General features: G+C 56.3%; 37 protein-coding genes. 22 read left to right on the top strand and 15 right to left on the bottom strand.

All coding sequences use genetic code 11. The features are described 5' to 3' along the window. The first annotated feature begins 392 nt into the window (after positions 1-392). Positions 393-656, top strand: coding sequence for a 30S ribosomal protein S20 (gene rpsT, locus HMPREF2891_RS04825; protein WP_034508104.1), 264 nt, complete (start codon positions 393-395; stop codon positions 654-656). Between the two features lie 149 nt (positions 657-805). Here rpsT and holA read toward each other — a convergent pair whose 3' ends face one another. Next, on the bottom strand, positions 806-1,843 hold the full coding sequence (gene holA / locus HMPREF2891_RS04820; protein ID WP_261666839.1) for a DNA polymerase III subunit delta: 1,038 nt from the start codon (positions 1,841-1,843) through the stop codon (positions 806-808). 39 nt (positions 1,844-1,882) lie between these two features. Between holA and HMPREF2891_RS04815 the strand changes: the two genes are divergently transcribed. Then, complete coding sequence (locus HMPREF2891_RS04815) at positions 1,883-2,716, top strand: aldo/keto reductase (protein ID WP_070664058.1); 834 nt, start codon at positions 1,883-1,885, stop codon at positions 2,714-2,716. On the opposite strand, the gene HMPREF2891_RS04810 is transcribed toward HMPREF2891_RS04815, so the two are convergent. Both HMPREF2891_RS04810 and HMPREF2891_RS04805 read right to left on the bottom strand, forming a co-directional pair. After that, positions 2,672-4,168 carry a ComEC/Rec2 family competence protein gene (locus HMPREF2891_RS04810; RefSeq protein WP_146002480.1) on the bottom strand — a complete coding sequence of 499 codons (1,497 nt, stop codon included), beginning with the start codon at positions 4,166-4,168 and terminating at the stop codon, positions 2,672-2,674. The genes HMPREF2891_RS04815 and HMPREF2891_RS04810 overlap by 45 nt on opposite strands. Next, positions 4,159-4,842 (bottom strand): ComEA family DNA-binding protein, encoded by a 684-nt coding sequence (locus tag HMPREF2891_RS04805; RefSeq protein WP_222566263.1) that lies wholly within the window; start codon positions 4,840-4,842, stop codon positions 4,159-4,161. Before HMPREF2891_RS04805 ends, HMPREF2891_RS04810 begins: the two co-directional genes overlap by 10 nt. 198 nt (positions 4,843-5,040) lie before the next feature. On the opposite strand from HMPREF2891_RS04805, the gene proC reads away from it, so the two are divergent. The 3 genes from proC to HMPREF2891_RS04790 all read left to right on the top strand — a co-directional run bounded on the left by proC (position 5,041) and on the right by HMPREF2891_RS04790 (position 7,515). After that, on the top strand, positions 5,041-5,850 hold the full coding sequence (gene proC, locus HMPREF2891_RS04800; protein WP_070664055.1) for a pyrroline-5-carboxylate reductase: 810 nt from the start codon (positions 5,041-5,043) through the stop codon (positions 5,848-5,850). A 106-nt stretch (positions 5,851-5,956) separates the two neighbouring features. Next, positions 5,957-6,742 (top strand): 2-oxo-hept-4-ene-1,7-dioate hydratase, encoded by a 786-nt coding sequence (gene hpaH / locus HMPREF2891_RS04795; protein ID WP_070664054.1) that lies wholly within the window; start codon positions 5,957-5,959, stop codon positions 6,740-6,742. After that, the gene (locus tag HMPREF2891_RS04790) at positions 6,727-7,515 is read left to right on the top strand and encodes an HpcH/HpaI aldolase family protein (RefSeq protein WP_070664053.1); all 789 of its coding nucleotides are present in this window, start codon (positions 6,727-6,729) and stop codon (positions 7,513-7,515) included. The genes hpaH and HMPREF2891_RS04790 overlap by 16 nt, the downstream gene beginning before the upstream one ends. Positions 7,516-7,553: 38 nt before the next feature. Here the strand turns inward: HMPREF2891_RS04790 and betT are convergent, their stop codons facing one another. Next, complete coding sequence (betT, locus tag HMPREF2891_RS04785; RefSeq protein ID WP_070664052.1) at positions 7,554-9,608, bottom strand: choline BCCT transporter BetT; 2,055 nt, start codon at positions 9,606-9,608, stop codon at positions 7,554-7,556. 107 nt (positions 9,609-9,715) lie between these two features. Between betT and HMPREF2891_RS04780 the strand changes: the two genes are divergently transcribed. From HMPREF2891_RS04780 to HMPREF2891_RS04770, 3 genes are read left to right on the top strand one after another with little or no spacing between them, the layout of a single operon-like run. Next, on the top strand, positions 9,716-10,633 hold the full coding sequence (locus HMPREF2891_RS04780; protein WP_070664051.1) for a metal ABC transporter substrate-binding protein: 918 nt from the start codon (positions 9,716-9,718) through the stop codon (positions 10,631-10,633). A gap of 2 nt (positions 10,634-10,635) precedes the next feature. Beyond that, positions 10,636-11,397 carry a metal ABC transporter ATP-binding protein gene (locus HMPREF2891_RS04775; protein ID WP_083309302.1) on the top strand — a complete coding sequence of 254 codons (762 nt, stop codon included), beginning with the start codon at positions 10,636-10,638 and terminating at the stop codon, positions 11,395-11,397. Then, positions 11,394-12,275, top strand: a complete 882-nt coding sequence (locus HMPREF2891_RS04770; protein ID WP_070617695.1) for a metal ABC transporter permease — start codon at positions 11,394-11,396, stop codon at positions 12,273-12,275. Before HMPREF2891_RS04775 ends, HMPREF2891_RS04770 begins: the two co-directional genes overlap by 4 nt. A 157-nt stretch (positions 12,276-12,432) precedes the next feature. Here HMPREF2891_RS04770 and HMPREF2891_RS04765 read toward each other — a convergent pair whose 3' ends face one another. After that, positions 12,433-13,899, bottom strand: coding sequence for an NAD-dependent succinate-semialdehyde dehydrogenase (locus HMPREF2891_RS04765; protein WP_070664050.1), 1,467 nt, complete (start codon positions 13,897-13,899; stop codon positions 12,433-12,435). 292 nt (positions 13,900-14,191) lie between these two features. On the opposite strand from HMPREF2891_RS04765, the gene HMPREF2891_RS04760 reads away from it, so the two are divergent. The 8 genes from HMPREF2891_RS04760 (at position 14,192) to HMPREF2891_RS04725 (ending at position 26,531) form a co-directional block, all read left to right on the top strand. Beyond that, a complete protein-coding gene (locus tag HMPREF2891_RS04760; RefSeq protein WP_070664049.1) occupies positions 14,192-15,685 on the top strand; it encodes a fumarylacetoacetate hydrolase family protein in 1,494 nt (497 codons plus the stop codon). 21 nt (positions 15,686-15,706) lie between these two features. Further along, the gene (gene hpaE / locus HMPREF2891_RS04755; RefSeq protein ID WP_070617704.1) at positions 15,707-17,239 is read left to right on the top strand and encodes a 5-carboxymethyl-2-hydroxymuconate semialdehyde dehydrogenase; all 1,533 of its coding nucleotides are present in this window, start codon (positions 15,707-15,709) and stop codon (positions 17,237-17,239) included. Positions 17,240-17,330: 91 nt separating this feature from the next. After that, a complete protein-coding gene (gene hpaD / locus HMPREF2891_RS04750) occupies positions 17,331-18,413 on the top strand; it encodes a 3,4-dihydroxyphenylacetate 2,3-dioxygenase (RefSeq protein ID WP_070664048.1) in 1,083 nt (360 codons plus the stop codon). A 153-nt stretch (positions 18,414-18,566) separates the two neighbouring features. After that, complete coding sequence (locus HMPREF2891_RS04745) at positions 18,567-19,241, top strand: GntR family transcriptional regulator (RefSeq protein ID WP_034508145.1); 675 nt, start codon at positions 18,567-18,569, stop codon at positions 19,239-19,241. A gap of 343 nt (positions 19,242-19,584) precedes the next feature. Then, a complete protein-coding gene (locus HMPREF2891_RS04740) occupies positions 19,585-21,000 on the top strand; it encodes an MFS transporter (RefSeq protein WP_070664047.1) in 1,416 nt (471 codons plus the stop codon). A 170-nt stretch (positions 21,001-21,170) separates the two neighbouring features. Further along, a complete protein-coding gene (locus tag HMPREF2891_RS04735) occupies positions 21,171-21,854 on the top strand; it encodes an IclR family transcriptional regulator (RefSeq protein ID WP_070617713.1) in 684 nt (227 codons plus the stop codon). Positions 21,855-21,980: 126 nt separating this feature from the next. Then, complete coding sequence (gene valS / locus HMPREF2891_RS04730) at positions 21,981-24,647, top strand: valine--tRNA ligase (protein WP_070664046.1); 2,667 nt, start codon at positions 21,981-21,983, stop codon at positions 24,645-24,647. A gap of 9 nt (positions 24,648-24,656) precedes the next feature. After that, positions 24,657-26,531 (top strand): AMP-dependent synthetase/ligase, encoded by a 1,875-nt coding sequence (locus tag HMPREF2891_RS04725; protein WP_070664045.1) that lies wholly within the window; start codon positions 24,657-24,659, stop codon positions 26,529-26,531. Between the two features lie 73 nt (positions 26,532-26,604). On the opposite strand, the gene HMPREF2891_RS04720 is transcribed toward HMPREF2891_RS04725, so the two are convergent. The 5 genes from HMPREF2891_RS04720 to tig all read right to left on the bottom strand — a co-directional run bounded on the left by HMPREF2891_RS04720 (position 26,605) and on the right by tig (position 31,063). Next, complete coding sequence (locus HMPREF2891_RS04720; protein WP_070664044.1) at positions 26,605-26,910, bottom strand: chorismate mutase; 306 nt, start codon at positions 26,908-26,910, stop codon at positions 26,605-26,607. Positions 26,911-26,933: 23 nt separating this feature from the next. Next, positions 26,934-28,193: an ATP-dependent Clp protease ATP-binding subunit ClpX gene (clpX, locus tag HMPREF2891_RS04715; RefSeq protein ID WP_070664043.1), complete on the bottom strand. Its 1,260-nt coding sequence runs from the start codon at positions 28,191-28,193 to the stop codon at positions 26,934-26,936. A 98-nt stretch (positions 28,194-28,291) separates the two neighbouring features. Next, a complete protein-coding gene (locus tag HMPREF2891_RS04710; RefSeq protein WP_070617725.1) occupies positions 28,292-28,909 on the bottom strand; it encodes an ATP-dependent Clp protease proteolytic subunit in 618 nt (205 codons plus the stop codon). Between the two features lie 32 nt (positions 28,910-28,941). After that, a complete protein-coding gene (locus tag HMPREF2891_RS04705) occupies positions 28,942-29,538 on the bottom strand; it encodes an ATP-dependent Clp protease proteolytic subunit (protein ID WP_034508358.1) in 597 nt (198 codons plus the stop codon). A 175-nt stretch (positions 29,539-29,713) separates the two neighbouring features. After that, a complete protein-coding gene (gene tig, locus HMPREF2891_RS04700) occupies positions 29,714-31,063 on the bottom strand; it encodes a trigger factor (RefSeq protein ID WP_070664042.1) in 1,350 nt (449 codons plus the stop codon). A 204-nt stretch (positions 31,064-31,267) separates the two neighbouring features. Here tig and HMPREF2891_RS04695 point away from each other — a divergent pair, with 204 nt between their 5' ends. Both HMPREF2891_RS04695 and hemH read left to right on the top strand, forming a co-directional pair. Then, positions 31,268-31,681, top strand: a complete 414-nt coding sequence (locus HMPREF2891_RS04695) for a hypothetical protein (protein ID WP_070664041.1) — start codon at positions 31,268-31,270, stop codon at positions 31,679-31,681. A 131-nt stretch (positions 31,682-31,812) separates the two neighbouring features. Next, positions 31,813-32,766 carry a ferrochelatase gene (gene hemH / locus HMPREF2891_RS04690; RefSeq protein WP_158237774.1) on the top strand — a complete coding sequence of 318 codons (954 nt, stop codon included), beginning with the start codon at positions 31,813-31,815 and terminating at the stop codon, positions 32,764-32,766. Between the two features lie 4 nt (positions 32,767-32,770). Here the strand turns inward: hemH and HMPREF2891_RS04685 are convergent, their stop codons facing one another. Continuing rightward, positions 32,771-33,508 carry a trimeric intracellular cation channel family protein gene (locus tag HMPREF2891_RS04685; protein WP_070617735.1) on the bottom strand — a complete coding sequence of 246 codons (738 nt, stop codon included), beginning with the start codon at positions 33,506-33,508 and terminating at the stop codon, positions 32,771-32,773. A gap of 215 nt (positions 33,509-33,723) precedes the next feature. On the opposite strand from HMPREF2891_RS04685, the gene HMPREF2891_RS04680 reads away from it, so the two are divergent. Continuing rightward, positions 33,724-36,258 carry an FG-GAP-like repeat-containing protein gene (locus HMPREF2891_RS04680; protein ID WP_070664040.1) on the top strand — a complete coding sequence of 845 codons (2,535 nt, stop codon included), beginning with the start codon at positions 33,724-33,726 and terminating at the stop codon, positions 36,256-36,258. Beyond that, on the top strand, positions 36,258-37,568 hold the full coding sequence (locus HMPREF2891_RS04675; protein WP_148131710.1) for a hypothetical protein: 1,311 nt from the start codon (positions 36,258-36,260) through the stop codon (positions 37,566-37,568). Before HMPREF2891_RS04680 ends, HMPREF2891_RS04675 begins: the two co-directional genes overlap by 1 nt. Positions 37,569-37,668: 100 nt before the next feature. Here the strand turns inward: HMPREF2891_RS04675 and HMPREF2891_RS04670 are convergent, their stop codons facing one another. Both HMPREF2891_RS04670 and HMPREF2891_RS04665 read right to left on the bottom strand, forming a co-directional pair. Next, positions 37,669-39,123, bottom strand: coding sequence for a peptidase U32 family protein (locus HMPREF2891_RS04670; protein ID WP_261666838.1), 1,455 nt, complete (start codon positions 39,121-39,123; stop codon positions 37,669-37,671). Positions 39,124-39,127: 4 nt separating this feature from the next. Further along, a complete protein-coding gene (locus HMPREF2891_RS04665; RefSeq protein ID WP_222566262.1) occupies positions 39,128-40,318 on the bottom strand; it encodes a Fic family protein in 1,191 nt (396 codons plus the stop codon). 360 nt (positions 40,319-40,678) lie between these two features. Here HMPREF2891_RS04665 and HMPREF2891_RS04660 point away from each other — a divergent pair, with 360 nt between their 5' ends. Beyond that, positions 40,679-42,094: a L,D-transpeptidase family protein gene (locus tag HMPREF2891_RS04660; protein WP_070664038.1), complete on the top strand. Its 1,416-nt coding sequence runs from the start codon at positions 40,679-40,681 to the stop codon at positions 42,092-42,094. Between the two features lie 188 nt (positions 42,095-42,282). Beyond that, the gene (locus HMPREF2891_RS04655) at positions 42,283-43,815 is read left to right on the top strand and encodes a hypothetical protein (RefSeq protein WP_070664037.1); all 1,533 of its coding nucleotides are present in this window, start codon (positions 42,283-42,285) and stop codon (positions 43,813-43,815) included. A 122-nt stretch (positions 43,816-43,937) separates the two neighbouring features. On the opposite strand, the gene HMPREF2891_RS04650 is transcribed toward HMPREF2891_RS04655, so the two are convergent. Next, positions 43,938-44,558, bottom strand: coding sequence for a cation efflux transmembrane domain-containing protein (locus HMPREF2891_RS04650; RefSeq protein ID WP_070664036.1), 621 nt, complete (start codon positions 44,556-44,558; stop codon positions 43,938-43,940). 255 nt (positions 44,559-44,813) lie between these two features. Then, positions 44,814-45,014 (bottom strand): Cna B-type domain-containing protein (locus HMPREF2891_RS04645; RefSeq protein ID WP_148131721.1); only part of this gene is annotated, 201 nt, incomplete at its 5' end.

Here is a 45,014-nt window from a genome sequence, read left to right as displayed (position 1 = left end):
TGGTTGACCCCAGCTACGACGCGGTTTGGTTACAGATCGATATTCGCCCCACTCTCGCGGCTTTTCTTGGGACTGTCCTTGTTATTCCCATTGGAGGATTCCTGATTGTGGTAACGGCAATGGCCCTGCTACTGGCAGGCTAATAGTTCGACCCGCCAGTTCTGCACTTAAGGAGTTTCTAGTTGCGGCAAGAGCGAACCGTGTGCATCATCACCTTGACACGGTGAAAACACGCCTAGTTTGAGTGAGAAACACCTGGTATTATGACTAGTTGGTTCGCCCTGGTCGGGGCGTTCCAACGCTGAGCTGTTCGCAGTCGAGTGTCCCCCACTTTTGTCCAAGGCTCAGCAACCCCTCACCGACCTTGTAATCGAAAAAGAGAGTGTAAAACTGTGGCAAATATTAAGTCCCAGATTAAGCGCAACAAGACCAACGAGAAGCGTCGTCTACGCAACAAGGCCGTTAAGTCGGAGTTGAAGACGTACGTACGCCGCACTCGTGAAGCGATTGCTGCCGGTGACCGCGATAAGGCTAACGAGGCACTGCAGGCTGCATGCCGCAAGCTTGACAAGGCAGTCAGCAAGGGTGTTATTCACCGCAACCAGGCTGCTAATCGTAAGTCCAAGCTCGCTAAAGCTGTAGCGAAGATGGACTAGCGGATCGACCAAAAGATGGAGGCTACGGCCTCCATTTTTTATATCTAGATCAGGGTTTCATCCAAAAGGGTCCGGCAGAGCTACTAGGGTTCTTGGCAAGGATTGACCGAAAATGTTGTTTCCTGCCAGGAATGCGAGCAAGAGGAGAACTACTTCCCTGCTACCGTTAGGACGAGTTTTTCAAGGGCATATTCTGGGTCATCTGATTCGCCTTTAACGGCGGCATCCGCACTTGCAACAGCCATGACCGCTCGGCGAAGTCGCGCCTCGTTCCAGCCGCGAGCATCCCGGCGCACACGGTCGATCTGCCAGCTCTGCATCCCCAGCTTGGAAGCCGGCAACGGCGGGCGAATAGAAACTTTTGCGATCTGCCTAACTTTAAGTGCAATACCTCCAACCAAAGCGGGAGCGCTTGCACCTGTGGCCAAAGCATGACGCAAGAGCGTTAGGGCCTCACCAGCCCGGCCCGAAACGGCTGCGTCAGCAACCGCAAACGCAGTTGCCTCCACCCTGCCCGACTGATACCGGTGCACATGCTGGCTGGTGATAGTTCCCTCAACGTCACCAAGCAACTGCGAAGTCATAGCCGCAAGCTCGGCCAAATCTGACCCCAAAGCGTCCACTAGGGCCTGCACAGCTTCGGCTTCGATGCGGCGCCCTGCCCGGCGGACCTCCTCGCGCACAAAATCCATTTTGTCGCCCGGACGCTTCACCTCATTAGCCACAAACGTTGCCACATTCAGTTTTTGCGCGGCGGTGAGCACCTTGCGTCCCGCGTTTCCTCCGTTGTGACGTAGCACCAAAGTCACGTCCGGCTCGGGATGTTCCATGTACTTTGCGAGGTCATCGAACAGGGCAGGTGATCCGGCTTCTAACTCGGGGATGTACACAAAGCGAGCCTCGCCGAACAGGCTTGGCGACGTGTGAATAGCCAATTGGCCCGATTCGTAAGAACCTGCCTCTAGACGGATCATCTCTACAGCAGGATCCGCTTTACGCGCCAGATCACGAAGCTTCGAAACTGCGCGTTCAGCAAGAAGTGGCTCCTTGGACTGGATAAGCACCACGGGAGCCAGAGCTGCCTCAAACCACTGTTTGGGGGCCTTACGATTTTGCGCCATACGTACAGAGTGCCACAGGGGACGGACAATTTTCATCCGCCTGCCCCGCTCCGGTTTCGCCGCCACGCATAGACCTCTAGTCTAGAAATGAAGAAAGGGGTAGCAATGGCAGATATTCCAACATTGGAACTACTTGACGGCGGCCGTATTCCCGCGATGGGACTGGGCACTTCAAAACACAAGGGCGTGGAGGGCGCGGCGCTTTTTGCTCGCGCGATTGAAGACGGCTACCGGCTGATTGACACGGCCGCGCAGTACGGCAACGAGCTTAGCGTGGGTCAGGGTGTTAAAGACTCGCGGGTAGAACGCGAACAACTTTTTATTACCACGAAGATCGCGGGCGGAGATCAAGGAACGGGTGCAACCACGCACGGTTTGGAAGGATCACTGCGAAGGCTTTGCGTTGATTACGTTGATCTGACGCTGATTCATTGGCCAAACCCTTCGCGCGGCCTCTATTTGCAGACGTGGGAAGAGCTCATCAAGCTACGTGAGCGGGGCCTGACTAAGCACATTGGAGTTTCGAACTTCTTGCCCCACCAGATTGAAGAACTAGAGGCGCAAACGGGCGTGCTTCCCGTGTTAAACCAGATTCAGCTCAGCCCGATCATTGCGCGCAAGGACCTGCGCAGTTTCCACGCCAGTAAAGCAATAGTGACTGAGGCGTGGCGCCCCCTCGGACCGGTGGAGAACCTGCTGGGACAGGTGCTCGTTGAAAATATTGCGAGTGAGGTCGGAAAGTCGCCGGCACAGGTGGTGCTGCGCTGGGCGGTGCAAAGCGGGATTCTTCCCATCCCGGTTTCTTCAAAACCACAACGTAATGCCGAGAACTTGCAGGTGTTCGATTTTGAACTCAGTGATGATCACATGCGGGCTTTGGATCTCCTGGATACGTCAGACCGGTTTGTGTGGGATCCGATGAGCCACGAGGAGTGGTAAAAGTCTCCACCCGATGTAGGTGACTGTAATAAGTAGCATCACCAAAACTGTAGCGATTGCTCCCGGGCCGATGATTTGTGCGCCCGGGAGCTTTGCAAACCAGGTGGTGATCGCAATGATCCCTTGCGCAAACAACGCGGCGAGCAAAGCTACTTGGCTGGCTTTTCCGATTTGTGCGAGGACAGCGGTTGCCAGCGAAAGTAGGGTTGTGGGCGCAACTAGAGGTGCCAGTGCAACATTTGTAAATACTGCGTAGAGTGCAACGCTTCCGTTTAAACATAGGAGTGCAGGGCTGGTGGCTATCGTGGCCGCGAGCGGAACGGAGGCGGTATTCCACAGCTTTTGAGCCAAGCGACGCAATTTGGGCCAGCCTGGTGGAGGGTTTCTTTGCCTTCCTGTCGTGGCGATGAGCACGCCGGCCGTGGAGAGGGTGGACAGTAGAAACCCTACGGAGAGGGCGAGCCACGGGTTCCAGATGATCCAAGCTAAGACCACGAGTGCGAGGGAGTTGAAAGGCTGGCCGCGTCGTCCTAAAACGCCGCTCCAAGTTGGGATTGCGGCCATTGAAACGGCTCGGATTATGGAGGGGGTGGGCCCAACTATCGCAACCAGGCCGGCCACGATCGTGCTGACCAACGCTATTTTGGTGGTCCCTCTGCCCGGCAGTAGCACATTGATTGTGCCTATCAGGATAGCCAGGTGAAGTCCCGAGATGGCGGTTAGGTGGCTGGTTCCTGTTGTGACCATGGCGTCGCGTGCCTGTGGCGGTAAATCGGAATAGTCACCAATGCTCATTCCTGCAATGAGGCCGCGAGACTCAGGCGGGAGGGGCGCGAGGGCGGAGTGGAGGTTTTTACGAAATGCCACGCGCCAGCCGGTGGCCTCGCAAGTTTCGATATTGGCTGGTTTGAATACGCCAAGCATGGGCGGGGTAAGACCGGCCTGCAGACGGCCTGAGAGTATAACCTGATCCCCCGCGCGTGCCTCGATCCGACTGCCGGCAACAAGGATCTTGCCGCCTGGAACCGCGAGGTGGGTGATCCAGCGACCTTGTGTGGCCTCACGGCTGGGGCGTTCAACGGATGCGGTAATGACACACCTGGTTTTGCATGCTTCTTTCATGTCGTGACGTGCAAACATGTGCGCGTGGGTGGCAGCAGAAATAACCGAAATAGCAAGGACAAGGCAGAGCAGTGCCGTTGCGGATACGAACGAGCCCGGGTCTTGGCGAGCGTGCGCCGCGCGCCGCGTCTTCTGCACGATTCCAAGCAGCACGAGAACAGACGTGAACGCCAACGATACGAGGAGCACGCCAAGCGTGCTGCCTGAAGAGTTCGCTACCTGCAGAACAAGCGCGGTGGACAGCCATGCCAGTATCGCGGCCGGCACTAGACGCAGGTCGAGTGGCGCGCGATCTAACTGCTCGTTGGGCACATTTTGAGCTACTGACACAGCTGGTCCTTGAACCCCGCGAACGTTTTTGGACCTATCCCAGAAACCGCGCGGACATCTTCGGGTTTAGTGATGCCGTTTTCGGTGCGATAAGCGATGATGCGTTCGGCGAGCGCGGCGCCAACTCCAGGTAAGCGTTGGAGGGCCTGACTATCTGCCACCGCCAGATTGATACACCCACCCGCGCCCGCCCCAGCATTTGTGGAACCCCCTGCCCCAGCCGTGCCCGCGCTTGGTACGCCCAAGCCGCCGGCTGCGCCACCCTTTTCTAGTTCTTCATTTGTGAGGACGTGAATATGCTGCCCATCCGCCACGACCTGCGCGAGGTTTACCGAGGCCAACGCGGCATCCGCGGTCATTCCTCCAGCAGCCTGAACGGCGTCCGCTCCACGAGCGCCGACGCGCAGCTGAACCACCGAAGGCTTATTGACCGCTCCGGTGACCTGCACGAAAATTGCGCCACCGTTACTGGGGTAAGGTTCCGATTCAGCCTCGCTTGGTTGCAGGGCGCGCGGGTCCTCCCCCTCAGCTTTTATACGTTCACGTAGCTGGGAAGTTCCATCCTCTAAAATCGCATCAGTCGCGGGTGCCGCAATGCCCAGCCGAAAGAGTGAGAACGATGCAACTGCAACGAGTGCCACGGCGAGAGCCACCATGGCAAAAGGAGAGGGCAAAAGTCTAAGAATAGGCGGATTCGACTTTTTGGCGCTTCTACTAACCGCGTTATCAAAAGCGCGCTGCCTTAACCGGGCCGGCGAGATTGCATGCTTCATGACGCCAGTGTGCCGCTAAGAAAGCCTTACCATTCTGGTCTCTAGCGCGGGCGTGGATAACCTCCGGCGCGTTAGGCTTGTGGATAGGAAAGGAACGCTATGAAAATCGGTTTTATTGGCGCCGGCAATATGGCGAGCGCGATTGTGCGTGGCGTGGTAGCTGCGGGTTTGGATGCAGATGAAATCTACTTGACGGACAAATCAGGAAAGTCTGCTCCTGCACTTGCAACCGAGGTTGGTGCCCACGCACTGGCCGACAACCGCGAGCTAGCCCAAACGGCAGACGTAATCGTGCTAGGTGTGAAACCACACGCGGTTGAAGATGTGCTCAAAGAAATCACGCCAGAAATCAGCGACGGCAGCAAACTCGTTATCTCGCTTGCGGCAGGCAAGAGCCTGACATCACTGCAGCAGGCAACCGAAACCAATGTGCCTATTGTGCGCGTCATGCCTAACGTAAACGCGGCCATCGGCGAGTCCATGACCGGTATCGCGCGCGGCGCGGCCGCCTCTTCAAAACACGTGGAGATGGCCAAGAAGATAATGGTGCCCGTGGGCCGCTGCCTCGTGATAGATGAGGGGCACTTCCCTATTTTTTCTGCTCTCGCCGGGTGTTCCCCCGCGTGGATGTATCAAATCGTGGACGACTTTGCCCGCGCAGGCGTTAACCACGGCCTTACAAAACACCAGGCAGTTGCAATCGTTGCCCAATCAATGCTGGGATCGGCACAAATGATTCTTGACGAGGCCGCCACTGACGGTGCAACTCCGGCAAACTTGATAGACCGGGTGACGTCCCCGGGTGGTACCACGATTGCCGGTTTACTGGCCGCGCAGCAAAGCGGACTGTCCGCCGTATTGGGCCTTGCGGTGGACGCGGCTGTGGCCCGAGATGGTGAGCTCGGCTAAGTTTCCGCCTCCCCTTCCCCAAATCGTGTACGATTTTGCCTAACGGTACCGATTCCGCGTGCACGCGCGCCGGCACCTGGCAGCAATACAGACTCAAGGAGGCGTCATGCTGGACCAGAAAATCCGCCAATCTATCGCTAAAGAGCTTGTTAAAGCCAAAGAAACACGCACCCCGATCCCCCGGCTCACCGCTCGCTACCCACAGATGACCGTAGAGGACTCCTACGCTATTCAACGCCTGTGGAGATCAGAGAAAGAGGCGGCCGGATGCGTGCTAAAGGGCCGCAAAATCGGACTCACATCTAAAGCAATGCAGGACGCAACCGGCATTGACGAACCCGACTACGGCCTCATTTTTGACGATATGATCTTCGAAACCGGATCCGTATTTGTGTGGGACGAGTACACGCATCCGCGTATCGAAGTTGAGCTTGCATTCGTCCTCGGCAAGGACATTAAGGGCCCGGGCGCCACAATTTTTGACGTTCTAGACGCCACCGAGTGGGTGCTGCCAGCCCTCGAGATTCTCGATTCGCGCATCGAAATGAAGGGGCGCACAATCGTAGACACAATCGCTGACAACGCGGCTATGGGGGCGATGGTTATCGGAGGACGTCCCGTGCGCGTTGACGAAGTGGACCTGCGCTGGGTCAGTGCCGTGCTGTACCGCAACCAGGAAATCGAAGAGACGGGCGTGGCCGCCGGAGTGTTGAACCACCCGGCCGCAGGCGTACACTGGCTGGCAAACAAAATCGCCCCGCACAAGGGATACCTGGGCGCAGGCGAAATCATCCTCGCCGGGTCATTCACTAGGCCCATGTGGGTTTACAAGGGTGACTCGGTGCTCGCAGACTACGGACCGCTAGGGACAATCACATGCCAATTCAACTAGACCCACCTCGCACCCTCATTCAGCATATTGACGAGGCCGGTCGCGCCCTCATCGGTATTTGGGCGTGCGCCACTTCGCCTATTACCGCAGAAATCTGTGCCTCCTGCGGGCTTGACTACGTGCTCATCGACGCCGAGCACTCCCCCAACGATCTGACCAGCCTCCTGCACCAACTACACGCGACTGCCGCGTACTCGGCATCCACTATCGTGCGTGTACCAATCAATGACGAGCGTTTGATCAAGCAGTACCTCGATCTTGGCGTGCGCAACCTGTTGGTCCCCATGATCGACAGTGCGAAAGAGGCCGAGCTTGCCGCAGCCCGCGTTAACTATCCTGACAAGGGCGTGCGCGGTGTTGGATCCGCCCTCGCACGTGCGTCTATGTGGAACCGGATCCCAAACTATCTGGAGCGTGCACGAGAAACGATTACGCTAATCTGCCAGATCGAATCTGCCAAGGCTGTGGAGGACGTGGAGAACATCCTCGCCGTTGATGGCGTAGACGCCATTTTTGTCGGCCCTGCAGACCTAGCAGCTGACTTAGGAATCATCGGACAGGCCGGCGACGAGGCAGTCAAGTCCCGCGTCATCCACTGCATTAAGGCCGCGAAAGCCGCGGGCAAGCCGGTTGGCACCAACGCTTTTGACCCGGCTATTGCTCGCGAATACATCGATGCGGGTGCAGACTTCGTCCTCGTGGGAGCAGATGTCACTATCCTCGCACGCGGTAGCGAGGCTCTAGCTGAGAAGTTCCTCGAAACTAGTAACTAGATTGGCCGCGCCCCTCTGAAATTAGAACGAGGTAACCATTAGTGATCCTGGCGTGTTTGGCGAGCTGTCTCATCCAGCTCCTGAACACGCCAGTAGTCTTGGTGCACCTCAAACTGGTCAAGCACGTCGTGGATTAGCGCCTCGGTAGAATAGCCCATCACGTCGTAATCCTGTTCGCCCTGGGGCAGGTGCACTTCCAGCCTGGTCGACATGTGGCTTGCACTGCTCATCTGACCGCCGTACACGGTGGTTGGAGCGTCAACTGCCAGAATGCGATACACAAACTGTTCTTGCCCAACTCCCGCAACAAACTTGAGGCGGTCGTGAATGAAGATCGACTCGTCGAGGTCCTCAACTGGCTCATCGCCGCCCCGAATGACCTCTGCCTGATAACCCTGCGCGGCTAATTCCTTCGCAATCAGACGTAGAGCGGGTTCAGCAACGCGGTCCAGGTACCTCTTTGCCTGAACCGGTGAGACCTGTTCGAACGTGCGCGCCAGACGATCTCGCCAAGACGGGTTAACCAGCTCCGCGCCCGCTCCCGTTATGGTGTTTCGCAATGAGCGTTCCCGCAGCCGAACGCTACGGTCGTCCTCACGAAGCGCCTTCATCAGACCAAACATGACCAGAACCATAACCACGCTAAATGGTAGCCCCATCACGATGGTAGCGTTTTGGAGAGCTGGAATACCGCCCACAAGTAGCATTCCGATAGTGAGGACGCCGGTGACCGCGGCCCAGAATACGCGTAGCCAGCCGGCCGCATCGTCTTGTACCGAAGGTAGGAATGATGACAGGTTTGCCATGACCAGTGCGCCCGAGTCCGCTGACGTAACGAAGAAGAGCAAGCCCACAAAGGTCGCCACAGCCACGAGGAGCATTGGTAGCGGAAATTCCTGCAGCAGCGTGTAAAACCCGTATTCGGGGATTTCAACCGTCTTTTGCGCGTATTCCAGATTGCCGCCTGTGCGGATGTAGTCCAGGGCAGCATTACCGAAGATAGAGATCCACATGAGAACGTACAGGAACGGGATGGTCATCGTTCCGGCCACAAACTGCCTGATGGTGCGCCCGCGCGAGATTCGGGCGAGGAACATTCCCACAAAAGAGGCCCATGCAACCCACCATGCCCAGAAGAACAGTGTCCATGCAGCTTTCCACGCCGAGGCGTCGGAGTAGGCAAAGGTTTCCAGGCTCATCGCTGGGAAGCGAGTGACGAAGTCCCCCACATTCATGATGATTGCGTTTAGCAAGAAGTCGGTGCGTCCGGTGATCAGCACCCACCCAGACAGTGCCACGGCCAGTACAACGTTGAGTTGGGAGAGGAAGCGGATGCCCTTATTGATTCCCGAGGTAGCCGAGATCGTGGCCACCAAAACGGCTAGCACCACCAGCGCGATCTGTGCAGGTAGTCCTTGACCAATGCCGAACAGAATTTCAAGCCCCACGTTCAGTTGCACCACGCCAATGCCCAGGGTGGTTGCGATACCAAATATCGTGCCAAGGACGGCCGCCCCGTCAACCACGTGGCCGAGGGGGCCGTTCAAGCGGTCTTTGAAGATTGGAGAGAGCGCCGAGCGCACGGCAAGCGGGAGGCCGCGCCGGTATGCGAAGTATCCTAGGGCAATGCCCATGAGGGCATACATTGCCCATCCGGTAATACCGTAGTGGAACAGCGTCCACACGGTTGCCTGCCTTGCCGCTTCTATCGTCTGGGCCTCGCCGATGGGAGGGTTCATGTACTGAGCGACAGGTTCGGCAACGGCAAAGAACATGATGTCGGTACCAATGCCGGCAGCAAACAGCATTGAGGCCCAGGCAAATGTGGAGAACTCGGGTTTGGCGTTGGGTGGGCCAAGTTTAACTTTGCCGAATCGAGAGATAGCTAGCGCGACCACAAACACCACCATGACAGTTGCCATGAGGATGTAGAACGGACCGAACCAGGTGGCAATCCAGTCTACTGCGACGGTTAGCACGCTACCGGCGGTGGCCGGCGAGATCACTGCCCAAAGCGCGATCGCGATAATGCTTATTGCGGATCCGGCAAACACCGGCCAGTTAACCGGGATTCGCGCCGTCTTGTTACTCACGTGTTCTCTCCAATGTAGTTTCGTGCCCGCGCTGAACGCGCCTTCGCGAATTGTGACACGTTTTAAACCGTCTTGCATTTTTCGGGCGACCGAAATATCTTATTTACATGACCGAAAGAAAAGAAAAGATTGCGGCGAAACTCGCTGCCCTTGGCGCCGTTATAGCGCTCTCCATTCCGTTGGCCGCATGCTCGCCAGAGACATCCGAAGACGCAAAGCCACAGGTTCTAACCACATTTACAGTGATTGCAGACATGGCTCAAAACGTTGCGGGCGAGCGCCTCGACGTCCACTCCATCACCAAACCCGATGCGGAAATCCACGAGTACCAACCAACTCCCGATGACATCAAACGGGCCGAGAGCGCGGACCTAATCTTGAACAACGGCCTCGACCTCGAACGCTGGTTTGAAAAGTTTGTGGCCAACACCGACGCGCAAACCGCAGTGCTTTCCGAAGGCATCACACCCATCCCTATTTCTGAGGGCGATTATGCGGGCCACCCCAACCCACACGCTTGGATGTCCCCCGCTGCCGGCGTGAAATATGTTGAGAACATCGTGAAGGCCTTTAGCGAGCTCGATCCGGAGGGTGCCGATTACTACGAAAAGAATGGCAAGGAATACGCCGCCAAGATCGAGGCTGTGGGCAAGCAGATGGAAGAAGAACTGCAAACCCTGGAGTCCGACCAGCGCGCGCTGGTGACTTGCGAGGGAGCGTTCAGCTACCTTGCCCGGGACGCAGGTCTACAAGAAAAGTACCTGTGGGCCGTAAATGCTGAGGGGGCGCTCACCCCCGCTCGCGTGGCTGATGTTGAGAATTTTGTTAGGACCAACAAAATCCCGTCCGTATTTTGCGAGTCCACGGTTGGCGACAAGATGAAACCAATCGTGCAGGCTACCGGCACCGAGTACGGGGGCACTCTTTACGTTGACTCACTAACCGGCCCGGACGGGGACGTGCCCACCTACCTCGACCTGCTACGCTACGATGCCGAGCTGATCACGAAGGGACTCAGCAAGTGACAATGACAGCAATGCAGGTGGAACAAAGCACGCCTTCGGTCGAGCCGGGCGTTGCCCTTACCATCCGCGATTTGCATGTCTCCTACGGCAAGGTTCATGCCCTTACCGGCGTGGATCTTGCCGTAAGGCAGGGCACGATCATGGCGGTTGTAGGCATGAATGGCTCGGGCAAATCTACCCTGTTTAACTCGATCATGGGACTAGTGCCAACCAGGTCCGGCGAAATCCGCGTGTGCGCAAAAAGTAGTTACGAGGCCCGCCGCGCCGGCCTCATCGGCTATGTTCCCCAAAATGACGGCATAGACAAAGACTTCCCCATCACTGTAGGAGAAGTCGTGATGATGGGCCGCTACGGAAAAATGAACTGGCGTCGAAAGCCGCGGCCATCCGACGTGGAGGCCGTAGCGAGCGCCCTCGAAATTGTGGGGCTTACCGACCTGACTGATCGCCCCATTGGGGCACTGTCTGGAGGGCAGCGAAAGCGTGCCTTTGTAGCGCGAGCCGTAGCCCAGGGCGCGCACGTGATACTCCTCGATGAGCCCTTTGCTGGCGTGGACTACACCAGCGAAGCTTTGATCACCGACCTACTTAAACAGCTGGCCATCGCGGGCACTACCCTGCTGATCTCCACTCACGACCTCGCCTCAATCCATAAGTTCGCAGACGAGGTAGCTCTGCTTAACCGAAAGATTTACACCGTAGACACTCCCGAGCGCGCCCTCGTGGAAGAAAATCTGCTCCACGTTTTTAGCGAGACAAAATGAACATAAGTACCTGGCTGTGGCTAACGTTTGGCGAGATGTGGACGCATTCGTTCATGGTTCGCGGATATGCGGTGACGCTGCTGGCTGCCATGGTGTGCGCACTAATGTCATGCTGGCTGGTTCTGGTGGGATGGTCCTTGATGGGAGACGCGCTCTCTCACGCCGTTGTTCCCGGCATTGTGGTTGCATACATTGTTGGCATCCCATTCTCACTGGGCGCCTTTCTCGCTGCCCTCGCCTGCGTTGGCCTGATCGGCGCCTTGAAACACACGTCAAAAATCAAAGAGGACACAGCGATGGGCGTCGTGTTCACCACCATGCTTGCACTGGGGCTCACTCTCATATCGATATTCCCAAGCCACATCGATCTGCAGCACATCATGTTTGGCGACCTGCTTGGCATAACCAATGAGGACATGTTGCAGGTTATGATTCTAGCGCCGCTGGCCGGCATCACCGTGTGGCTGAAACGCCGTGACCTGACCCTGTTCGCATTCGACCCGGCGCACGCCTCCACAATCGGCCTGTCCACCAAGCGACTTTCCGCACTGCTACTTTCTTGCCTTGCGATCACGGTTGTGGTTGCTATGCAGGCGGTAGGCATGATTTTGATTGTGGCTCTGCTGATCATTCCGGGCGCCACCGCATTCTTGCTCACGGATAGCTTCCGCACCCAGCTATGGGTATCACCCCTGATTTCCGCAATATGCGTAACCATAGGCATTTACCTGTCCTACTGGTTCAATATGGCATCGGGCGCAACCGTGGTAACCGTCTCCGGCTTCGTTTTTGCCCTCGTATACGCTTGGTCCACGTTGCGCGCACGAGCGTCACTACATCGCGAAGCTCGTTCGACTTCCGAGGCTGTTGCCGCGTGATTTCAAGCAGAAGGCTACTGCGTTAGCCCCCTGCTGCACACGTCCATGTGGGCCAACAGAGAGTGCGGGACGACCAGAAACTAGCGTCCCGCAAAGAAGCGTCAACACGCAGTGAGGGCGTCCGCATTTGGCGGACGCCCTCTTTTAAAGCGGCTAGCTATGCGCGCGGAGTACCGAGGTAGATGGTTTCCAGGTACTCCTCGATTCCCTCAACACCGCCCTCACGACCAAGCCCGGAGGCCTTTACCCCACCAAAGGGAGCGGCCGCATTCGAGATTGTGCCCGAGTTTACGCCGATCATGCCCACCTCAAGCTCTTCACCCAGGCGAATGATCCGCTGCATGTCCTTGGTGTAAACATATCCGGCCAGACCGTACTGGGACTTGTTGGCCAGTTCAAGTACTTCCTCTTCACTCGCAAACGAGTAGACGGGCGCAACCGGGCCAAACACCTCTTCTTCCAGCAGTGGGTTGTCGGCGCCTTCCACCGTAAGTACCGTGGGCGGGAAGAAGAAACCGGGCTGGTCCAGGCGTTTGCCTCCAACCTCGATTTTCGCGCCTGCAGCCACGGACCTTTCCACCAGCTCTTCAACCGACGCCAGCTGCCTTGCCGACACGATTGGCCCTACGTCCACGCCTTCTTCCATACCGTTGCCGACCACCATCTTGCTCATGCCCGCAGCAAACTTTTGCGTGAACTCCTTGGCTACCGACTCGTGCACGTAGAAGCGCGAGGCCGCGTTACAGGCCTCTCCCATGTTGCGCATCTTTGTTGCAAGAGCCGCCTTAACGGCAAGGTCAATATCGGCGTCCTCAAATACGATAAACGGCGCCAGACCACCCAGTTCCATGGAGGTGCGCAAAACATTTTGCGCAGCCTCACGCAGCAACGCTCGCCCAACCTGGGTGGAACCGGTGAATGACAGTTTGCGCAGACGCGAATCTTGGATCATCGGGCCGGTCATAGCCGGCGTTGACGAGGTTGGAACAATGTTCACTACGCCGCGGGGCACCCCTACTTCTTCCAACACGCGTACAAAAAGTAGCGAGGTGAGGGGCGTTGCCTCGGCCGGCTTCAAAATAGTGGTACAACCTGCGGCAAGAGCCGGAGCCACTTTTCGGGTAGCCATAGCGAGGGGGAAGTTCCACGGCGTCACCAGCAAGCACGGGCCCACCGGCCTCTTGATCGTGACTACCTGAATGTTGCCCTCCGGCGTCGGATAGTAGTTCCCCATGGTGCGCGTAGCGCCCTCTGCAAACCAGCGGAGGAACTCTGCGCCGTAGGCGACCTCTCCATACGCCTGATCCAGGGGCTTGCCCATTTCGGCGGTCATCACGGCCGCAAAGTCATCTTTCAACTCGACTACGCGATCAAACGCGTCCCACAGAATCTGTGCGCGCTTTCGCGAGGGGGTCCGGGCCCATTCACGTTGGGCGGCAACCGCAGCGTCAAGTGCAGCCATCCCATCTTCGGGAGTTGCGGAAGCCACGTCGGCAAGCTTTTCTTCGGTAGCCGGGTTAATAACGGTGAAGGTTTCTCCGTTGGAGGAATCTCTCCACTCGCCATTGACGTACAACCGAGTTGGAACTCTTCCAATAACTTCGTCGACCCTAATATTCGCCACGGGTAGCTCCTTTGCTCTTGTTTCCACTCGAGCTCTCTGCAAAGCGAGTGGGTAACGCCCATTATTAGGCCTGGTTTTCAAGAACTGAAACCAACACTAAAATCATATACGTTTTTGCAAACAGATCCGACTATTTGCCAAAATCTCTCAATATTAGAAGATCTATTGACGCACATCACACTTTGCCGTACTGTTTCGCGTAGATCATATACGATATTGTAAGTGTTGACTGGAAGGGGCGACGAAGCCTCAAGTGGATAGCCGCTGAAGAGCAGTAAGAAGGTTTCATTTCATGGACATTATTACTCAAACACTTGGAAAGCGACCGGGCAAGATTTTTGCCGTCCACCTTTCCTACAAGTCACGCGCCAACCAGCGCGGCCGCACTCCAAAATACCCCTCCTATTTCTTTAAGGCTCCATCGTCGCTGACCGGTTCTGACGTTGTCGTGCGCCCAGAAGGCACCGAGCTTCTTGGTTTCGAGGGCGAAGTTGCGGCCGTAATCGGGAAAGAAGCGCGCAATGTAAGTGTTGCTAACGCTTGGAGTTACGTCGGCTGGATCACGGCTTCCAATGACCTCGGTCTGCATGACATGCGTTACGCGGACAAGGGCTCAAACGTGCGCTCCAAGTCCGGCGACGGCTTCACGCCGGTTGGCCCCACCCTCCTCGACGCGAGCGAGCTGAGCGAGGATCGAATTGGCGTACGCACGTGGTTGGATGGCCAGTTGGTATCAGATGATTCCACAGCGGGAATGCTCTTCTCGATCTCCACGATGATTGCCGACCTTTCACGCCTGCTCACCTTAGAAGAGGGCGACGTGATCCTCACCGGCGTTCCGGCCGGCGCATCCGTTGCCGAACCCGGCCAGGTGATCGAAGTTGAGGTGTTCGACCTGGATCGCCCCGAGGTAACCACGGGCAAGCTGCGCACCGAAGTGAAGTCCGGCCCCGCTCTGGCCGAGGTTGGTAATCCTCCCAAGGTTGATGACAAGCAGCGCTCTGACGCGTGGGGCTACCCCATCGGCGAAGAGGCCGAGAAGGCCGCCCAGACCGCACCTTTGGACCCGCAGCTTCGCGCCCGCCTCGAAAATGTTGCGGTAGCTACCCTTTCAGTACAGCTACGCTCGCGGGGATTCAACGAGGTTTCCTTCGACGGCGTGACGCCGCTACGTCCCGGTATGAAGATCGTTGGCACCGCCCGCACGCTTCGCTACCTGCCCTACCGCAAAGACTTGTTCGACAAGATGGGCGGCGGCTTCAACCATCAGAAGCAGGCAATCGACTCTGTGGGTGAAGGCGAAGTTCTCGTCATGGAGGCGCGCCGCGACAACACTGCAGGCACGCTCGGTGACATCCTGGCCCTACGTGCCAAGGTACGCGGAGCGGCCGGCGTCATTACCGACGGTTCGGTACGAGACGCGGCAGCCGTAGCAGAAGTTGGTATTCCCGTGTTCTGCGGGGGCCAGCACCCGGCCGTACTCGGCCGGCGCCACGTGCCCTACGAGCACGACGTGACCATTTCTTGCGGCGGCGCAACCGTCATGGTTGGCGACGTAATCGTTGCAGATGACGACGGCGCGATCGTGATTCCCCGCCACCTCGTGGAAGAGGTGGTTGCGGCCGCAGAAGACCAAGAGCACCGCGAAACGTTCATCGCCCAGATGGTTGCCGAGGGCGCCAGTGTTGACGGCCTTTACCCCATCAAGAAACCCGAATGGAAGACGCGCTACGAGGCATGGCTGCAAGACAATCCGCTGCCGTCCTCGCTTCGCGAGTCAAAGTAACCTCACGTTCAAAGGAGAAACATGACGAAGCGTCCAGCAAACCTACCCGAGCGCATTCAGCACTACATTGATGGCCAGAACGTGGACTCGGTAAGCGGTGAAACCTTCGACGTAATCGAACCCACCACCAACGAGGCCTACATTAAGTGTGCGTCCGGCGACAAGGCCGACGTGGACCTCGCGGCCGCGACTGCCCGCAAGGCGTTCGACGAGGGCGAATGGCCGCGCATGCTACCTCGCCAGCGCGCCCAGGTGCTCTACCGCATCGCAGATGAGGTTTCTAAGCTAAACGAGGAGCTCGGCGCAATCGAGTCGTTTGACTCCGGCCTACCGATCCGCCAGGCCAAGGGCCAGGCCAACCGTGCGGCGGAGAACTTCCGCTTCTTTGCCGACCTAATCGTTGCCCAGCACGACAACGCGTTCAAAATGCCCGGCCGCCAGATTAACTACGTTAACCGCAAGCCCAAGGGCGTTGCCGGCCTCATTACCCCGTGGAACACGCCGTTCATGCAGGAGTCGTGGAAGCTTGCCCCGGCCCTTGCCTCCGGTTGTACAGTCATTTTGAAGCCCGCTGAGTTCACCCCGACCTCGGCCTCGCTATGGCCGGGAATCTTTGAACGTGCCGGCCTTCCCAAGGGCGTATTCAACATGGTGCACGGCTTTGGTGAAACCGCTGGTGATTCGCTGGTGAAGCACCCGGACGTGAACCTGATTTCGTTCACCGGCGAAGTTGGAACCGGCAAGATCATTTACGGAAACTGCGCTCCAAACATGAAGTCCATGTCCATGGAGCTCGGTGGCAAGTCCCCTGCCGTAATTTTTGCTGATGCAGATTTCGAGGCCGCACTCGACTCCACCTTGTTTGGCGTTTACTCACTGAATGGTGAGCGCTGCACCGCGTCCTCGCGCATCCTCGTTGAGCGCCCCATTTACGATAAGTTCGTAGAGGCATATGCACAGCGCGCCAAGAAGGTAGTGGTGGGAGACCCGGCAGATCCGACCACCGAGATCGGCGCTCTGGTACACCCCGAGCACTACGACAAGGTCATGAGCTACATCGAGATTGGCAAGAGCGAAGCTCGCCTGATTGCCGGCGGTAAGCGTCCCGAGGGCCTTGACAAGGGCAACTACGTTGAGGCAACCGCATTTGCGGACGTGCCGCGCGACGCGCGAATCTTCCAGGAGGAAATCTTCGGCCCCGTCGTTGCAATCACGCCATTCGACACGGAAGAAGAAGCCCTGGAACTGGCCAACGCAGTGGAATACGGCCTCGCCGCATACGTGTGGACCAAGGACGTAACGCGCGCCCACAACTTCGCGCACGGCATTGAATCCGGAATGGTCTGGATCAACTCGCATAACGTTCGTGACCTGCGCACCCCGTTTGGCGGCGTGAAGTCTTCCGGTCTTGGCCAGGAAGGCGGATACCGTTCGCTGGACTTCTACTCTGACCAGCAGGCAATCCACCTCACCCTCGGTGACGTGCACACCACCAGGTTTGGCGCAACAGGATACGCCGATAACGACCTCGGGCTCGGCGGCCCCAGCGCATAACCCACCAGCTTTGCCGGCCTTCAAACCGGGGTCGGCAAAGCAGATTTCAATGACGAAACCCTTAACCACCGCGTAGCCAAAGGAGCCTAACATGTCCCAAATCAAGCCGATTGAACTACCTGATCTACCCGCACCTGACATCTTGCGCTGTGCATACATGGAGCTGATCGTCACCGACCTTGCCAAGTCGCGCGAGTTCTACGTTGACGCTCTCGGCCTGGTAGTCACCTACGAAGATGATGAGGTCATCTACCTGCGTAGCTTCGAAGAGTTCATCCACCACAACCTCATCCTTCGTAAGGGCAACGAGGCTGCGGTGCGCGTGTTCTCTTACCGCGTGCGCACGCCCGAAGACCTAGACAAGGCCGTTGCCTACTACGAGGCGCTTGGCTGTGACGTTCGCCGTGAGAAGGAAGGCTTTGTGAAGGGCGTTGGTGACTCGGTGCGCGTGCTCGATCCGCTGGGCTTCCCTTACGAGTTCTTCTACGAGACCGAGCATCAAAGGCGCATGTGTTGGGATTACGACAAGCAGGGTGCGGGCGCCCTGGTGCGCCTGGATCACTTCAACCAGGTGTTCCCCGATGTGGAAGCTGGTGCGAAGTATCTTGAGCATGGCCTTGGCTTCAAGCGCACCGAGGATATTGAGGATGAGGACGGCGTAACCTACGCAGCTTGGTTTGCTCGCAAGCAGACGGTTCATGACACCGCCTTGACCGGCGGCAAGGGCCCGCGCATGCACCACGTTGCTTTCGCTACCCACGAGAAGCACAACATTCTCTACATTTGCGACAAGCTGGGCGCAATGCGCATGTCGGACCAGATTGAGCGCGGCCCGGGACGCCACGGCGTTTCGAACGCGTTCTACCTCTACCTGCGTGATCCGGATGGTCACCGCGTGGAGATCTACACGCAGGACTACTACACGGGTGACCCGGACAACCCGCTCGTTACGTGGGACGTGCATGATAACCAGCGTCGCGACTGGTGGGGCCACCAGGTTGTGCCGTCCTGGTACACCGAGGCTTCCCGCGTTGCAGACCTGGATGGAAACCTCGTTCCGCTTATCGAGCGGGAGGCGCCGAAGGAGATGGACGTGACGATTGGAGCCGACGGCTTCTCATACACCCGTAAGGGCGATACGGAGAAGGGCTTCAAGGTAGGCGAACAGCTCTAGAACGAACAAAAGTTTTGCCGGCCCAAAGCACTTTAGCTTTGGGCCGGCAAATAATTAACTTATTTTTTATGGATTCTTTAGATATGATAAATAAAGAGAACGCTAAGAAATCTAAGGGTCTTGGTGCTTCTGGCACTTTAGAAAGCAGGCACGATGACGGAACATGCTGGGGGATCTATTTCGAAGTCCGAAAGGGTTTATCGGACTTTGCGCCAAGGAATCCTCTCCGGTCGGTATTCGGCTGGTTATCGTCTGGTTCTTGACCGTATTGCTCGCGAAATTGGGGTGTCTGCTGTCCCTGTAAGAGAGGCTGTTCGCCGTCTAGAGGCTGAAGGCCTCGTGGAGTTCCAGCGAAATGTTGGCGCGATCGTTACTGGTGTGGATAAAAAGGACTATGCGGTAACGATGGAAACGATGGCGGTTATGGAAGGCTACGCCACCGCTTTGTCCATCCCCTACCTGGCTGAAGAAGACCTGAAAGAGGCTCACGAACTTAACGATCAAATGCGCGAACTGCTGGTTGGAGAGTTTGATCCGCGCAAGTTCACCACGCTCAATAACAGGTTCCACCGAATCTTGACTCAGCGCTGCCCTAACCACAGGCTTTTTGATTTGCTTGAGCGCGAATGGGACCGCATTACGATCATTCGCAGATCTGCATTTGCATTTGACCCAAGCTACTCGACGCGGTCAGTGGACGAGCATGAAGAGATCTTGAAGTTGATTGAAGAGGGTTCACCTTCGGTTGATGTAGAGCTTTTGGTTCGCGAACACAAGATGCGCACGATGCGCAAGTACATCGCTACAGATCACAAGCCCGCCTATTAGCGAGGTCTCCAACTATAGGGACGTGACCACTATTCGGTCACAAAGCTAAGCCCCCGATGTTCGCTCTGCTACGAAAGAGCTACATCGGGGTTTTTGACGCCTTGGCGATTTCCTTGATGTAGAAGGGTTTTGAGGCGCCTTCGGCGACGTTGCACGTTTTTCCTAAGTGTCGGCCATATTTGCGGGCGGGAAGCATTGCGAAGATGCGTAGCCCAACTAAACTGTAAATCGTATACGACGATGTATATGTTTTCCGTTTTGAGTACTGCAATGCCGTAGCTTAAGACACCTACCCGCTTGTCGGACACCCACCAATCGTCCCGCCCACGCACAGGAGGCCACCGTGGCAAACAATCGCCTCATTCTTAGCCCAAAGAAGAAGGAAGATCGCAAGGTTGCAGTCGCAACCCTTGTAGGCACCACCGTTGAGTGGTACGACTTCTTCATTTACTCCAACGCAGTCGCCTTGATTTTCGGCCCGCTGTTCTTTGATCCCCTGGCACAGGACAACGCTTTCCTAGGACAGATCATTGGTTTTGCAACCGTTGGCATCAGCTTTTTCTTCCGCCCACTGGGGGCGATGGTGGCGGGCACACTCGGTGACAAGCTTGGCCGCAAATCGATGATGGTAGCAACCTTGATCCTCATGGGTCTTGCAACCGTATTGATTGGCCTGCTGCCCACCTACCAAACAATCGGTATTTGGGCTCCGATCCTGCTTGTGTTGCTACGAATCGTTCAAGGATTCTCGGCCGGCGGCGAGTGGGGCGGAGCCGCCCTCATGGCAGTAGAACACGCACCTGCCAACAGGCGCGGCTGGTACGGCGGCTTCCCCCAGGTTGGCGTGCCACTGGGCATGCTCACTGCCACGGGCGTCCTCGCTATCGTGCATGCTATTTCTGGCGATGCCTTCAATACCTGGGGATGGCGAGTACCGTTCCTCTTCTCAATCGTCATGATCGCCATCGGCATGTTCATCCGCCTAGGCGTAGCCGAATCCCCCATCTTCGAGGAGGTCTCGAAGGACGCCGATCAGCTGCGCTTGCCCATCGTGCAGATGTTCAAGTACAACGGCAAGCAACTGGTACAGGGCGCCCTCGCATTCATGGGTAACGGAGTGGTTGGCTACATGATCACCGGAGGGTTCATCCTGGCCTACACTTCCGGACCCAACGGCATGGGCCTTGACGGAAACAAGATGCTGAACATCATCACGCTGGCCTCCGCCTCCTGGATTGTCACCACCCTGTTTGCGGCCTGGATCTCAGACAGGATAGGCCGCGTGCGCACCTTCCAGATCGGCTTCGTTCTAAATCTGGTCTGGGTATTCCCCCTCTTTATGCTGATCAATACCGGCGAGTGGTCAAACATTATGCTTGGCGTCTTGCCGTTGACGATTGGCCTAGGCCTCACCTACGGACCACAGTCTGCAATGTTTGCCGAGATTTTCCCGGCCCGAGTCCGTTACTCAGGAGCGGGCCTTGCGTACGCGATTGGGGCGATTCTAGGCGGAGCGTTCTCGCCGCTCATCTCCACCTTCTTGTACGGCAAGTTCGGAACCTCCACGGCAATCTCAATCTACCTATTTACTTTCACGGCCATTGGGTTGATCGCGGTATCAACTATCAAAGACCGCACGGGGCTACCGCTGGGTAAGGAAGCCAACGACATTCCCGGCAATGCGCAGCTAGAGGCCGCGGTTGCGGCGCAGAAGGTTTCCGGTACGCCAGCAACGTTTGAGCACGGCGCTGGATACTAACCGTTAAAGCCGTAGAGCCCCTCGGAACGTCCACCCCGAGGGGCTCTAGCACCTGTGGTTCCAGCCCAACCGCACACACCTGGTAGATTTGTATACGATCTTGATTTTTTAGACCGGATTTAGGTGTGTCCAATGTGGACACCGCTACTTCACAGGTGGGGAGGCTACCGATGGCGGCACGCGCAGATATCACCCAAACGCTGTCTCGCGGTATATCGATTCTCGAAGTACTTGCCCAGTCCCCCGCACCCCTGTCCACCACAGACCTGGCCGACTACCTGGATGTACCGCGCACCAACGTTAACCGGCTACTAAACACGCTGCTAGCACACGACCTCATTTCTGGATCTTCCAAGGGGTGGCGAATCGGTGCTGGCATTCACAAGCTAGCCGACACCAAGTCGCAGGTGGTTGATGAGACCCCGGATGTGCTTAAGCGCATCGCGAATCGCCTGGATATGACGGCGTTCCTCGTCCACGCACGCAACGAAATGTGCGTCACGTTGGCATGCGCAGAAATTCCGCGTGAGGGCGCAACCCTGGTACAGCGGCCCGGAACTGTTCACTCCTTGCAAGTGGGAGCACCTGGTATAGCCCTCCTCGTCTCAATGGGAGACCGAATGGGATCGGCAGAGCTCAAAGAGCTTGCCGGGTCCAAGTTTGAGGAAGTCAAACGCGCCCGCCGGCGCGGGTGGGCCTACTCTAAAGATGAAGTAATCCCGGGTCTCACCTCCGTTGCCGTGCCCGTACGGGGCACGTACATGGAGCCCACCGCCCTCGCCATCGTCACTCTCACCGAACCGAACATTGATGAGGTTGTGGCTGTACTGCGCGCGGAGATCCAAACTCTTTAACGTGATCCCTCCCACCCAAAAGGCGGCGAATCGCGCCTGGGAATTTCGTAGCTGATAGCATGAGCGATAGCCTTAAAACAGACGTGTAAACTCGTCTATTTATCGTTATCACCAGGAGACTAAAGCATGTCACCATCTGCGCAAGATACCGGACACAACAAGCTGCCAGCACCGGTTGTTCCGGATCGCGTGAGCGCTGACGGCCTCGAAGAAAAATGGATGGCCAAGTGGGATGAGCGCGGCGTTTACGCGTTCGATCGCGAAACCACCCGTAAAGAGGTGTATTCGATTGACACTCCCCCACCTACGGTTTCAGGATCTTTGCACGTAGGCCACGTGTTCTCCTACACCCACACCGACACGGTTGCGCGTTATCAGCGGATGCGCGGCAAGAACGTGTTCTACCCGATGGGTTGGGATGACAATGGGCTGCCCACCGAGCGTCGCGTGCAGAACTACTACGGTGTTCGTTGTGACCCGTCACTGCCCTACCAGCCAGACTTTAAGCCGCCATTTGAGGGTAATGCGAAGTCGGTGAAGAACCGCGACCAGGTACCGATCTCGCGGAAGAACTTTATTGAGCTGTGCCTGAAGCTGACGGCCGAGGACGAGAAGGGCTTTGAAGAGCTGTGGCGCCGGCTCGGCCTTTCGGTTGACTGGGAGCACAACTACCAGACCATTGGTGAGCATGCACAGCGAGTTGCCCAAGCTGGTTTCTTGCGTAACCTCGCTCGCGGCGAGGCATATCAGGCGGAAGCGCCTGGCCTTTGGGACGTGACGTTCCAGACCGCTGTGGCCCAAGCCGAGTTGGAGGCGCGCGAGTACCCCGGTTTCTTCCACTCATTTGCGTTCCACGGTAAGGACGGCGACGTGGTTATTGAGACCACCCGCCCCGAGCTTTTGCCCGCATGTGTTGCGCTGATCGCACACCCCGATGACGAGCGTTACTCCGGCCTGTTTGGCACCACGGTGAAGTCCCCTGGCTTCAACGTTGAGGTTCCCGTCCTGCCCCACCCGATGGCGGAGATGGATAAGGGTTCGGGTATCGCAATGTGCTGTACGTTCGGTGATCTTGTTGACGTGCAGTGGTGGCGCGAGCTCGACCTGCCGATGCGCTCGATTTTGGAAAAGGATGGCCGCATCCGCGTTGGCGTTCCCGAGTGGATTGAGGACGAGGCTGGAACGCAGCTGTTCCACGATATCGAGGGGAAGACTACGTTCTCAGCGCGTGAAGTTATTGTGAAGCATCTGGCCAGTACGGGTGAGATGATTGGCGAGCCTGAGCCAACGATGCGTAACACTAACTTTTTCGAAAAGGGCGATAAGCCGCTTGAAATTGTGACGTCCAGGCAGTGGTACATCCGCAACGGTGGCAAGGATTTCACTCGCCCCGGCGCGAAGGCGAATCTGAACACGGAGCTGTTGGAGCGCGGCGAAGAACTGGCGTTCCACCCTGACTTCATGAGGGTGCGCTACGACAACTGGGTGCAGGGCCTCAACTCTGACTGGCTGATTTCGCGCCAGCGTTTCTTCGGCGTCCCCCTACCCCTTTGGTACCGCATTGATGAAGATGGCCACGTGCATTACGACGACGTGCTGGTTCCGGATGAGTCGCGTTTGCCGATTGATCCAACGATTGACGTGCCGGAAGGCTACGAGGAGGGCCAGCGCAACCAGCCGGGTGGTTTTGCCGCCGAAATCGACATTATGGACACATGGGCAACCTCCTCGCTAAGCCCCCAGGTAGCTGGCGGATGGCTTTCTGATGATGAGCTGTTTGAGCAGGTTTACCCAATGGATCTGCGCCCGCAGGGTCAGGACATCATCCGCACATGGCTGTTCTCCACCCTGCTTCGTGCACACCTAGAGTTTGACGGTTTGCCGTGGAAGCACGCCGCAATTTCAGGTTGGATCCTCGACCCGGATCGCAAGAAGATGTCGAAGTCTAAGGGCAACGTGGTGACACCCATGGGCTTGTTGGACAAGCACGGTTCGGATGCGGTGCGCTATTGGGCGGCATCGGCTCGCCTGGGCACCGACGCGGCGTTTGATGAGGGCCAGATGAAGATCGGCCGCCGCCTCGCGATCAAACTTTTAAATGCTTCGAAGTTTGCGCTCACGATGGGCCAGGGCGCGGATCTTGATCTGCGTCCGCTGAACGTTACGGAAGACTTGGACCGCGCGGTGTTAGCGCAGTTACATGAGGTTGTGAAGACCGCTACCGAGGCAATGGAGAACTACGACCACACGCGTGCCCTAGAAGCCACGGAGAAGTTCTTCTGGACGTTCTGTGACGACTACTTGGAGCTTGTGAAGGAACGTGCTTACAACCGCGACGGGAAGTGGACGCCGAGCCAGGCGATGTCTGCCCGCTCTGCTCTGGCTATCACGGTTGATACGGTAGTGCGCCTATTTGCTCCGTTCTTGCCGTTTGCGGCCGAAGAGGTGTGGTCTTGGTACCGCCCCGGTTCGGTTCATAACGCTCAGTGGCCGAGCCCACTGGACCTGCAAAACGTTGATGGTAACCCGCACATTTTGGAGGCCACATCCCAGGCTCTGGTTAAGCTTCGCCGCGTGAAGTCGGAGAACAAGGTTTCACCGCGCACCCCGTTCTTGCATGCAACTCTTGAGGTTCCGGCCGGCATGGTCGATTTGCTTGAGCTCACGCGTGATGATCTCTCGCTAGTAACTCATATTGAGGGCCAATTCATTATTCGCCCATCGGCAGAAGATGAGGTTGAGGTAGTCGACTACGAGCTCGGGGAACCTCCTGCTCGCAAGCCGCGAAACTAAGGTGATCGCATGAGTACTGAGAGTAACGCTCCTAAGCCCGCGCCAGATTCTGCGCCAGAGGTCCTGGAATGGCACGCCCCGGTGCTGGTGAAAACTGAGGAACACGAGTCTGTTCCTACAGTGTTTCGCGAGCGTGTCAAAAGAGGTCCGCGAGAGCCGATGATCGCCCGTAAGGCGCAAATGGGTTCCACGTGGCGAGAGATGCCCGCACAGGATTTCTTGGACGAGGTGAACCTTGTTGCAAGAGGCCTTATTGGTTTAGGCCTGCAGCCTGGCGATGCAATTTCAATCATGTCGCACACGCGGTATGAGTGGACGCTTGTTGATTTCGCCGCTTGGAGCGCAGGTCTAGTGGTTGTACCCATCTACGAGACGTCTTCGGTCGATCAAATCAAGTACATCTTGGAAGATGCTGACGTGAAGATGGTTGTGACCGAGACGATGGTCATGGCCCAGCTGGTGCAGGCAGCGCGGGCAACTCTTGAGCGCTCAGTGCAAATTTTCTCACTCGATAACTCTGCGATTATGCGGATTACAGAGGCCGGAGCAGACGTCGACGAGGCGGAAGTTGACGCTCGCATTGCCGGCCTTAACATCCATAAGCCAGCCTCGATTGTGTACACATCCGGCACAACGGGGAGGCCAAAGGGAACCGTTTTGACGCACGGGAACTTCGTGACTCTGTGCAAGAACGGGCACAAGTGGATGCCAGAGATCGCATACCAGCGTTCTTCGCGCCTACTGCTGTTTCTGCCACTGGCTCACGTGTATGCGCGCATGCTGGAGGTTTTCCAGATTACGGGTCATGGCATCATGGCGCACACCCCGAACACGCGTAACTTGCTTTCTGATCTAGAGAGCTTCCGCCCCACTTACCTGTTGGCGGTCCCCCGCGTTTTGGAGAAGATTTACAACTCGGCAGATGCTGCGGCAGGTAGTGGTGTTGCGCTGAAGACGTTCCGCTGGGCGGTAAAGACCGCCATCCAGTATTCGAAGGCTCTGGACACCACGCTGGGGCCATCGCGCACGTTGTCGGCTCAGCACCAGATGGCCGACGCCGTGGTGTATCGGAAGATTCGTGCCCTGCTTGGCGGGAATTGTAAGTACATCATTTCGGGTGGCGGGCCCCTCGGCGAAAGGCTGGGGCACTTCTTCCGGGGCGCTGGTATCACGGTTCTTGAAGGCTATGGCCTAACCGAGACGCTTGGTCCAATGTCAGTGAACACGCCTACAGTTTCAAAAATCGGCACGGTGGGCCCGCCGGTTGCAACCGTGGGTGTGCGCATTTCAGATACGGGCGAGATCCTCATTAAGGGTCCAACTGTTTTCTCTCACTACCACAACATGCCAGAAGAGACGGCAGCAGCGTTTGATGAGGACGGCTGGTTCCACACGGGTGACATTGGTTCTTTGGACCGCGATGGCTACGTGACGATTAGCGGACGCCAGAAGGAAATCATTGTTACCGCTGGTGGTAAGAACGTTGTGCCTACCGTTTTGGAAGATAAGCTGCGCGGGCATCCGCTGATCTCACAGGTGGTTGTGGTTGGCGATCTGCGCCCGTTTGTGGCGGCGCTCGTAACTTTGGATGCGGAGATGCTTCCGGGCTGGTTGAAGAATCATAATCTGCCTGCAATGACGGTCTCGGAGGCCATGAATCATCCGGAGGTTCTTGCGGCTCTTAACCGCGCGGTTGAACGCGCTAACAAGGCTGTCTCCCGGGCGGAGTCGATCCGCAAGATCAAGGTGCTATCTACGGACTTTACCGAGGCTAATGGAATGCTAACCCCGTCGATGAAGGTGAAGCGCCCGGTTGTTTTGGAGACGTTTAAGGACGAGATAGACGAGATTTATGGCGGTCCCGTGCGCGAGGCGGGCGAATAGAACGCTAAGAAGTTGTGGCGAGCATTTCGGTGCTCGCCACTTCTTTGTCTATCTACCCTATGGGCATTGAAGTCTACTTGTTTCGAGCTTCGTATCCCTGTTTGATGTCCTCGTGGTGGCGGATCACTTCGGTGACGATGAATTGCAGGAATTTCTCGGCAAATACGGGGTCTAGTCCCGACTCTTCAGCGAGGGCGCGCAGGCGCCTCACCTGTTCTTTTTCACGCGCGGGATCCGCGGGCGGAAGGTTGTGTTGGGCTTTGATGTGTCCAACGGTCTGGGTGCAACGGAAGCGTTCGGCAAGGACGTGAACGAGGGCGGCATCGATGTTGTCAATAGTCGCGCGGGCTTGCGCGAGTTCTTCAGGAATGTCGCTCATGTTTGTCCTTCGCTGAGAGGGCCTTATGCGCTCTGGCTGTTCTCGGAGTATTGGCGGGGCCCGTATTCTGGGTCTGCGCCGCCGGTGACAACCGCGGAGGTAACGGTTACCTGGCCAACTTGGGGCATGGATGGGACTTCAAACATGATGTCCGAAAGCGTTTTTTCGAGGATTGAAGAAAGCGCGCGGGCCCCTGTCCCCCGTTCGTTAGCTAGCTTCGCAATCTCGTGTAGTGCCTCGTTGGTGAACTCTAGTTTCACGTCATCGAGGTCAAACAGGTGCTGGTATTGGCGAACGAGGGAGTTCTTCGGTTCGGTTAGAACCTTGATGAGGTCAGCTTCGTCCAGTTGCTTGGTAGAGGTAACAACGGGCAGGCGGCCAATGAATTCGGGGATCATGCCGAACTTGTGCAGGTCTTCAGGAGTTACTTGCTCGTACAGGTCACCGTATTCCGAAGCCGATTTGAGGTCGGATCCAAACCCCGTGGTGCGCTTGCCCAGGCGGGCTTTAACGATGTCGTCCAGGCCGGCGAACGCACCCGCTGCGATGAACAGAATGCCGGAGGTATCGATTTCCAAGAACTGCTGGTGCGGGTGTTTGCGCCCGCCCTGCGGCGGTACGGACGCGACGGTGCCTTCAATGATTTTTAGTAGAGCTTGCTGCACTCCCTCACCGGATACGTCCCTGGTGATGGAGGCGTTCTCGGCTTTGCGCCCGATCTTGTCGATCTCATCGATGTAAATGATGCCGCGCTGGGCTTTTTCGACGTCCTCGCCCGCAGCTTGAATGAGCTTGAGGAGGATATTTTCCACATCCTCGCCAACGTATCCGGCTTCGGTTAGTGCGGTTGCGTCAACGATGACGAACGGCACGGATAGTAGCTTCGCAAGAGATCGCGCCAGGTGGGTTTTACCTGTTCCCGTGGGACCTAGAAGGAGGATGTTGGACTTGGTCATTTCCATGTCCAGCGGTTCGCCGGTGCGCATGGAGGCGTGCAGGCGCTTGTAGTGGTTGTACACGGCTACGGCCAGGGCCCGCTTAGCTTTGTCTTGAGAAATGACGTAGTCGTTGAGGAATTCGTAAATTTCTTGGGGGCGCGGCGGCTGGGTTAGTTCAGCTTGTTTGGTTTCTTGAACTTCTTCTTGGATCAGGTCGGCGCATAGGTCTACGCATTCGTTGCAGATGTATACGCCAGGTCCGCCAATGAGCTTGACAACCTGTTTTTGGCTCTTTCCACAGAATGAGCATTTGAGTAGTTCAGTTGAATCCGTGAACCGCGTCAAGGATGATCCCCCTTTGTTGGCACTGTGTGCCTGAAAAAGCTACGCCCAACAGCTCTACTTTAGAAGAGGTTGGGCGTAGCTGCGAGCAGACGCGCAGGCTAGTTGCCTTTACGCGACGTCAGTACTTGGTCGATTAGTCCGTATTCGAGGGCGTCTTGCGCCGTGAGGATCTTGTCGCGGTCAATGTCGCGGCGTACCTGTTCGGGCGTGCGGCCAGAGTGCTTGGCCAGCGTGTCTTCCAGCCAGGTGCGCATGCGGTCGATTTCTTCCGCCACGATTTCAATATCCGAGGCTTGTCCCTGCATGCCCTGCATCGCGGGCTGGTGAATGAGCACGCGCGCGTTGGGAAGAGCGAGACGCTTGCCGGGTGTTCCTCCGGCAAGGAGGACGGCTGCAGCTGAAGCAGCTTGGCCAAGGCACACGGTTTGAATCTGCGGTTTGATGTACTGCATCGTGTCGTAGATTGCGGTCATGGCCGTGAAGGAACCGCCGGGGCTGTTGATGTACATGGTGATCAGCGAGTCCGGGTCTTGCGATTCAAGCACCAGTAGCTGAGCCATGACATCGTCAGCGGAGGCGTCATCTACCTGCACGCCAAGGAACACGATGCGGTCTTCAAACAGTTTGCCGTATGGGTCTTGGCGCTTGAAGCCGTAGGGCGTGCGCTCTTCAAACTGGGGCAGGACGTAGCGGGCGCTAGGCATTTGGTTGCTCATAGTTGATTCAAATGGTGTTCTCACGGTTCCTCCTAGGCCCCTGCGTTCTCGGTGCCGGACACGGTTGACGCGTTGGTGACGATGTGGTCAAAGAACCCGTATTCGCGGGCTTCTTCCGCGGTGTACCAGCGGTCGCGGTCTGCGTCGAGGTTGATTTGTTCTACGCTCTTGCCGGTGCGTTCAGCGGTGATTTCGGCTAGTTCACGCTTCATTTTCAAGATGAGGTCGGCATTAATGCGGATATCCGCGGCCGTGCCGCCCACGCCACCGGAGGGCTGGTGCATGAGGATGCGCGCGTGCGGGGTTGCAAAGCGTTTGCCGGGCGTGCCCGCGGTGAGGAGGAACTGGCCCATGGAGGCTGCAATGCCCATGGCGACGGTAACAACGTCAGGCTGGATGAACTGCATCGTGTCGTATATAGCCATACCTGCAGTGACGGAACCGCCCGGGCTGTTGATGTACAAGTAGATGGGCTTTTCTGGGTCTTCAGCTGCTAGTAGCAGCATTTGCGCACAAATCTGGTTGGCGCTCTCGTCGGTGACCGGCCCGCCCAGCCAGATGATTCGTTCTTTTAGTAGACGCCCGTATACGGCGTCTCCCATCGCGGCGGGCTTGGTGTCTAGGTCCATGCTGACGCCCGTTGAAGTGGTGGTCATTACTTCTCCTACTTCTTGTCTTAAGCTTTCTTCAGCTTAGTAGGACTCGCGCGCATTTTCTTCGCCGGAGCCTGTTTTTCGCTGATGGCGATTAATAAACAGTTTGAGGGCCTGGAACAACTGTTCCAAGCCCTCAAACTGTGTGTGATTATTCTGCGGACTCAGCCGAAGCGGAGGAGGCAGAGGATGCCGACTCGTCTGCTTCGTCAGCGCCGGCCTCGGCGAATTCCTCGGCGGATGGGTCGCGCGTGAACTCGGAGAGGTCAACGGCCTCGCCTGCGGTGTCCTTTACAGTGACCTTGCCTAGCGTGAGGGCGAGGGCCTTCGTGCGGGTAAGTTCTGCAACCATGAACTGGATCTGGCCTTGGTCAGAGAACATCTGGCTGGGGTCCATGCCGTTCATCTGGGCGGTCTGCATCATGAAGTCAAACAGTTCCTGCTGGCCAATGTTCGGCTTAACCTGGGCTGCAAGTTCTTCAAGCACAACCTGCTCGCTGATGCGGCGAATCGCGTTTTCCTTAGCTTCCTTCTTCTTCTTTGCGGAAGCGCCTTCTTCAAGGCCCTGCTTGGCCTGCTCTTCAACTACCGACTTCGGAAGCTCAAGCTTTACAGCATCGATGATGTGGTCAAGGAGGCGGTCGCGGGCCTGGAGGGCTTGGTCTGCGCGCTTGCGCGTGCCCGCCTGGGTCTTGAGGTCTTCGCGCAGCTCGTCGATGGTGTCGAACTCGGAAACCATCTGGGCGAAGTCGTCGTCAGCCTTGGGCAGTTCGCGAGCCTTCATTGCGGTTACGTTAATGGTGACCTCGGCCTCTTCACCGGCGTGCTCACCACCGGCAAGCTTGGTGGTGAAGGTGGTTTCTTCATCAGCCTTCATGCCGGTTAGGGCCTTGTCCATACCATCGAGCATGGACTTGGAGCCGATCTCATAAGATACGTCCGAGACGGAGTCGATCTCTTCCTCACCGATCTTGGCAACCATGTTGATGGTTGCAAAGTCGCCCTTCTTAGCCTTGCGCTTGATGGGCTTTAGGGTAGCGAAGCGGGTGCGCAGCTCCTCGAGTTCCTTCTCTACGTCCTCTTCGGTGACTTCAAGGGTGTCAACTTCAAGTTCGACGTCGTCAAGCGAGGGCAGTTCAAACGGGGCGATAACCGGAACTTCAGCTACGAAGGTAAGCTGGCCGCCGGGCGTGCCGGTGGCGTTTGGAATTTCGGTGACTTCAACGTCTGGCTGAGCCATGACGCGAAGCTCGTTCTCGGCGACAACCTGGCCGTAGAAGCGGGGCAGGACCTCGTTGATTACCTGCTCGATAACGGCTACGCGACCAAAACGCTGATCGATGACGCGCGCGGGCACCTTGCCGCGGCGGAAGCCGGGGACGTCAACATTCTTCGCGATGTCACGGTAGGCCGCGTCCATATCCTGCTTGAGGTCTTCGTAGGGAACCTCAACGGTAACTTTCACCTTAGTGGGTTCAAGATTTTCGACAGTGCTCTTCACGTAAACGCACTCCAACGTATATCTAGACTCTGACGGCCTACTTGGCCGATTACAACATGTAAATACTACGTCAAGGCAATGGGTTTTGCGGAACTGCAATGAGTAAAAGGTGACTTACTGCATGTCTTGTATCGGTTTGGCCGAACATTTACAGTTTTCCCGCGTAAAGCTTGCCGGCCTAAAGCTTTGAAGTAGCATTTTTGTATGAGCGTTGAAAATGATGAGTGCTTTTGCCTGCCTGATGATGACCGCTTGTACGAGCCGGATTACGACTGGCTGTGGACGTACCCGCCTCACAATGATGGCTCGGAGGCGCGCCTGCGCATAACGTTGCGCCCGGCTGATGACGGGGCTGCTGACTCCTCGCTACCCGATCTGGTTCATAACTGGTTGGACACGCTCCTAGTTTTTGAAGAATCAACTTGGGGCGCTGGCGGCTGGGCGGTTCGTATAGTTAGCGAGGCAGATGATCAGGTTGTGTTGGAGCTGTGGTCTGCGGGCGAGGACGTGGCTGACAGTCTCCAAGCAGGTACGGAGTCTCTTTTTGAGGGTGTTCTGCAAGATACTGACCTGCAGGTAACCTACGAGCAGTTGCCACGCATATCAGAGGAATCTTAGTTCCTCATTAAGCCATACTCCTCCTCAAACTGAGCGATTGTTTTGGCGTGCGCGTTAAACGCACTGGCAAAGCTCGCACTATCCGCTAGGCCGCGGCATCGCAGCCGGAATTTTCGGGTAGGATGTGGCGTGTGCGCGGACTTTTGATTGTGAATTTAGGCTCGCCGGACAGTCCGGCTCCGAGCGATGTTCGAACGTTTCTAGCGAAGTTTTTAAGCGACCCGCGGGTGGTTGATTTCCCGCGCGCGGTGTGGTTGCCGATTTTGCATGGCATTGTGTTGCGCGTGCGCCCACGCAAGTCGGGGGCTATTTATAAAACGATTTGGACGCCCGAGGGCTCCCCTCTGGTGGTTTATACAAAGCGCCAGCACCAGTTGTTAAAAGAGGCTTTGCCGGACTGGAATGTAAAGTACGCGATGACGTACACCAGACCCTCGATAAATTCGGCTTTGCGCGCATTTGAAGATGAGGGTGTAGACGACGTCACCGTGCTCCCCCTCTACGCACAGACAACGCCGTCTTCAACTGGCGCCGTGGTGGATCAGGTGCTCGACTTTTATCGCAGTCAGGAGCACCACCCGCATCTGCGGATTGTGGGCAAGTGGCCCACTCAGCCCGATTACGTGAACTGGCATGCGAAGCAGATAGCGGATCGGGTCCGCGGAGAAGGTCCTGCTCCGCAGATGATTTTGTTGTCTTATCACGGGGTGCCCCAGCGGGCGGCTCACAAGCCGGAGGGATACCGGCAAGAGTGTTTAGAGACTTCCTCGGCCATCGAATCGCAGCTGCGCCAGTTGGGCGTCGACGTGCCAGTTTTGACCACGTTCCAGTCTAAGTTCGGGCCGGGAAAGTGGCTTGGACCGGCTACGATCGACACGATGGCCAGCCTGCCGGGCCGCGGAATCACTTCGGTTTTGATTGCGACCCCAGCGTTTATTTCAGACTGTATTGAGACGGTTGACGAGCTGGACGTGCTGAATCAGAACGCGTTTAAGGAAGCCGGCGGCCAGCATTACCAGCGAGTGGCTCCCATAAATGACGATCCGGTGATTGTAGACATTGTGAAGGACCTACTGGGCGAGTAAGCGCCTATTCTTCCGTGGCCGCGGATGGCTTCGATGCAGGCGCATCCGCAGGCACTTGTGCGTCGCGGGGCGCGCCCGCTGGGCGGCGGCGGAACAAGAGGGAGCGGAACCGAACGCTACGCAGGCCCAGTGTGACGGCGCCGGGCAGGATCCATTTGAAGCGGCGTGCTACCAGGCCGAACACGGTTGAGAAGATGATCGCGAGCGCCATGCCCAGGTTGTAGTGGCCGGAGGTCTGCATGATTACCATTAGCAGGCTAGCGACGATTGACCAGGTGGCGTACAGGGGTGCCCCTCCGAAGATTAGGGGCTGGCGCCGGGCTAGGAGGTCTCGAATAACTCCTCCACCCGTTGCAGTGGTGACTCCTAGCAGGATTGCGGGCGCCCAGTCTAGGCCCGCAAACAGTGCCTTGGATGCCCCGGTTGCAGACCAGCAGCCAAGGGCGAGCACGTCAAAGACCGCGATTGAGGCTACCGCGAAGCGTGATTTGAACGGGAAGATGTATGCCGCGACGGCGGCAAGCACAGCAAAGGCAAGATAGTACGGGTCGGTGAGGGCGATGGGAAATCCTTGTTGGAGCAGGACGTCGCGGATCATGCCCCCTCCGAGCGCAGAAGATACGGCTAAGAAAAGGAAGCCGATGAGGTCATAGTTCTTGGTGCGTGCAAGGACGCCTCCAAGGAGCCCGTTTCCTAGTACACCAACGAGGTCAACAACGCGAAAAACGAGGTATGGATCCACACGTGCCCCTTAATAATGACAGCCTTGCTAGCCCGTCCAGTTTGTACATGGGTCATCCTAGTGCAAATTTTGCTTGAAACGGCATGCGTCTATTAGTCGAAATGCAGACCGTTATCTTGAGCCTGCGCGGGCGCCCTAAATCAAGGCAGGGCTCGCACAATATATAATTGTATTCATCTATCCACAGTTGTTTTCTGCGCTCTAAGAGGTTCGCTATGCGGCGTGTTCTAGGTTTAGTTTTATCACTCGGTGTTGCCCTCTCGTTCCTGGGAATCCAGGAGGTAGCGTGGGCCGAAGAATCGTTGAACGATGGAAACGTTGCAACTGACACTGATGGCGCGGGACCTACCTCTGGTAGCGAGTTCGGTTCCCCCTCACAGACGCAGCCCGAGTCTACGGAGCAAAATGAGCAGCCGGAACCAGGTTTAGCTCCCTCGGGCGAAACCACTGAGACTTCGCGCGATGAGGGCACATCCGCAGATGAACAGACCACAGCTCCTTCAGAGAGTGAGGATGGTGCGCCTACTGAGGAGCTTGAGCTGTCCGATGAGGAAATCCCCGAAGCGGTTGGCGCACCGGAAAGTTCAAATACCTGGCAGATCGGCTCACCGCGTCGCATTGGATTTGGCTGGAACGGCTCGATTTACAACGCTGGCAACTTTGATCGTTACGGCGCCGATGATGTATTCCTTGTTCGCCCTAACGGCGACCTCCACTTTTACCCGCGCACAGAAGCCACCTGGTTTAATGGCACTCGCAAGATTGGCCGTGGCTGGAACAATATGCGCATCTTAATGACGGGTGCAGATTTTGACGGCGATGGCTACACAGACATTCTGGCGATTCGCTACGATGCAGACCTTTACCTCTATCGTGGTAACGGCGATGGAGGCTTCAAAAGCAGTAAGATAATCGGCTACGGTTGGCACGCATTTCAGTCAGTTGTAATGGTGCCGAAAGGCCCGGGAAGCAACCCTGCTCTGATTGGTCAGCGAGGTGACACTACTTGGGTTTACCCGACTAACGGGTCTGGAACGTGGGGCACTCCGTATACGGTCGAGCTACCGGGAGGAATTACCTCATATACGTTTTGTGCGGGAGATCTAGCCGGAACTGGATATTCAACGCTGATGAGGGTGAACGGCTCGAATCTAGAGGTGTTATCGACAACCGATTACAAATCTTTTTCCGCTATGGAGCCTATTAAGCTGAACGGCTTGCCGGTTAAGTACGCAGCTATTAACGGGTTCTCATCGGGCGCGTCAGGCTACCTCGATGTGGTTAATTCTGACCGTGATTTCCTGCAGTATGAGGTGACACGCAAAGTAAAACCAGCCGATCAGGATTCCCCGCCGCTACCGCGTTCGCGAGACATTTCCTTCTCTGCTAGCAAACGAGCTGGCAGTGGCTGGCCAGGTTCTGGCGTATATGGGCTTGGCGATTTTGATCGCGATGACAATCCTGACCTCGGCATCATTAAGAGTGACGGCAGTTTCATGTTCTACCGTGGGAGTGGAACAGGAGGTTTCCGCTCGCCGTATCCCCAGATAGGTTGGGGTTGGGGCTCTCTAACAGTATTGTCAGGTGTTGATGCAGACGGCGATGGTACCCCCGATGTGATTGCCCGTACGACCTCCGGCAAGTTGCTTCTTTATCCTGGATCCGGCCGGGGTGGGTTCAGCTCGTCGTATGTTATTGGCTATGGTTGGCAGAACTTCACCCACATGTGGCTGGTCCGGCAAGGGCCGGGAGGATCCCCTGCTATTTATGTTCGCAATCCTGATGGAACTGTAGGCGTGTCAAAGTCGAATGGAAAGGGCACGTTCTACTCGGTAGTTCCAACCACAATCCCCGCTTCGATAGCTTCAGATATGCCTCGCGCCTTTGCAAGTGATGACTGGAATAACGACGGGCGGAGCGACCTGCTGGTAATCAGAAGTAATGGGAACCTGGTTATGCTACCGCAGCTATCGGCGGGTGGTTTTGGTGAGCCTCAGGTTATCGGTTGGGGTTGGCACCGTATGCGTTCGTTGCATCCAGGGGCCTTCTCTGCCTCCTCCAAACAGGTTTATGCAGTGCATGAAGATGGCACGCTCTACTTGTACACCGCAACATATAGGGGCTCGAACCGCGGCTTTTCCACGCCGGCTGGTTATGCGCCTAGGGTACAGGTGAACGGCTCGTGGTTGACGCATCCAATCAGTTGGACTGGCCAGCCCGATGGGTCAACTTGTGGCCCTACCTCTATGTACATGACGCTGCGGTATCTGGACGCTGGAAACTCCCGATATGATGGTAAGCCTTTGACGGTTTGGAATCTGGCCGGACCCTCTTACGCGAATGTGGGTTCGGGCTATACCGGGGGCACTTCGTGGGAAGGTAAGCGTCTGTCAGTCGGTTTGAACCGCTGGCGCGGAACCAATGATTATCAGCAGTGGACGTTCCCGTCTGGACGCGATTTTGACGCGAAGGTGAAGAACTCGTTCTTCACCGGTCGCCCCGTGCTCGTAGACACGGTCGAGAACTATGGCGGGCCGCATTACAACGGCCATGTGGGAACGTCCTCGCATATTATCGTTGCGTACAGGTACCACTCGAGTGGAACAGTTGGGTTTGTAGATCCGGGCGGTCCGGGCTCTGCGATTTCTGGATATTCGGCTAATCGCTACTTCGACTACAACAACGCTGTGAAGTTCGGGAACAACTTCTTGGGCAACTACGGCGGTGGCGGGCACGGCATGGTGTACTGATGAAACGAAGCACTCTCCCCTACGCCCTTACTGCCGCATTGGTTCTGGCGGGATGCACCACGTCAGTTGATAGCAGAGTGGAACAAGATGCGGATAACCCCGTCCCTTCTGATTCTCAAGTTGCCTCGCAGCAGATTGGCGAGGTGGATTTTAGGGATCCAGAGCAGTGCGCTGCCTTCGCGGATAAGCCAGCTGAGCTTGCAAAAGCTGTGGTCGCGGTTAACGGCTCGCCCGTTTCGGGCACAATCCACGACTTTGCGGCTAACCGCCCGGCTGATTGGTCTGGGGAGTTCAGCGCGAGTAGCGCTGACGGGCAGCGCCTGCAATTCATTGGTGCGGGTGCAGACGGTGTGGTAGCGAGTTTGCAGATTCTTCCCGAGCCCCGACCAGCCCCGCCTTCGAATGCAGGGATTTGGCAGGCTGGTGCTTTCAAACCGTTCGAGAACACCGAGCTGCTCAGCGAGCAACTTCCAGAGGCCGCGGCACCGGCGGCCCTAGCTGGCTCTTTGAACAATGGACGCGCTACTTGGATTGAGCAGTTGGTTGATCCCAAGCAGCCGCCGTTTGCAGGCGAGATGGCCTGGCGAATCATGACGGCTGATTTTGCGGGTGGCACGGCCCGCGAGGTGACCTCGTCTTGGGTATTGACGGGTGAACAAACAGTTCCTGCCCCTACCCCATGGTTTGCCCCAGTGGCGACATCCAGCCACGTATTTGCAGAAACCTACGTTCGTGAAGGCGATACGTGGACCCAAGCGGTTGTGAAAGCCAAGGTGGATGATCCTTCCAAGGTCGAGATAATCAAGCCTGCACGCCTTCCAGTTGCGGTTGGCGAGCAGGTGGCTTGGGTTGAGGACACTACGAATAATGGTTTGGATGCCGATCGCGATGTGTTCACAATCCGCTGGAATGATTCCAGTGATCCGGTGAAGCTCGAGCTGGCAGATTATTTTAAGGTGCAGTGGCTCGCCGCTGATGCGAACAACCTGATTGTTACGTTGCAGGATCGCTGCTCGGCTCGTACATGGACGGGCGCTTTTGACCGTGGTTCCAATAGTTTCAAATCTTGGGTTTACACCCGCGCTGACGGCGTGGCTGCGTCATTAACAGCCGGCGTATACGCGTGGGGCAATGGTTCAGGCAACGTTAATGGCGATATGTACGTGTGGGATATAGCCGCAGATACGGCCCAGTATCTGGGTTCTACACCTGGATTCTCAGTTCCATTCGCACTCGTCGAGGGTATTGCTAAGCCAGGTTTCCCTGAGCATTCAGAGGTGCCCCTCGTGGCTTGGCAGGTAGGAAAGTAAAGCTCAGCCTGCAGGCAAGCTCAGCCTGCGGGGCCTCGTCCGAAGCGGGCACCAAACGCGCAGCGCACGATCTCCTGCGCTGCGCCGGGCATCGCCCCCCCTATCCCCCGTGGTATAGGCGGGCGTGCACGCGAATCATCGCTCCCTTGGGTATCTCGATGTCGCAGGGCATGGAGAATATGCGCGCTGGGTGGTTGATAGTTTCTACCGCGCGTCCCTTGTCATCTTGCAGCCCCTGCGCAGGAACTTCCATGACTACGGGCGCGCGCCCGGGGAATAGAATCTCCATTTCTTTGCCGGGTGCAAGCTTGTTCTTGGAGTGCAGGTAAAGTCTGCGCTCGGCCGCGTCATAGTCGGTGACAATGCCACCCAGCACCCACTCGTTGATGTAGCCGCCCCGGTTCACATCTTCACTAGCCGGGTTTTCCGGGTAGTAGAAGCCCGTGGAATAGGTGCGGTGAGTAACCTTGTAGGGCTCGTCCGCTAACCAACCCGGGTATTCAACAGGCACCACGGGCCGCGGGTTTTCGGGCAGGTGGATTTGGTCATGGAATGGCGTGAGGATATTACCGGCCAAGTCTTCGAAGCCGCGTTGGATCATGTATTCATTCACCGCTGTCTTATAGGCGTTAGTCATGGCGGCAACGTAGTAGGCGCTTTTGGCTCGCCCCTCGATTTTAAGAGAGGTAATGCCGGCGTCAAGGATGTCGTGCACGTGTTCGATGGTGTTCATGTCGTTAGAGTTGAACAGGAAGGTGCCTTGATCGGTGATTTCGACGGGAATGAAGTCACCGGGCCGACGCTCTTCCACAACGTGGTACTTGTAGCGGCATGATTGCGCGCAGTCACCGTGGTTAGCATCGCGGCCGGTGGTGTGTTGCGAAATGAGGCACCTGCCAGAAAATGCCATGCACATGGATCCGTGTACGAACGCTTCAATTTCGAGTTCATCTGGCGTGTGCTTGCGCAGTTCGCGAATGTCTTCAAGGGATAGTTCGCGGGCGAGCACAACACGGCTTGCGCCTAGCTGAGCAAGAGCGTTGCCAGCCTGGTAGTTGGTGACGCCGGCTTGGGTGGAGATGTGCACCTCAGTGTTGGGAGCAACTTCGCGGGCGGCCATGAGCACGCCTATGTCGGTGACGATGAGGGCGTCCACGCCGATGTCCCCCAGCTGCCCCATGTAGTTGTTCATGGCTTCGACTTCGCCAGAGCTGGGCAGGATGTTGCAGGTGACAAACACGCGCCCACCACGCTCGTGTGCGTAGCTCACGGCCTCTTCGATGTCTTCGAGGGCGAAGTTCTTTGGAGCGGATCGCATACCGAAGTCCTTGCCGCCCAGGTAGACGGCGTCGGCTCCAAAATCGAATGCGGTTTTAAGGGTGGCGAGGTTTCCGGCTGGCGCGAGGACCTCTGGGCGGGTGCGGCGGCGTACGCCTTCAAACAGTTCAGTCACGTGGCCAAGTGTATCGATATCCGCGAGCGGGCGAAGAACGTAACAAGGCGACCCGTCTTGCGCGCTCCCAAATCCCAAGGCAATCGTGTTTGACAGCTGCATCAGATCAGTCGAAGGAAGGTTTCTCCAGTTCTAAGAACTCCTCACCTTTTGGTGTCAAAGCGAATACTAGCGGACGCCTACTGACTTCTTCGATCAATCCTGCTTCAGTCAACTCTTTAAGCATCGGACGCACGGTGCTCTTCGATCTTTTGAGAAACTTGGATATCTCATCGAGGCTTCCACCCCTTCTTGGACCGAACAGAAGAATCTGGCCGAGCATAAACAATGTTTGTAGGTGATATGGCGTAAGGCTCTTGAACTCCTTATCAATCACATCGATGCGTTGCGATAGATTCTCAAGATTCACCAGCCGTATACGCAATGATTCCACCAATCGCATTTGAGCAGCTAGCAATATATCCATCATGTTGCTGATAAAGAACGTTACCTCGCCCATATTCATGGGATCTTCTACCTGGAGGAATGCTTTGTAGTATTTCCTCTTTTGCCGCATAACCTCTGCAGAAAGAGATAAAGCCGTTGGCGCAGACAGGATGTTCCGTAAGTTCAACGCAAGCAAGAAGCGCCCAAACCGCCCGTTGCCGTCGTAGAACGGGTGAGTATGCTCGACCATAAAATGACCGACCAGGGCATTCACGAGCATGGGCTTTTTCTCTGCACTACTGACATCAAGCGCAACGCTTAGCCGACTCTTAATTTCCTCTTCCCCCAACACGCCTTTGTGTATGGATTTCGAACCGCCTGTTACGTGCACTTCGCCGAGACGAAACAGGCTACCATCCAATTTATCTTCGCTGGAAACTTCGGCACCAAGGAGTTGGTCGTAAAGCGCACGCAAATCAGTCAGCGTTTGGGGAAAGGTGATCGTTTCGCCGCTGCTATCACCAATGAGTAGCTTGAAAGTACTAGCCATTTCTTGAAAGCGCTTCGGCTGTCCGGGCATATTCTTATCTATTGCCACGTTGAGTGCCTCAGTTACCTCACGCCGAGTTGACTTAACATTCTCAATCTCATTTGTGGATTGTATTTCTTCAACCAGGAGGGTGTAGAAATAGTGATTTTGTGCCACGCCGGGCAACACATTCCACGCTTTCTGGATTTCCTGCTCGGTTTTCCATATGGTTTCCGACAACTCATAGATGTCGCGAGTGATAACAGCGAATAGGGGGTTATTTCCAACGTGGTACGGGTACTTTACGGTCGCAGGACTATTTAGACGGTTTTCGAGTTCCACGTTGACAACGCTACTAGCGTCCAGATTCGTCTTATGGAACAGAACACGTAGCGACTTGTAGGTTCCCATCATCTTATGCCTAACGCTTCAGTGACCATGTTTTGAAGTTTCAAAAGAACAAGATCTTTAGCAAATAGCATACGCTCAACTAAACCCTATTTTGCAAAATTTGCATTTTTTGCGAAATAGACCCCGATTAAGAGGCTCTTATTTGCAAAATTCGCCATTTTTGCAAATAAGCCTCCCTTCTTATCGTGGCAAAATGATCATGCGATCACTCTGCGCCATTTATGGCGTGATTTCCCTTGTATTTCGCGGGCTAAAGCACAAACAGACATGCGCATATCGTAGGATCAAATTATGCGCACAGTGTCAAAAGTTTTCATCTCTTTAGCAGTGGTACTTGTCCTTGCGATTGCAGGGGTGTTCGGGCTTGCACAAACGTACAGTGCTAAGGCCCTACCCCGCACGACAGTTGCGGGTATCGACGTGAGTGGCAAGACGGCAACCCAGATCGAACAGCAGGTTGAGGCTGCCGCGAGCGAACGCACCGTGGATCTCACTATTGAGGGCCAGACTATTAGTACTCCCCTAGCTGATACGGGCTTTAGTGTTGACGCAGCGCAGAGCGCGCAGGTGGCTCTTAAGCCTTCCTCCTCGATTTGGAGCCGGGCTACAGGCCTCTTGTCATCCCACCACGTTCCTGCTTCGATGAATGTGGATGAGCAGGCATTCGCCAAGTTTGTTGAGTCGTTGAACGCAAAAACTCCTTCTCCTACTCAAGAGGCATCGGTGTCGTGGAACGGCGAACAGTTTGTAGCCTCCCCTGGCCAGGCGGGCACGGCTGTTGATGCGGATCAGGTGCGCACGATTGTTGAGAGTGCTTCGAAGGATCTGAAATCTTCGGCGCTGGCAGATCTTTCAGTTATGCAACGAGAGCCAGAAAACAGCGGTACGCAGGCTGAAGCCGCGGCTGTAAAGGCCAACGAGCTGATGAGCGCCTCCGTTGAGTTGGGTGACGGCATCGAATCATTTGAGGCTACGGCCGATGACATTGCGAAGTGGATTGTTTTTGACCCTGCCGACGGTTTGGCTCCCTCGTTTGATGCGGCATCGATTGAGGGGTGGGTTTCGCAGATTGCAGATAAGACAAACGAGGAAGCCCAGCCGGGCATTCAAAATGTTGATGAGAACGGCAAGGTGCTGATTAACGCGCGTGAAGGCAAGAAGGGCTGGAAGGTGAATAACCTTGGCGCGATTGCCAACCAGGTGGTGCAGGCTGTCCAAGCAGGTGAAGCGTTTGCAGGGTCGTTTGATTACGACGAGGTAACACCCACCTATGAGCAGCGCAAGATTGCTCCGGGAGCTGAGAATCTTCCATACCCTGCAGCTCCGGGTGAGAAGTGGATTGACATTAACCTCACCACGGCGCGAATGACTTGCTACGAGGGTACGGAGGTTGTGCGCGGCCCGATTCCTGTAGTGCCGGGCAAGCCTTCCTCGCCAACTGTGGACGGGCATTTCAACGTGTATTTGCAGTATGAGAGCCAAACAATGCGTGGGCTGAATGATGATGGTTCGCGCTACGTTGAACCGGATGTGCCATGGGTATCTTATTTCCACGAGTCTTATTCGATTCATGCGGCTCCTTGGCAACGCACGTTCGGTTGGACGGGACCGGGCGGCTCACATGGTTGTGTGAATACGCCAACGTCCGACGCGGAATGGGTCTACCATTGGGCTGACCTTGGCACCTCGGTGATGTCTCACTACTAGAGGCGCCTGCCTAAAGAGATCTTCAAATACTTATCCCCGGAATGAACCGGATGCATTGGTTCATTCCGGGGACAGTTTGTAAGCAGTGTACAGGTGCGTCAAATACGCTTGTATCCCTTAAATCCTGGAGGACTCAACTCTTTCTTGATACGGTCAATATGGTATTTCCATCGAATACAGGAGGAATAATGAAGAATTGGTTGCGCGCCACAACTGCTTTTGCAGGAGCGGCAGCACTGACACTGGGAGGCGCTGTTGCCGCTACAGCAGCGAACAGTGTTGACGACGGTAGCAACGTAAAGACCTTCGATGTTACTTGGAGCGACAAGGTAGAACGGTACGATCCGGCGCTTGAAGGCACCAAAATTGACGTGCTTCTATACTGCGAGGTCTACGAATTCAAAGACGGTAAATCAACGGGCAAATTCCTTAACTACGAGTGGCCAAGGCTAACGCTCACCGTTGGTAAGGACGAGCAGATTCCGCTTAATCTAGACCTCGGCAAAAAAGAGTACAAGGACGTTGACAAGATCGGCGTTCAGGACTGCTACGCGTACCGCGCCGGGAAGTGGGGGCCTAGCCAGTTCTCTTTCGGAACCGGCTATAGTGAGGGTGTTAAGCAGATCGGTATGTATCAGCAGGCCAACACCGATTTCGCATTCGAGTTGGTTGAAGGCGAGTGGGATGGCGAAACCTATCTAGGTGAGGTTCCCGAGGGCAAGGCACCCACAATCACAATTGGAGTGTCGCAGCATAAGGCTGGAGGCGCAGTTACGGAAGATGGCGAAAGAATCTACGAGCCCCTCATCACCAAGGGTGGCGACCCTGCGGCAAACAAGTATGTTTTTGCCAATGGGGATTCTCATAGGCCTTCTGCCGATAACGTAGGCAATCAAGATAGCCCAATTACTCGCGCTGCAATTGGTAATAGCCTGGACATGTTCTCTGGCTACACGGGTCGTTTCAGGTGGTACCAGTTGACCGCTTCGATTGACGATCCCGAGGATGCCAAGCTCTTCCGTATTGAAAGCGTTGAGGGAAACGACTCCGATGGTTGGACTGTGAAGGTAAGCTCGGCTGTCCGCACGATGACTCCCGAGGCGCCAACTCTAGTAGAGGCTAATAAGTGCGGCGTTGAGGGCACGGTACAGCTTCCCAAGTCCAAGTACTTCGACTATGAGGTTGTGACCGAAGGGACCGCAGTTTCGGTAGCAGCCCTAGTGAAGCAGGATTACAAGGGCAAGATCGAAGTTAAGGGCGACACCGAGTGGGAGTTCAATGTGGCTCCCAAGCCGTGCACGATAGCTCCAGCTGAAGAGTTGGCAACTCCTGCGGCTCCGAAGCTGATCAATCCTTCTGCTGACGATCCTTCTTCTTGCACCGTCGAACCGTACGTGACGATCCAGGAGACCGAGGGCGTTGCCTACACTGTTACTGCAAACGGTGTTGAGCTGAAGGCTAACAAGGACGGCAAGTACATCTACCCGTACAACTCGAAGGTAGAAGTAAAGGCCTCCGCGCTAGAGGGTTACTTCTTCGCTGAAGACGCTGTAACTGCGTGGACCTGGGATAGCCACGATACTGCGATGGACCCAGCATGTAAGCCGGCTCAGCCGAAGAAAAAGCTTGCTACAACCGGTGTTGAGGTCGCTTCCCTAGTTGGCCTCTCCGCAGTGCTGCTTCTTGCAGGTGGCGCGCTAACCGCACGCAGGTTCATGTAACCAACAAGCAACACGCAGCCTGCCACAGGCATTAGTTGCAAAGAACCCCCGGAGGGCAACTGAGATCACTCAGCTTCCTTCCGGGGGTTTACTTTACCCACCTCGCCTATTCTTGTTCGCGATCAGTCATCATCATCGTCGAGTTCAAGCTCCGGAGTTTCTGCACGAGCTTGCTCAAACACTTCTGCCGCAGCCGAGAGGTTGATGACGCCGATAACAAGCCCAACCGCAATGTCTGGCCAGGGGCTGAACCAAAACGCGGTTACAACACCAGCGGCAAGGATTAAAAGGTTTGCGAGCACATCATTGCGCGCCGCCAGCCAGGCACCTCGCACGAGCGCTGTATCGTGCCTACGCAGTTGCAGTAGTAGCAGTGCGCTGGCGAGGTTGATTAGCATTGCGATGATGGCGGTTACCGACAGGGTGAGCGGCTCCGGTGCTTGCCCGGAGATCATTTTCCATATCGCGGTACCAAATGCCGCAGCTGCGGGAATGAGGATGAGCCCGGCAAGGCCGTAGCTGGCTTTCCTCCTGCTTGCTACCGACCAGCCCAGGGCGGTGAGCACGAGCATGTTGATGAGGAAGTCTTCAAGGAAGTCGGCAGCATCTGCAAAGAGTGCGGCTGAGCCAATGATCGAGGCGATCACCAGCTCAATAATGAAGCCGATGAGGTTTAGGATGGCAACCCAAGCAACGATTCGCCGGGCACGAGTGTCAAGATTCTTAGCGGTATACACGAGCATCGATTGTAGCTAATATCCTCGGATGCTTCACGCGTCATCCTTTCCTCCGTGATGGTTCTTATTGGTGCGCGCTGGTTCCCTGTGACGGGGCACTAATCGAACAGAGTTAATGTGGCCGGATAACAATAACAAAACACCTTCCGGGGATTAGCCGGAAGGTGAAATGTTTTGCGTGAACTAGCTACCTAAATAATGAGGAAGCCAGTTACTGTTAGCCGGGTAGGCCCGCGGTTTAGCGGGCCCACCCGTGCTTGCTTATGCGCGGCGGCGTTTGTATACAGCCCAGATTCCCGCAGCGAGCAGGGCCACTCCCACTACTGCCAGGCCTTGAACTGCCACGCCGGTGCGAACCAACGGAGGCGGGGTGTCCTTTGTGTTGGTAACCACGAACCCGTCAGCCGCGCTACCGCTAATAGAGGAGCTGTAGCCCGGAACTTCTACCTCAACAACCGTGTA

The organism is Actinomyces sp. HMSC065F11 (assembly GCF_001813085.1).
GTDB classification, from domain to species: Bacteria; Actinomycetota; Actinomycetes; order Actinomycetales; family Actinomycetaceae; genus Gleimia; species Gleimia europaea.
The sequence above is the reverse complement of the archived record's forward strand: the minus strand, read 5'-3'. Positions and strand labels throughout refer to the sequence as shown.

Bases quoted from the DNA above. Each gene is read 5' to 3' on its own strand.
- HMPREF2891_RS04815 (WP_070664058.1), top strand. From the start codon at position 1,883: ATGGCAGATATTCCAACATTGGAACTACTTGACGGCGGCCGTATTCCC.
- proC (WP_070664055.1), top strand. From the start codon at position 5,041: ATGAAAATCGGTTTTATTGGCGCCGGCAATATGGCGAGCGCGATTGTG.
- hpaH (WP_070664054.1), top strand. From the start codon at position 5,957: ATGCTGGACCAGAAAATCCGCCAATCTATCGCTAAAGAGCTTGTTAAA.
- HMPREF2891_RS04790 (WP_070664053.1), top strand. From the start codon at position 6,727: ATGCCAATTCAACTAGACCCACCTCGCACCCTCATTCAGCATATTGAC.
- HMPREF2891_RS04780 (WP_070664051.1), top strand. From the start codon at position 9,716: ATGACCGAAAGAAAAGAAAAGATTGCGGCGAAACTCGCTGCCCTTGGC.
- HMPREF2891_RS04775 (WP_083309302.1), top strand. From the start codon at position 10,636: ATGACAGCAATGCAGGTGGAACAAAGCACGCCTTCGGTCGAGCCGGGC.
- HMPREF2891_RS04770 (WP_070617695.1), top strand. From the start codon at position 11,394: ATGAACATAAGTACCTGGCTGTGGCTAACGTTTGGCGAGATGTGGACG.
- HMPREF2891_RS04760 (WP_070664049.1), top strand. From the start codon at position 14,192: ATGGACATTATTACTCAAACACTTGGAAAGCGACCGGGCAAGATTTTT.
- hpaE (WP_070617704.1), top strand. From the start codon at position 15,707: ATGACGAAGCGTCCAGCAAACCTACCCGAGCGCATTCAGCACTACATT.
- hpaD (WP_070664048.1), top strand. From the start codon at position 17,331: ATGTCCCAAATCAAGCCGATTGAACTACCTGATCTACCCGCACCTGAC.
- HMPREF2891_RS04745 (WP_034508145.1), top strand. From the start codon at position 18,567: ATGACGGAACATGCTGGGGGATCTATTTCGAAGTCCGAAAGGGTTTAT.
- HMPREF2891_RS04735 (WP_070617713.1), top strand. From the start codon at position 21,171: ATGGCGGCACGCGCAGATATCACCCAAACGCTGTCTCGCGGTATATCG.
- valS (WP_070664046.1), top strand. From the start codon at position 21,981: ATGTCACCATCTGCGCAAGATACCGGACACAACAAGCTGCCAGCACCG.
- HMPREF2891_RS04725 (WP_070664045.1), top strand. From the start codon at position 24,657: ATGAGTACTGAGAGTAACGCTCCTAAGCCCGCGCCAGATTCTGCGCCA.
- HMPREF2891_RS04720 (WP_070664044.1), bottom strand. From the start codon at position 26,910: ATGAGCGACATTCCTGAAGAACTCGCGCAAGCCCGCGCGACTATTGAC.
- HMPREF2891_RS04710 (WP_070617725.1), bottom strand. From the start codon at position 28,909: ATGAGCAACCAAATGCCTAGCGCCCGCTACGTCCTGCCCCAGTTTGAA.
- HMPREF2891_RS04705 (WP_034508358.1), bottom strand. From the start codon at position 29,538: ATGGACCTAGACACCAAGCCCGCCGCGATGGGAGACGCCGTATACGGG.
- HMPREF2891_RS04695 (WP_070664041.1), top strand. From the start codon at position 31,268: ATGAGCGTTGAAAATGATGAGTGCTTTTGCCTGCCTGATGATGACCGC.
- HMPREF2891_RS04680 (WP_070664040.1), top strand. From the start codon at position 33,724: ATGCGGCGTGTTCTAGGTTTAGTTTTATCACTCGGTGTTGCCCTCTCG.
- HMPREF2891_RS04675 (WP_148131710.1), top strand. From the start codon at position 36,258: ATGAAACGAAGCACTCTCCCCTACGCCCTTACTGCCGCATTGGTTCTG.
- HMPREF2891_RS04670 (WP_261666838.1), bottom strand. From the start codon at position 39,123: ATGCAGCTGTCAAACACGATTGCCTTGGGATTTGGGAGCGCGCAAGAC.
- HMPREF2891_RS04660 (WP_070664038.1), top strand. From the start codon at position 40,679: ATGCGCACAGTGTCAAAAGTTTTCATCTCTTTAGCAGTGGTACTTGTC.
- HMPREF2891_RS04655 (WP_070664037.1), top strand. From the start codon at position 42,283: ATGAAGAATTGGTTGCGCGCCACAACTGCTTTTGCAGGAGCGGCAGCA.
- HMPREF2891_RS04650 (WP_070664036.1), bottom strand. From the start codon at position 44,558: ATGCTCGTGTATACCGCTAAGAATCTTGACACTCGTGCCCGGCGAATC.